This window comes from Daejeonella oryzae DSM 19973 (assembly GCF_000422945.1).
Taxonomy (GTDB): Bacteria; Bacteroidota; Bacteroidia; order Sphingobacteriales; family Sphingobacteriaceae; genus Daejeonella; species Daejeonella oryzae.
Genome location: NZ_AUHA01000002.1, coordinates 1,384,111 through 1,441,781 on the forward strand (window position 1 = coordinate 1,384,111; position 57,671 = coordinate 1,441,781).

The following is a 57,671-nucleotide window of genomic DNA, read 5'->3' on the forward strand; positions in this document are numbered from 1 at the left end:
ATAGAAATTACAGCCAGAAAAATTTCATTTGATCCTTTAATGGCAGCTTCAAAAGGAGAGTACCCTTCTTCCAGTTTCTTGAAAATGTTTTCTGTAACCACAATTCCATCATCCACCACCAGTCCCGTAGCCAGTACAATGGCAAGCAGGGTAAGTACATTGATTGAAAATCCAAACAGGTACATAATGAAGAAGGTTGCTATAAGCGAAACCGGAATATCAATTAATGGCCTGAAAGCAATACTCCAATCACGGAAGAAAAGATAAATGATCAGGATAACAAGAATGAGAGAAATAATGATAGTTTCTGCAACCTCGATTACGGAGCGCTTTACAAAAATTGTATTGTCTAAAGCGATATCCAGTTTAAAATCTTTTGGAAGATCAACTTTTAGCTGTTCGTATCTTTTGTAAAATTCTTTCGAGATATCTAGATAGTTTGCACCGGGTTGCGGAACAATGGCCATACCGATCATCGGTGTGCCCGATTGGCGCAGCATGGTTTCTTCATTTTCAGGTCCTAAAACGGCAGTTCCTATATCGCGTAAGCGAACAATATTATCGCCGGCACTTTGTATAATCAGATTATTAAATTCCTCTTCATTGGAAAGATTTCCGATTGTTTTTACAGAAAGTTCCGTTGCATCGCCGGAAATTTTTCCGGAAGGTAATTCCACATTTTCGCGGTCTAACGCATTTTTAACATCCAGTGAGGTAAGTCTGTAGGAAGCCAGTTTATCCGGATCGATCCAGATACGCATGGCGTATTTTTTCTGACCCCAAATTTGCACATTACTTACTCCGGGTATGGTTTGTAAACGCTGGGCGATTACATTTTCTGCATAATCACTTAATTCCAGCTGATTTCGTTTATCACTCTGTACCGTCATGGAAATGATGGCGTCTGAATTGGCATCAGCCTTGGATACAACAGGTAAACCATCAATATCTTTTGGCAATTGCCTTACCGCTTGCGAAACTTTATCCCGAACGTCATTGGCTGCGTCTTCCAGATTTTTGTCCAGATTAAATTCAACAGTAATAGAGCTGGAGCCCTGGTTACTTGCCGAGCTGATGTTTTTAATCCCGTCAATACTGTTAATCGCTTTCTCAAGAGGTTCTGTAATCTGTGATTCTATAATCTCGGAATTTGCCCCGGGATAATTGGTTCTTACAGATACAATAGGCGGATCTATAGACGGAAACTCCCGAACGCCCAGATAATTAAATCCAATAACCCCGAATAATACCAGTACGAGATTCATTACTATGGCCAGTACCGGCCGTTTAATACTGGTGGTTGATATGCTCATATCAATAAGTTTAAATTGTTATCAATTAATCAACAATTGGTAAAACCATCGCCTTTAGTTCTTTAAGATATTAATCATAACGGGAGTTTCGGGTTTTAATGACATCATTCCGGTAGTTAATACCGTATCTCCAATAGAAAGCCCCGAAGTAACTAATACCGATTTATCTGTACGTGTTCCGGTTTCAACCATAACTTCCTGCGCTTTACCCTGTTTGCTTATAAAAACTTTTTTGCCTTTTAAAACCGGGATAATAGCCTCGGACGGGATCAATATAGCATCCTGAACATTCGAAAGCGGAAGGTCAATTTTAGCAAATGATCCCGGCAGGATTTGTCCGGAAGGATTATCTGCCCTGGCTTTAATCTGCAATGTTCTTGTGGTCATTTCTATGCTGGGTTCTATAGCATAAATATTAGCCTTATAAGTTCTGGATGAACCGGCTACGGAAAAATTAAGTTTGGTATTAATTCCTATCTGCCCGGCATATTTTTCTGGAACCGAAAGTAGAATTTTAACCGGGTTTATACTCACCAGATTGGCTACAGATGTAGTGGGTATAAGATATTCGCCTACAGAAACATTTCTTAAACCAATTTTTCCGCTGAAAGGAGCCCGTATTTGTGATTTGGATAATTGAGCTCTGATTACCTGCGTTTGAGATTGTAAGGAGCGCAAATCGGCAAGCGCCACATCATAATCTTCTTTGCTGATTGCTTCTTTTTCTAATAATAATTTTGCCCTGTATTCGCTTTGCGAAGCCAGATTTTGTTTTGTTAAAGCCTGCGACAACTGAGCCTGCAATTCTCTGTCGTTTATTTTTAACAGCAATTGTCCTTTCTTAACAAAGCTTCCTTCCTGAAAGTATATTCCGGTAACCAAACCCGGAATTTCACTTCTTAGCTGAACCTGCTCATTTGCTTCTATAGAACCCGATACCGATAAACTGTTGGCAAAACTTTCGGCTTTAACAACTATTCCATTCACTCGTGTGGCAGGTGATGGACCGCCTTTCCCCATCACATTTGAGCCGGGTTTACCGGCGCCTCCCTTTCCTGGTCCGCTTCCCTGGGTTAAGCGGTAGATTATAAGGGCGCTAAAAATTAAACCTAAAGTGATGTAAACAATGTGTTTAGTCTTCATATGGGATTTTATATTTTTTTATATTCTAAAAATATTTCGTTCGGTTTACTGTCTGATAAATTTTCCTGAATAACAGAAATTACCTCGTAAAAAGTTTTTACTTGTTCCTTGCTTAGCGTCTTCATCGACTTCTGATTTAAATCAGAAATTACTTTGCGGATAACTGGTATATCTGTACGGGCTTTTTCGGTAAGTTTTATCAATTGTTCCCTTCGGTCATTCGGATTTTTTTCCCTGATTACATATCCCTTGCCACATAAATAATCAAGGATGGTAACCATATAAGATTTATCAACCTGTAATAATTCACTTAATGCTTTTTGAGTAAGAGATTCTTTATGATCATCTATGAGCACCAATATATACTGATATTTATCTATAGATAAATGTGAAGCTTCTTTTGAAAATAAGCTTAAGTATTTTTTGCTGACCGCAATTAATGAATGTGTTAAAGGTTCTTCCATAAACTGTAAATGCAAAGCTATCAGGATACTTCACTATTAGTTGATTGTAGCAACTATTTTACAGCTTTATGATAATCACCTCTTTTAATACTGTCATTTAAATCTATTTTTGTGAAAATCAATATAAAGTCATGACTTATAAATTCAAACATTTTATCGCTATACTCTTTATGGCAGCAATTTCATCCTTAGCTAATGCTCAAACTAAAATAGCTTTTGAGGTATCATTTACCGAGCCTCAGGCGCATTATGTAGATGTTGAAATGGAAGTTTCCGGTCTTAAGAAAGATCAGGTTGATATAAAGATGCCCGTTTGGGCTCCAGGTTCTTATCTGATCAGAGAGTTTGCAAAAAATGTAGAAAGCTTTACTGCAAAAAATGCAAAGGGCGAATCTCTTCCTTTAGAAAAAATTAATAAAAATACCTGGAGAGTTAATACTCAGAAGAATGGTAAAGTAAAAATCAATTATCGTGTTTATGCTTTCGAAATTTCGGTGAGAACCAGCTTTGTTGATGCATCTCATGCGTTTCTATCTCCTACAGGTATTTTTATGTATGTGGATGGAATGATCAATAATCCGGCTACAGTTACAATTAATCCTCATAAATCATGGAGTAAAATTTCTACAGGTTTAGAAACGGTAAAATCTAAATCGAATACATTCTATGCTGAGAATTTTGATATTCTTTTTGATTCGCCTATAGAAGTTGGAAATCAGGATGTTTTTGAGTTTAACGCCTCAGGCGTTCGTCATGAAGTGGCCATGGTGGGCGGCGGTAATTATGATAAATCCCGTTTAAAGAAAGACATGGCAAAAATCGTGGAAGAAGAAACGGCCATTTTCGGGGTGAATCCCAACAAGCATTATGTTTTCATTGTACATCATTATTCATCGGGCGGCGGTGGTTTAGAGCACTTAAACTCTACAGTTTTAGGAGCTTCCAGATTAGGGTATACAAACGAAAACACTTATAAAAATTTCTTGGGATTGGTTGCTCATGAATATTTCCATTTATGGAATGTGAAACGTTTACGTCCGGTGGCTTTAGGCCCCTTTGACTATGATTCTGAAAATTATACCAGTAATTTATGGATAGCAGAAGGTTTTACGGCATATTATGATAATTTGGTGGTTAGACGTGCTGATTTTCATACTGCAGGTAAATATCTGAATGCTCTGGAAGGCGATATAAATCTGGTTGAAAACCAGCCGGGTACACGCATTCAGTCTTTAAGCGAATCAAGTTTTGATGCCTGGATTAAAGGGTATCGTCCGAATGAGAATTCAAGAAACACAACGATCTCTTATTATAATAAAGGTGCTTTGGTTGCAATGGTTCTGGATCTGGCCATATTAAATTCTACAAAGGGCAGCAAAAGACTGGATGATGTAATGAAAGCTATGTACGAGGAATATTTCGTTAAAAAAGGTCGTGGTTACACCGATGCTGAATTTAAAGCAATGGCCGAAAAAATTGGCGGCATTTCGTTAAATAGCATTTATGATAAATATGTAAATGGCACCGTGCCTATTGACTACCAAACGTATTTGAGTTATGCCGGATTGAAAATAGTAGATGAAGGAAACGCAGCAACTGATCCATTTTTAGGGGCTTCGGCAACTTTAAAGGATGGTAAACTGATTGTAAATAACGTTGTCCGCGGAAGCGCAGCATGGGATTCGGGCTTAAATGTAAATGACGAAGTGATTGCAATAGATGGTTACCGCGTTAATGAGTTAGATAAAACTGTTGCTTCAAAAAAGGTTGGAGACAATACAAAAATTCAGGTTTCCAGAGATGGTGCTTTATTAGAGCTGCAAGCCAGAATTACACGTAATCCTGCTAAAAAATACCGCATTATGCAAGCAGAAAATGCAAGTGCAGAGCAAATATCAATCAGAAATAAATGGCTCAATTTGAAAGATGAAAATGTTATGGGTTCAAAATAATCAGAGCTCTTTCAAATATTATAAAACAGGAAAAGCTGCCTTTTGGCAGCTTTTCCTGTTTTATTGAATGGCTTAATTAGAAAGTAAAACGAACGGATAATCCCAATCCGCGGGCATCAAATTCTGTATAAGGTGTTACAACTAAAGCTGGTTTCCAGTCTAAAGAAACGTTAATAGGAGCTTCGTCAAATTTGTAATCAAGTCCTAAAACACCGTCAATACTTGCCAGCAAATCGCTGTCATCATTTCTTTTGTCTTTTCTCTGTCCAAGAGTTCCACCGGCTCCGTAATAATATCTTAAACCCTGTGCATTTGCAAAAGGCTTGTGTACTTCGTAAAGTCCGGTCAAACGGAAATACGAATAATTACCGCGGCTTTGAAAATTCAGAATAAAATCAAGTGCATCCTGGTTATTAACGAATGTCTTAAAAGTAACTCCATTGGCTTCTCCAAAACGTCCACCTAAAGCATTCTTGTAAGTTTGCTGTGCTTGTGATTCTGTTTGTGATAACAGGATAATAAATGCTGTAATGCTTAGTAAAAGTAATTTTTTCATAATGTGTTTTTAATTCGTTGCTGAGTTTTCAAATACAATGCCAGAACGCCTTTTTATAAAGAGTGTTGCTTGCCTGCTGCTAAAATCCTGAATTTTGCAATTCGTTTAATTCGTTTTAGGATGAAATAAAATTCTTAAATTTTTTAACTGAAAGCCTATGGTTTTTACCGATGTTTAGCTTTTATACAGAGTTTCAATTTTGCTCAATTACTATTTTTAATTAAATTGGCGAAGAGCTGAAAATTCCAAATCAAAATACATTATGGCTGCTATAACCCGGATATTTGATCTGTTAACACATTTAAAAGAAAATTTTTCTAAGGATGATATTATAGCCGGAAAACAGAACGGTAACTGGAAAAGGTATTCTATAACTGAGTTTTTGCAGGAAACAGATAATGTAAGCCGGGGATTGATCAGTATAGGAATTCGAAAAGATGACAAGGTTGCAATCATGTCAGCAAACCGCCCGGAGTGGAATATTTGTGATTTTGGAATTATGCAGATAGGAGCAACTCAGGTTCCAATGTATCCTACTTTATCCGATAATGACATCCGCTTTATTCTTAAAGACGCGGAGGTTAAAGTAGTTTTTGTATCCACCAAAATTCTTTATGATAAGCTCAATAGAATTAAAGCAGAACTGAATATTAATTTAAGCATTTATACTTTTGATGAAATTCCACTGACAAGCAATTGGCAGGATTTGACCAGTATTGGCCGAAAAAACCAGGAAATTGATTTAAACACTTACAAAGATCAGATCACTTCTGATGATTTACTCACTCTTATCTACACTTCCGGAACAACAGGAACTCCTAAGGGAGTGATGTTAACGCATGGGAATTTAGTCTCTAATGTGCTTTCATCCTGCGTCATGTATCCCAAAGGATTTTCAAAAGCTGTCAGCTTTTTACCCATCTCCCATATTTTTGAGCGGATGGTTATTTATATGTATATCTACCTGGGCGTATCTGTTTATTATGCCGAAAGCATGGATACCATTGTAGCAGATATCAATGAAATAAAACCTCATGGATTTACCACCGTTCCGCGTTTGCTTGAAAAAGTATACGACCGTATTGTGGCGAAAGGTTCCGAGTTAACAGGAGTGAAGCATAAATTATTTTTCTGGGCTTTAAACTTGGGATTGCAATATGAGCTTGATGGTAAAAACGGATTTTTATATGAATTGAAACTCGGAATTGCCAATAAACTTATTTTTAGCAAATGGCGCCAGGCTTTAGGCGGAGAAATTATGGCGCTGGTTTCCGGTGGTGCGGCATTGCAGCCACGTTTGGCCCGTATTTTCTGGGCGGCCAAAATGCCGGTTCTCGAAGGATATGGATTGACTGAAACTTCGCCGGTTATTACAGTAAACGGATTAAATAAAGGTGATACTATGTTTACCACTGTGGGTAAAACCATAAAAGACGTGGAAGTTAAAATTGCTCCCGATGGAGAAATATTATGCAAAGGCCCGAATGTGATGAAAGGCTATTACAAGCGCCCGGATCTCACTGCGGAAGTAATTGATGAGGATAACTTTTTTCATACGGGAGATATTGGTGAACTAATTGACGGAAAATACCTCCGTATAACTGATCGTAAAAAGGAGATATTTAAAACAGCAGGTGGCAAATATATTGCTCCGGTAAGCCTCGAAAATAAATTTAAAGAATCACTGTTCATAGAGCAGATAATTGTGCTTGGAGAAAATCAGCGTTTCCCTTCAGCATTAATAGTTCCTGCATTTGCCTGGCTTAAAGAATGGTGCGCCAAAATGGAGATTCCTTATAATTCCAATGCCGAGGTGATTAAAAATCCCAGGGTGCTAACAAAATTCCAGTTAGAAATTGATCACTACAATCAGGACTTTGGAAATTGGGAAAAAATTAAAAAATTTGAACTCCTTTCTCAGGAATGGAGTATTGAAGGTGGCGAACTGACCCCTAAATTGAGTTTAAAAAGAAAAATAATTTTAGATAAAAATAAAGATCTGATTGAAAAAATATACCGCAATTCCGAGCATGTCGAAATATAAAGTTTCTTTCCTGGTAAGCATCACAACTGTTGTTTTCCTTTTTGGTGCCTGTACAACCGGGCAATTAGGCCGTAAAAACAGTACTGAGTATTATAATGGGATGGTCGTTTCGGCTCATCCTCTGGCTTCAAAGGTGGGGCTTAATATTTTAAAAAAAGGTGGCAATGCGGTTGATGCAGCTGTAGCCGTACAGTTTGCCCTGGCTGTGGTTTATCCAAATGCAGGTAATATTGGAGGTGGCGGATTTATGGTTTACCGTTCTGCATCAGGTGAAATATCTACACTCGACTATCGTGAAAAGGCGCCGGCCGCTTCCAGCAGAGATATGTATCTGGATTCAGAGGGGAATGCCATAACAGATAAAAGCCTTTACGGACATCTGGCATCAGGCGTTCCGGGCAGTGTTGACGGAATGGTTAAAGCGCATCAGAAATATGGAAAATTAAGCTGGGCAGAAGTATTGCAGCCATCCATCGATCTGGCCGCAAACGGCTTTGCTTTAACAGAAAGGCAAGCCAATGAACTGAACTCAAACGCAGCTGCATTTGCCAAATTTAATCCCGGGAAAGACTATTTTTTAAAATCAAAATGGATTGCAGATGATAAATTAGTACAGTCAGATCTGGCTAAAACCTTAACCCTAATCCGTGATAATGGCCGGGAAGGATTTTATGCTGGTGAAGTGGCTGATCTCATTGTAGCCGAAATGGCTTCAGGTTCGGGCCTGATCAGCAAAAAAGACCTGGCTGATTACCAATCTGTTTGGCGTGAAGCGATAACAGGCAATTATAAGGAATACCGTATTATAACAATGCCTCCTCCTTCTAGCGGCGGAATTGCCTTAATACAACTGCTGAAATTAGTTGAACCTTACCCGCTTAAACGCTGGGGATTTAATTCTGATTCAACAGTACAATTGATGGTTGAGGCAGAAAGAAGAGTTTACGCGGACCGGGCTGCTTATTTGGGCGATCCTGATTTCTTTAAAGTGCCTCAGCAAGCACTTATGGCCAGTTCTTATTCGCTATCGCGGATGAAAGACTTCAACTGGAATCAGGCTACGCCTAGCAATCTGATTAAAGAAGGGGTTATTGCTCCTAAAGAATCTGAGGAAACAACACATTTTTCTATTGTCGATCGTGAGGGAAATGCCGTTTCAATTACGACTACACTGAACGGTTCTTACGGATCAAAAGTGATTGTTAAAGGAGCCGGATTTTTATTGAACAATGAAATGGATGATTTTTCTGTAAAGCCGGGTACTCCAAATATGTATGGTCTGGTTGGCGGCGAAGCCAATGCAATTTCCCCCGGCAAACGTATGCTTAGCTCGATGACACCCGCAATTCTTGAAAAAGATGGAAAGCTATTCATGATAGTGGGTACGCCCGGAGGTTCTACAATTATAACCTCTGTTTTCCAAACGATACTTAATGTGGTGGAGTTCGATAAAAATATGCAGGCCGCAGTAAACGCTAAAAAGTTTCACCACCAATGGCTTCCCGATGAAGTTTTTGTTGAGAAAGGAACCCTGGATAGTTTAACCCAAATCAAACTTCAGAAAAAAGGATATAAAATAACCGAGCGTGGAGATATTGGAAGGGTGGATGCTATCCTTAAAACAAAATGGGGATATTACGAAGGCGGAGCCGATCCAAGAGGGGATGATTCTAAAATGGCCTGGTAAGTTTCAAAAGCATTATTTTTTCATATTAATATCCGTTTTTCAGATATTTTTCTATTAAAGGTTTGATATAATTCTTCATTTTATCCGGTTGAAGGTTGCTTTCTGTACCTTCTTAAATTTCTTTGGGATGAAATAATATTTTCATAAATTATGCTTGCATACTAAATTTCAATTCAATAGATTTGTTATGCGTGCATAGTATATTACATGAAGCCTGAAGAAACCGTAGACTACTTCTTAAAAATTGTTTGGCAAAGTGTTGCCAATAAATATAACCAGATCGCTTCTGAATATGGAATAACTCAGGCATTGGGTTATATGCTGATTAATATTCATGAGGAGGGTACGGCAGTTTCGCAAATTGCCGCTTTGTCGGGTGTAAAGTCAACCAGCCTTTCCCGTATGTTAAAAAATATGGAGGAATTGGGTTTGATTTACCGGGAGGCTGATCCTTTGGATAAGCGTTCTGTTAAAATATTTTTAACAGATTTTGGCAAAGAAAAAAGACAGGTGGCAAAAGATGTGGTGCGCCGTTTTAATGAATATCTGAACAGTCACGTAACTGAAACCGAAAGGCTTAATTTAACAGAAAGTCTTAAAAAGATAAACCAACTAACATTAAACTATAAACCTGAATAGATGAAACGAATAGTTAGAAAAGTAGCAGTACTGGGTTCTGGAATAATGGGTTCCCGCATTGCCTGCCACTTTGCCAATATTGGACTTGAAGTATTGTTGCTGGATATTGTACCCAGAGAATTGAGTGCTGAAGAGCAGGCTAAAGGTTTATCGCTGGAAAACAAAAATGTACGTAACCGCATCGTAAATACCGCATTGGAAACAGCCGTTAAAAGCAATCCATCTCCCGTTTATACAAAGAAGGTTATCAATAAAATCACGACAGGAAATTTTGAAGACAATATGAAAGATATTGCTTCCTGCGACTGGACCATTGAAGTGGTTGTAGAAAATCTGGATATTAAGAAAAAGGTATATGATGAGGTCGAAAAATACCGCAGGCCCGGTACGCTGATCACTTCAAATACGTCGGGTATTCCTATCCATTTAATGGCAGAAGGAAGAACTGCAGATTTTCAATCTCATTTCTGCGGAACTCATTTTTTTAACCCGCCGAGGTATTTGCGTCTTTTAGAAATTATTCCAACTCCTCAGACCAATGCTGAAGTGATTGACTTTCTGATGCATTACGGAGATAAATTTCTGGGTAAAACAACTGTATTATGTAAAGATACGCCGGCATTTATTGCTAACAGGGTGGGAGTGTATTCTATTATGGCACTTTTGCACCTGGTCGAAAAAATGGATCTCACAGTAGAAGAGGTAGATAAATATACTGGTCCGGCATTGGGTCGGCCAAAATCTGCAACATTCAGAACTACCGATGTGGTAGGCTTGGATACCATGATTAATGTGGCCAACGGTTTATCGCAGAACCTTCCGGATGATAAGGCGCATGACCTTTTCCAGCTGCCAGGTTATGTAAAAAAGATGCAGGAGAATAAATGGCTCGGCGATAAAACCCGTCAGGGATTTTATAAAAAAGTAAAGGGCGAAGATGGGAAAAGTGAAATATTATCCCTTGATTTAAAAACCTTTGAATACAAACCACAGCAGAAAATAAAATCTGCTACGCTGGAGGCAACCAAAGCCGTAGAAAATCTTCAGGAACGTATGAAGGTTTTTTCCAAAGGAACCGATAAAGCCGGAGAATTTTTCCGGACCTCATTTTTTGGTTTGTTCGAATATGTTTCCGACCGGATTCCAGAAATTTCTGATGAACTGTACCGGATTGATGATGCCATGCGTGCCGGCTTCGGCTGGGAACTTGGCCCTTTTGAGGTTTGGGATGCTTTAGGTATTCAGGAAGCTGTGGATGGAATGAAAAAGTACGGCAACGAAGCTGCTCAGTGGGTTCATGAAATGCTGGAAGCCGGTCATTCGTCATTTTATAAAGTAGAAAATGGGATTAAAAAATATTATGATATCCCAACAAAAACATACAAGGCTGTTCCCGGAGCGGATGCATTTATCATCCTGGATAATCTCCGTGATAACAAAACCGTCTGGAAAAACTCCGGTACAACCATTACTGATCTGGGCGACGGAATACTGAATCTGGAATTTCACACTAAAATGAATACAATCGGTGGCGAGGTTATCCAGGGAATAAATAAAGCTATTGATCTGGCTGAGAAAGATTACCGCGGATTGGTTATTGGTAATGACGGGGCAAATTTTTCTGCCGGTGCCAATATCGGGATGATCTTTATGGCTGCTGTTGAACAGGATTGGGATGAGATAAATATCGCGATTAAAATGTTCCAGAATACCATGATGCGTGTACGTTATTCATCTATTCCGGTAGTTGCTGCGGCGCATAATTTAACCCTTGGCGGAGGATGCGAACTTTGTCTGCATGCAGATTTTGTTCAAACCAATGCTGAAACCTATATGGGACTGGTAGAATTTGGAGTTGGTTTGATTCCGGGCGGAGGTGGCTCCAAAGAATTTGCTTTGCGTGTCTCTGATGATTTCCGTGAGGGACAGATTGAGCAGAATGCCCTTAAAGACCGCTTTCTGACTATCGCAATGGCCAAAGTTTCTACATCCGGAGAGGAAGCGTACGATCTTGGATATTTACAAAAAGGTAAATACGCTATCACCATGAACCGAAGCCGTTTAATTTCTGATGCAAAAGAAAAAGCACTAGAGCTGGCTGATGCCGGATATGTAACTCCTGTTCAGCGAAAAGATATCCGGGTATTGGGTAAACATGGGATGGGTATTGTTTATGCCGGCGCAAATTCTATGTATGCAGGCAATTACATTTCGGAGCATGATAAAAAGATTTCTGAAAAATTAGGCTACGTAATGTGCGGTGGAGATTTGTCTGCTCCTGCCTTGGTAACTGAGCAATATTTACTGGATTTAGAGCGGGAAGTTTTTCTATCGCTTTGCGGAGAAAAGAAGACTTTAGAGCGTATTCAATCAATTTTGACTAAGGGTAAACCTTTGAGAAATTAGAGAGCATTAATTGATTTAGAAATTTATTAGTCAATAAAAAATGGAAGAAGCATATATCATAGCAGCATATAGAACAGCAGTTGGCAAGGCCCCGCGGGGAGTATTCCGTTTTACACGTGCCGATGATCTGGCTGCAGAAGTTGTAAAACATTTAGTAGCATCAGTGCCGAATCTGGATAAAGAGCAAATTGACGACGTGATTGTTGGTAATGCAACTCCAGAAGGTGAGCAGGGTTTAAATGTAGCCCGGATGATTTCTTTAATGGGTTTAAATACCGAAAAAGTTCCCGGTGTAACGGTTAACCGGTACTGTGCTTCCGGACTGGAAACTATTGCTATTGCAACAGCTAAAATTCGGTCGGGGATGGCAGATTGCATTATTGCCGGCGGAGTAGAAGTGATGTCTGGAATGCCGTTTGGAGGATGGAAACTGGTGCCAAATCCGGATGTAGCTAAAAATCACCCTGAATGGTATTGGGGTATGGGCTTAACCGCCGAAGCCGTCGCGAAAGAGTATTCTGTTAGTCGCGAAGATCAGGATGAGTTTTCATTTAACTCTCATCAAAAAGCGGTTGAAGCTATTAAAAATGGACATTTAAAAGACGGAATTATTCCTATAACTATAAAGGAAAATTATCTCGACGAAAACCTGAAGAAAAAATCAAAAGAATTTTTGGTTGATACGGATGAAGGACCGAGATCTGATACCACAATTGAAAAGCTTTCTAAACTAAAACCAGTGTTTGCTGCCAATGGCGTAGTTACTGCCGGTAATTCATCCCAAACTTCTGATGGAGCAGCATTTGTTTTGATCGTTTCAGAATCAATGCTGAAGCAATTAAACGTTCAGCCGATTGCCCGCCTGGTAAGTTACGGTGTTGCCGGAGTTCCGCCACGAATTATGGGTATTGGTCCGATTGAGGCAATTCCTCTGGCTTTGAAAAAGGCCGGAATGAAACAGGAAGATTTGGATTTGATTGAATTGAACGAAGCTTTCGCTTCTCAGTCACTTGCTATCATCCGCACATTGGGGCTGGATAAGGATAAAGTAAATGTGAACGGTGGAGCAATAGCTCTGGGTCATCCTCTGGGATGTACAGGTGCTAAATTGTCTGTACAGATTTTTAATGAATTAAAAAGAAGAGAAAAGAAATACGGAATGGTTACTATGTGTGTTGGCAGCGGCCAGGGCGCAGCAGGAATTTTTGAAATGATGTGATAAAATCTTTGAACGGGAAAATGAAATGAAGGGCTGACTAAGAGTTAAGAAATTATATTGATAGAAAGTGAAAACCCGGAAGAAACAAAAATAGGAAGGCGCTAAATTAACTTCAATATAATGTTGGAGATCCTTCGCTTCTCTCAGAATTAAAAAATAAAGACAATATGGAAACCACAGAAAAAAACAAATCAATAAAAGGCGGAGAATTTATTATTCGCGAAACTTCATGTGACGATATTTTTATTCCGGAGGAATTTGATGAGGAACAGCTGATGATCAAGAAAACCTGTGAAGATTTTCTTGAAAGTGAAGTTTATCCAAACCTGGAGCGGATTGATAATCAGGAAGAAGGTTTGATGCCATCCTTGATGGATAAAGCCGGAGAGCTGGGTTTGCTGGCAGTTTCAATTCCGGAAGAGTATGGCGGCTTCGGCAAAAATTTTAATACTTCAATGCTTGTTGCTGATACGGTTGGCCCGGGCTGTTCTTTCGCGGTAGCACTTTCAGCTCATACCGGTATTGGAACCCTCCCGATTCTTTACTATGGAGATAAGCAACAAAAAGATAAATACATTCCTAAACTGGCTACCGGCGAATGGAAAGCAGCCTATTGTTTAACAGAACCAAATTCAGGTTCTGACGCAAATTCTGCTCGTACAAAAGCAAAACTGAATGCAGAGGGTACACATTACCATATTAACGGACAAAAAATGTGGATTACCAATGGTGGATTTGCAGATGTGTTTATCGTTTTTGCCAAAATTGATGATGATAAAAATCTTTCAGCTTTTATTGTTGAAAAGGATTTTGGAGGAATTTCCATGAATCCTGAGGAGCATAAAATGGGCATCAAGGGTTCTTCTACACGTCAGGTATTTTTTAACGATTGCCCGGTTCCTGTAGAAAATCTTTTATCAGAAAGAGAGAATGGTTTTAAGATCGCAGTGAATATTCTCAATATCGGCCGTATTAAGCTGGGAGTTGCTGCTATCGGATCTTCCCGTCGGGTTTTAAATCAGGCAATTAATTATTCGAACGAGCGAATTCAGTTTAACCTGCCGATTTCAAAATTCGGAGCTATCCGCTATAAGCTTGCTGAAATGGCGACCCGTAATTTTGCCATTGAAAGTGCGGCTTACAGAGCTGGTCAAAATATTGACGATGCCTACGATGCGTTGCTTGCTGAAGGCATGGATCCGGCGAAAGCCAAATTAAAATCCACAGAAATGTTTGCCGTAGAATGTGCTATTTTGAAAGTGTGGGGTTCTGAAATGCTGGATTACATTGTGGATGAAGGAGTGCAGGTTTATGGAGGAATGGGATATTCGGCCGAAGCGCCCATGGATCGTGCTTATCGCGATAGCCGGATCAACAGAATATTTGAAGGGACCAATGAAATTAACCGGATGCTCATTGTAGATATGCTGCTGAAGCGTGCTATGAAAGGCGAGCTGGATCTGATGACACCGGCTCAAGCCGTAGCCGGAGAATTAATGTCGATTCCAGACTTTGGTGAAGAGGATGATACGCTATTTGCGGCAGAGAAAAAGATTTTGGTAAATCTTAAAAAAGCCGGACTTATGGTTGCCGGTTCAGCGGTGCAAAAATTAATGATGACCCTGGGTAAAGAGCAGGAAATATTAATGAACATTGCCGATATTCTCGGATATGTTTATGTTGCTGAATCTACTATCCTACGGGTTGAAAAACTGGTTAAATTACGTGGAGAAGAAGCGTGTAAAGGACAACTGGATATGATGCGTATCTATTTGCAGGAAACTGTGGATAAAGTTGCCCTTGCCGGAAAAGAAGCTCTTTATTCTTTTGCCGAAGGCGATGAGTTGAAAATGATGCTTGTTGGATTACGTCGTTTTACAAAGGCCGAGCCTTTTAATATTAAAGAAACCCGCCAGCGTGTGGCACGCCAATTAATCGAAGCCAATAAATATTGTTTTTAGAGGCGAGAGCAAAATATACGATACTAGAGTTGAGAAAAAAATCCCCTGTTTAAATAACAGGGGATTTTTTATGGGCAGTGTTTATTCTTAAATCTGTTATTTAATGCCTTAAATCTTTTTATTGTTAAAAAATGTTAATCCTTAGTAATTAACGTTTAAAAGGATAAATTTGCAACCGTATGAAAGTGAGATATCTGTTTTTATTTTTTATTGCATTAACTATAACTATTAGTTCTTGTAAGAAAACTTCTTCTGTTGATCCTGAAAAGCAATTTGCAGCAGATGAAGTTCTGATTAAAGATTTTATTGCAAAAAATAATATTACTGCCATTCGTCATGAAAGCGGAGTTTATTATCAAATAATTGCTCCGGGTTCCGGTAGTACCATTTATTCTGCAAATACGTCGGTTTCTGCCAAGTATAAAGGCAGATTGTTAAGCGGTTCTGTTTTTGATGAAGCCACTGCAAATCCTATTTCATTTAAATTGGGAGGAGTAATTGTAGGCTGGCAGATCGGAGTTCCTTTGATACAAAAAGGAGGCAAAATCCGCCTGCTTATTCCTTCTGCCTATGGTTACGGACAAAGTTCTGCCGGTTCTATTCCTGCTAACTCAGTATTGGATTTCGATATTGAATTAGTGGATGTTCAAAATTAAAATAATTAGAATGAGACATTTTTTAAAATATAGTCTGCCGGCTGTTTTCGTAGTGCTGTTTTTAACTGCCTGCGAAAAAGAATATGAGGGGATTGAGCAGATTGATGAACGCAAAATCCAGGAATATATCAAAGCCAATAATTTAAATTTAACTAAAGATCCTTCCGGTATTTATTATCAGATAATGGATTCAGGAACAGGGCAATTGGCTAAAAATTCGGAGAAAGTATTTTTTAATTACACAGCACGCTCCGTAAATGGAACTGAATATTTTCCTAAAGATCCGTATAGCGTTTACAGTGATTTTTTAGGATATGTCAGACCGGAAGGCTGGCGTTTAGCCCTATCATTGCTCCCTAAAGGAGGTAAAATCAGGGTGGTGTTTCCTTCATCATTGGGGTTTGGAAGAAACGGTTCTTCACCGGTGAAAGGAAATGAAATTCTTGATAGTGAACTTGAATTGTATAATGTCAAAACTCAGGCAGAAATGGATGAATTTCTTATCCAAAAATATATGCAACAAAATTCATTACAGTTAACAAAACATTCATCGGGAGTTTATTACCAGATACTGGCTCCTGGAACGGGAACAGAAATTGTTGATATTAATTCAACTATCACAATGGCATACACCGGAAAGCTGTTAAACGGTAAAATTTTCGATTCTGCAGCTATTGATAAACCTTTAACAAGCTCCTTAACTAATTTGATTAGAGGATGGCAGGAAGTAGTGCCCCTGATTACCAAAGGAGGTAAAATACGTATTTTGATTCCTTCTGCACTGGGGTATGGAAGCGCACCAAATGCTTCTATTCCGGGAAATTCTGTATTGGATTTTTCTATAGAACTTACCAACGTAGTTAATTAATAAAATTTATCAAGATATAAAAAGGCTCCTTTAGAGGAGCCTTTTCTATTTTGATAAAGCTTGTTTAAAAACTCTCAGAACTCGTTCCCTTGCAAATTTATGATCCACAATTGGCTGTGGATATTTAAAGGGATCATCAAACTCGGGGATCCATTTTTTTATATACTCCAGTTTGGGATCAAATTTTTTCGTTTGCAACTCCGGACTAAAAACCCGGAAATAGGGAGCAGCATCATTTCCTGAGCCGGCAGCCCATTGCCAACCGCCAACATTGCTTGCCTGGTCATAATCCAACAGCTTACGGGCAAAGTAAGCTTCTCCCCATCGCCAGTCAATTAACAGGTGTTTAGTCAAAAAACTGGCCGTGATCATGCGTACCCGGTTGTGCATAAATCCGGTGGAATTCAATTCCCTCATTCCCGCATCAACTATCGGATATCCCGTTTTTCCTTCGCACCAGGCTTTAAATTCTTCCGCATTATTTCTCCATTCTATCTGGTCGTACTGAGATTTAAACGCCGCATCAACTGTATAAGGGAAATGCCATAAAATCATCGCATAAAAATCTCTCCAGATCAATTCATTCAGCCAGGTTTTCTCGCTTGCTTCAGTTGCCTTAGCAGCCAGTTCCCTGATACTAATTGTTCCAAAACGTAAATGCACACTGATACGCGATGTTCCTTTTATTGCTGGAAAATTCCGTGTTTCTTTATATCGCTCTATGATTTCTGAATAGCTTTTATCAGGATAGGAAATGGTGCTTTTTTCAAAACCTAAATTTTCAAGTGATGGAATTTGAAATGTAAGATCCTTATAAAAATTGTCGAAATATTTTTGAGAGGGATAAGGCTTAAGATAAAATTCATTTATTTTTTCAAGCCATTTTCTTTTGTAAGGAGTAAATACCGTATAAGGTTTCTGATCATCTTTTACAATCTCACTCTTCTCAAAAATTACCTGGTCTTTGAATGTATGAAAACCAATATTCTGATTTTCGAAAAATTCCAAAAGTGTCGAATCTCTCTTTCGGGCATAGGGTTCATAATCATGATTGCAGTAAATATTCTTTACGTTAAATTCCTTTATAATTTCTTTCCAGGCATTTTCTGCAGAATCATGTTTAACATATAATGAAGAGCCTGACTTTTCTAGCTCCGTATTTAAATTCTGTAAACAGAGATGAATAAAACTGACTCTCGCATCGTTTTTATCTTCCAGTTTAGACAGAATATTCCGGTCGAAGATGAACACAGGCAAAACCGGAATTCCGGATTTTAAGGCATGAAACAAACCTGCATTGTCATTTAATCTGAGATCCCTGCGGAACCAAAAAATGTTTATTTCCCGGGTCATTTAACGTATTTTGATTGATGAATCTGAGGTCATAAATAGTTTTTATTCTTCACTATAAATATCCTTCAGAGCGGCTTCTACCGTGTTAAAATTAAACTGAAATCCTGCTGATTCAATTTTTTTTGAAGATACTTTAGCACTTCCCAAAACGATGACACTCATTTCTCCCATTAATAATTTTAGTGCAAATGCCGGTACATTCGGTATTCTGATCTTTTTATTTAAAGCTGAGGCAATAGAAAGCATCAGATGATTATTGGTCACAGGATTTGGGGCTACCATATTATAAACACCTTCCAGATTTTCATTTTCTACCGCAAAACCATAAAGTCTTAATGCATCTGAATGGTGAATCCAGGAAACCCATTGTTTACCATCGCCCAAGCCTGCACCAAATCCGGCTTTTACGGGTTTATCCATTTCAGGTAATGCTCCGCCCTCTGCGGCCAGCACCACGCCGGTACGAAATTTCACAATGCGAAGCCCCAGATCAGAACCTTCATCTACCGCATTTTCCCAGTCGATACATGAATGAGCCAGAAAGTCATTGCCTGCAGAACTGTCTTCATTTAAAAGTTCGTCATCTCGATCGCCGTAAAAGCCAATAGCCGATGCAGATATAACTGTTTTTACCTGATGATTTTGTTTTTGTTTCAGAAGATTATATATCAATCGAATAGATTCAGTTCTGCTTTCGATAATCTTTTTTTTACGATTTGCGGTCCATCGTTTTTCAGCAATTCCTTCGCCCGCAAGGTGGATAATGATGTCCACGCCATCGATGCAGGTTTCATCAATTTGCTTATTATATACATCCCATTTAAAAACTTTTATTCTGGGATTGCCATGAGGTTCAGGATTGCGGCTTAAATGGTGCAGCCGATGACCTTGCTGCAATAAAAATCTGCTTAGAGGTTTTCCGATTAAGCCCGTTCCTCCGGTTAAAAGTATAGTTTTACTCATGATTTTTCAGGCTTGCATTGTAATGAAATTATGTATGAATATGTTATTGCAAGCTTTATACCACTTACGGAAAAAAGTGTAAAAACGCTTTAGCTGAAGCACCAAAATTTAACAATAATAGGTAAACCCGCTAATAGAAGAATGATTATCGATTCTATGTTAAAAGCAGGAATGCATACGGCCGCCGTTTTTAGCTGTTGATGTATTTTTCCAATTGCTCTATCGTTTTTTTCTGATCCTCGATTACAAAGCGGACAAGGTCACCAATAGATACCATGCCAATAACTTTATCGTTTTGCAGAACAGGAAGATGCCTGATATGTTTTTCTGTCATCACCTTCATGCAATGATCTATGGTATCATCGGGAGTAATGGTAATGATATCTGAACTCATAATTTCTTTGATTTCAGTCTCCCTGGATGTTTTTCCTTTTAAAATGATTTTGCGTGCATAATCACGTTCTGTAAATATTCCTTCAAGTTTATCATTTTCAATAATCAGCAGTGCACTTATGTTTTTTTCCATCATTAATTCCAATGATTCGAATACAGATGTATTTCCATTTACAGAAAAAATTAAGCCGGATTTGGTGTTGAGAAGATTTTTTACTGATTTCATAAGAGTGTGTTTTCTTACTTAAATCTAAAGAAATATTATGATTACCAGATATTTAATCATTGAATATTACTTGAATCTGGTGATCTGCTTTGCCATTCCATTAAATATAAATAAGTGGAATGGCCACATAAGATACCAGTAAACTCTTCCCCATAAACCATTAGGTCTGAAAGTAGCTATCTGGCTCAAAACCGAACTTCCGTTTCTTTCCAAAACTTTAAATTCAAGCCAGGCTTCTCCGGGGAGCTTCATTTCGGCATAAAGTAACAAGCGTTTATTCTGCTTATCTGCCAGTAAAACCCTCCAAAAATCCAGCGCATCACCTGCTTTGATATCTGCATTGCTGGTTCTTCCGCGGCGTGAGCCAATTCCTCCAACCATCCTGTCGAGTAAGCCGCGTAATTCCCATATCCAGTCCCAGTAATACCAGCCCCGGCTTCCGCCAATGCTCCAAATGTTATCTAAAACTTCATCAGAAGTTCTGTTAAAAGGCATTTTTACCTTGTATTCCATCGTTCCGTTTTGCGGAACTCTTATCTGATCCATGAAAGACGTTTCCAGGTAGCCCCGGTTTAAAGCATCTTTCCAGCTGGAAACAATGGAGTTTTGTTCAATTTTTTCAAAAGCCAGAGTTAGAGCTTCGGTATAGCTTAAACATTTCCTGGGAATCAGTTTTTTAATGTCATCGTTTTTGCAAATAACCTCGTTAACCATACTATCCACCAAACTCCGGGCGAGTTGATAAGGAACAGATGTTACAAAATATAGCCATAAGGACGATAGACGGGGAGTTAAAAAGGGCACGCCGATGATCCATCTTTTTAAATTCCTTACAGAAGCATACTTGGTAAGCATTTCCCGGTAGGTTAAAATATCCGGACCGCCTATGTCGAAGGTTTTATTAAAGGATTCTTCCATTCCAAGAACAGAAGTAAGATAAGCTACCACATCACGTATAGAAATGGGCTGACAGCGGGTTTTTACCCATTTGGGAGCAATCATTACGGGCAGCTTTTCAACCAGATCGCGGATAATTTCAAAAGATGCACTTCCTGAGCCGATAATTATTGCAGCCCGCAAAGTTGTACACGGAACTTTGCTGCTTTTTAAAATTCGCTCAACTTCAAACCGGGAGGTTAAATGTTTGGAGAGCTTGTCATCATTTACAATTCCGGTAAGGAAAATGAGTTGTTTACATTGCGTTTGCTCAATGGCCTGTACAAAGTTTTTGGCAGAATCTGATTCTAATTTATCAAATGCATCGTTATTGGATGACATGGAATGAACCAGATAATAAGCCGCATCCAGATCAGCGGGTATATCTTTTAAAGTTTCGCTTTTTAAAAGGTCGCCTGTTATGATTTTAACTTTATCTCCAAAATCACTATCCTCTTTAAATCTGCGTTTATCTCTAACCATGCAAACCACTTCATGGCCCAGCTGTAATAGAACAGGTAAAATTCGGGTGCCTATATATCCGTTTGCTCCGGTAAGAAGGATTTTCATTTGCAGTAGTTAATAGTATGATATAATTTAAATCTTATTTTAACATGAACCGGTCAACGTGCGGCTTATAGGTATCAGTTTTAACTTTCGCCCCCAGATCATGCAAAATGTTGTATAAACCAAAATTTGTTCGGTTAACATATATAAAATGCTTAACACCGCGGGCTTGTTTGAATTCAGGCATTTTTGAAATCTTTTCTCCATATCCATACAGTTTTTCGAAGTATTCAGTCTGGCTGAAATCAAAACTATCAGACATATAAGGCTGGGCGAACAAAGAAATCATTTCCTTATACGCCTGGTAATAAAATTCAACCTGCTCCGGATTATCTTTGTCCTGAATCATTTCCAATTCCCTGAATGCTTTAATGGTTTCTTCTTTGTTTTCTAAAAGATCAGTAGCCGTTAATGAAAAGAAAGGGTAATAAAAATCATCAGGCATTTCTTTAATACACCCAAAATCGATGATTCCCAATTTCCCTTCTGCTGTAATCAGGAAATTTCCGGGATGCGGATCTGCATGCACAGCCCTCAATTCGTGCTGTTGAAAGTTGTAAAAATCCCATAGAGCCTGCCCGATCTGGTTTCTCAATTCCTGGGAGGGATTACTTTTCATAAATTCTTTCAGATGCTGTCCTTCAATCCAGTCCATACTGATGATACGTTTGCTGGATAATTCAGGATAATAGGTTGGAAAAACAACATTTTTTAAGTCTCTGCAAGCTTCAGAAAATTCTATCGACCGTTTAAGTTCCAGATCATAATCAGTTTCCTCCAGTAAACGTTCCTCCACTTCATTCATATAAATTTCCAGTTCTTTCTGACTCATGCCAAGTAATCTGAAAGCAAACGGTTTTACCATTTTAAGATCAGAAGAAATACTGTCGCCCACGCCCGGGTACTGAATTTTTACCGCCAGTTTTTTCCCGTAAAGGCTGGCTTCATGTACCTGGCCAATAGAAGCCGCATTTTTAGATCGGATATTAAACTGATCAAAAATCTCACTTGGAGTTTTACCGAAATATTTACTGAACGTCCGGACAATTAGTGGTCCGGATAAGGGCGGAGCATTATATTGAGATAAGGAAAACTGGTCTACATACGCTTTAGGCAGAATGTTTTTATCCATACTCAGCATTTGGGCAACCTTAAGTGCACTGCCTTTTAATTCGCTTAAAGAGGCATAAATATCTGTTGCATTATCCAGATTTAATTCTTCTTTGCTTAAAGCCGGATTGAATAGTTTTTTTGAATAATGTTTAATGTAATTTCCGCCAACTTTAAATCCGGTTTTTACGAAGCGGGCAGATCTTTCTGTTTTGGAAGTTGGAATACTGTTTTGTTCTTTCATAATCCTGATTGGAATTCCTGTAAAGGAAAATTTTTAAAACTTCATGTTTTGTTTCATGCCGCCATTGTTCATCATAAACTTTCCATAATCAATCAGGCTATCCAGCGGGGATTTTTCAAACAAATCAAAAGTTACTGTAATGCCTTTCTCAATAGCTTCATCGGTTTTCTCAAAACCTGCGCTGTTATCTTTAGCCCAAAAATTAAGAATGAAACCAAATTGAACCCACAATGCGTCTTTATATTTATCGGAGAAAAACCGCCTGTCAGCAAGTTCACCGGACTCAATTCCCTGCTGTATGATATTTACCGCAAAATGTTCGAAAACTTTCTTTGCACCTTTTAAAACAGGAGGAGTTCCAAATGATTTTGGCGAATTATTCAGGCTATACAGTACAAAACTTCTTCTGCTTTTTAATAATTCTATTAGTCCGTAAAAAAAGGCAAGTGCTTTTTCACGGGCACTGTATTGCTCCCAGATCTCCTGAGTTTGAACTTCAAAAAGAACTTTTCCGGTTAAATCCGTCCAGATAGATTCTTCAATTCCTTCAAAAGATCCAAAGAAATTGTAAAATTCTTCCTCTGTTAAATTGTTCTCTTTTGCGAAAACGTACACCGATTTAGGTTTATCGCCCTGCGTTAAAACATAATCTATGTAAGCATTTTTTAATTCTTCTGCAGTTGTCATATGATTTATCTAAATGTTTTGATTGTTAATGATCATTGGTTCTTTGCCGGGTTTGGCATATGCAAGCCGGCTTAACGGAGCTGTTGTATAATAACTATCCAGACCTGCTACCGTAACACTTCCGGCCTGGTTTAAGTTTATAAAACCATCATCAGATAAAATGCCGTCTTCAAATTGAATCAGCTTAATTTCTCCGATTATTATGTTGGTGTTATTTAATTCTACCGGGATAATCTGCTTTAATTCCAAACCAATTTTGATGTTCGATTCGCCTACAAAAGGTGCTGAGAAATCAGAAATATACTGTTCTGTAAAATTGCAGTTTTTAAATTCAGAATCTCCCTCTGCATATCGGGCACTGGTTTGATGAGCATCTTTATAAAAAGATTCCCTCACGTTATTTAAGGTGTAGAATTTTTGTGAAATGATGTTTTTTAAAGTACTATGTTCGTTTCCATCAGGTCTTACTACCATACCGATGAGCGGCGGATTGGCACCTAAATGAAAAATTGAATTAAAAACAGCAAGATTAGACCGGTCATCCGGACTTAGAGTTCCTACAAGCTGCAAACTTTTGAATCCTGAAATACTGTTTATAAGTGTAGACCTGAACCGATTGTCCAAGTTATTCAGGTCAGTATGTGAAAAAGTTTGTATCATATTAAACTCTTAATGATGAAAGTCCGCCATCTACATGCAAAACTTGTCCGGTAATCCATGTACTTTCATCTGATAACAGAAATAAGGAGGCTGATGAAATATCTTCAGCATTTCCAATTCTACCTAAAGGATGGCGCTTTGCAGAAACTTCTCTTTTCTCGGGTGAAGAAAGCAGAGCTGAAGCCAGTGGAGTATCTGTTAATGATGGAGCTATGGTATTTACCCGGATTCCTGAGAAGGCAAATTCGGCAGAAAGTGAAATGGCCAGTCCTTCTACTGCACTTTTGGAAGCCGATACCGATGAATGAAAATTCATTCCGGTTTTAGCGGCTACGGTGCTGTATAAAATGATGCTGGCATTCCCCGATTTTTTTAATTTATTGATTACCTGCCTGATTACTTTAACGGCTCCTAAAACATTTACACTAAAATCATTAATAAAATCCTGGTCAGTTAATCTGCTGAAAGGCTTTAAGTTGATGGTACCCGGACAATAAACTACTCCGTCAAGTTTCTCAGGTAATTGCGAGTTTAAATCAGACAAGTCATCTGAAATATCCAGTTGGATTTTCTCACCAGGAAATGTTTTGCTGATATCTCTTGAAGTAGAAAATACTTCGGCTCCGCCTTCGATCAGCTTTTCAGCTATTGAAAAGCCAATGCCCGAACTTCCACCTATAATTAAATACGTTTTGCCTTCAAATTTCATATTTTATTAAACTTACTGTTTATCACAAATCTGACGAATTGCCTGTTTTCATCCTGTCTTTTTGTGTCATATTTATGTCGTTGTCAACTAAATATGTTAAAGCTTACATATTTATGATAATGAGATTAATTTGGAATCTCATCTTTCCACAATTAAGCACTCTAATAAATTTGTCAGCTATATAACAGGATATTTTCGAAATCCAAATCTTACACATTCATGATATTTTAAATGGTCATTATGTGCTTACTTTGAAATGGATTTATGGATTATTTGCTTATTAAATATTAAATGAATTACGGAATTGACAGTTATGTCGATTTTTAATTATATAATTAGACGTGGATCAATAATGTGTAATTGGTTTAGCTTTAAAAATTTTATGAATTAGGATGAGTGATAAAACTATTTTAGTTTGGTTCAGAAAAGATTTAAGAATTCATGATAATGAAATTTTGCTCGAAGCAAGCCGCAAAGCAGATTTCGTTATTCCTTTTTATTGCTTTGATGAACGTCATTTTCAACCAGCCTCGTTTAATACATTAAAAACAGGTGTTTTCAGAGCCCAATTTCTGCTTGAAAGTGTTGCTGATCTGAAACAATCGTTACAACAATTAGGAGGGGATTTATTGATCTCTAAAGGCTTACCCGAAGAGATCATTCCGGCTCTGGTTCAAAAATATAAAGTCTGTGAAGTGTATCACCACCGCGAAGTGGCTTCAGAAGAAACAGGAGTTTCAGAGAACGTTGAACGGGCTCTGTGGAAACAAAAAATCAACCTGAAACACTTTATCGGGCATACATTATATCATAAAGAAGATCTGCCATTCCCGATAAAAGATATTCCGGATGTTTTTACCACTTTCAGAAAAAAGGTAGAACGTGAAAGCAGGGTAAAGCCTTGTTTTGAAACACCTCAAATTATCCGCAAGCCCGCCAATTTGGAAAGTTCCAAAGTTCCGGATCTTTACGAGCTTGGATTTACCCAAAAGCCGGTTGCCGATCCGCGTTCGGCTATTGAAATTAAAGGAGGAGAATCAAATGGTACAGCCCGCTTGAAATCATATTTCTGGGATACGGATTCTTTAAAAAATTATAAAAATACCCGAAACGGATTAATTGGATCTGATTATTCCTCCAAATTTTCTTCCTGGCTCTCCCTTGGTTGCTTATCGCCGAGAGAAATTTATTGGGAAATAAAAAAATACGAGCGTGAGCGTATTGCAAATGATTCTACTTACTGGTTATCTTTTGAACTATTATGGCGGGATTATTTTCGCTTTATGTTTAAAAAACACGGAAATAAATTTTTCCAAAAAAGAGGATTTAAAGATTCTTACCCGGAAGAGGCAGAAAATCAGGTTGAATTATTTGAATGCTGGAAATCCGGGCAAACCGGAATCCCATTTATAGATGCCAACATGCGTGAATTAAATGCAACCGGATTTATGAGTAATCGTGGCAGGCAAAATGTGGCGAGTTTTCTGATAAAGGATTTAAAAGTTAACTGGACCTGGGGAGCAGCGTATTTTGAGGAGCAACTGATTGATTATTGTCCGTCAAGTAACTGGGGAAACTGGGCTTATGTAGCAGGAGTTGGAAATGATCCGCGAGACAACCGATATTTTAATGTGTTGAAACAGGCCAGAGAATACGATCCTTTAGGAGATTATGTGCGATTATGGATTCCGGAGCTTAAAAATATTCCCTTAGGCAAAATTCACGAACCCTGGAAATTGCCTGCAGATAGACTGGCAGATTATCAGGTAACTATCGGAAAATCATACCCAAATCCTCTTTCTGAAATTGTGTCCTATTAATATTATCTCGCATAATAACTCCCTGTTTTCTTTACTTAAGGAATTTAAAATCGGGCGGATCTCTTTCTCCAATCAGTGAATTATATTTAGTTATTAAAAAAGCTAAAAGCCGGATAACTTCTCTGCTAATAATTAAGCTGTTTAAAAAATTGAAATTCACTCGTTCTTTTAGCTGTTTCTAGGCTTAAAATCTTATTTTTGTCCCGCAATAGATATTATTTAAATGGATAAATTATCTTACATCAGCAACGCAAGTGCTGACTACATAGATTCACTCTATCAATCATATAAAGAAGATAATTCCTCAGTGGATTTTGGTTGGCAGAAATTTTTTGAAGGTTTTGACTTTGGCAGGGGATCTGAAGCCGGTACGGTTTCAGTAGAAACTCCTGATCATTTTTTGAAGGAAATCAATGTTCTGAATCTGATTAACGGCTATCGTGAACGCGGCCATCTTTTTACAAAAACAAATCCTGTGCGCCAGCGCCGCCCGTATTTTCCGGGTAAAGAACTGGAAACTTTCGGTTTAAACAACCAGGATCTGGACACCGTATTTAGTGCAGGAATTGAAGTAGGATTAGGCCCGGCTAAACTTCGTGATATAGTAGAACTGGTGGAGCAAACCTACTGCCAGTCAATTGGAGCCGAATATAAATATATCCGTAGTCCCGAAAAGTTAAAATGGTTTGAGCAACGGATGGAAAGCGAGCGTAATACGCCAAAATTTTCTATCGATACTAAAAAGAGAATACTCAGGAAATTAAATCAGGCTGTAGTTTTCGAGAATTTTCTGGGAACAAAATTTTTGGGCCAGAAGCGTTTTTCTTTGGAAGGTGCGGAGTCTGTAATACCGGCACTTGATTCTATTATAGAAAAAGGTGCTGATTTAGGTATAGAAGAATTTGTTATTGGGATGGCGCATCGCGGTCGTTTGAACGTGCTTGCCAACATCATGAATAAAACCTATACAGATATCTTTTCTGAATTTGAAGGTAAGGGATACGATGCTAATTCTCCATTTGGTGGAGATGTGAAATATCACCTTGGTTTTTCAACCGATGTAGAGGTAGCTTCCGGTAAAAAAGTTCATTTGAGCTTATGTCCAAATCCTTCTCACCTGGAGGCAGTGGATCCTCTGGTTGAGGGAATGGTGCGTTCTAAAATAGATTTTAAATACGATGGAGATTATAAACGTATAGCTCCGATTTTAATTCATGGCGATGCTTCTTTAGCAGGTCAGGGAATTGTATATGAAGTTTTGCAGATGGCTAAACTCGATGGTTACAAAACCGGCGGAACAATTCATCTGGTAATTAATAATCAGGTTGGTTTTACTACCAATTTTAAAGATGCCCGGTCTTCTACTTATTGTACAGATCTTGCAAAAGTTACGCTTTCACCTGTTTTCCACGTAAACGGAGATGATGTGGAAGCATTGGTTTATGCCATCAACATGGCAGTGGAATATCGTCAGAAATATCATAATGATGTATTTATAGATGTTTTATGTTATCGTCGTTATGGCCATAATGAATCTGATGAGCCAAAATTTACACAGCCATTATTGTACAAAGCCATAGAAAAACACCCCAACCCAAGAGAGATTTATAACAAAAAACTCATGGATCAGGGAAGTGTTGATGCAAACCTGGCAAAGGAAATGGAGAAAGACTTCAGGGCCATGCTTCAGGAACGCCTGAATGAATCCAAGGAAGACAAAGATTTCTCAGAAGTGAATCCTGTTTTTTCTGGTGCCTGGAAAGGTCTACGCTTAGCTACTCCCCAGGATTTGATCCAGCCTTCTGATACGGTTGTTTCAAAATCTGATTTCCTGGAAATCGCAAATAAAATCACCAGTCTTCCATCCGACAAGAAGTTTTTCAGAAAAATTGAGAAATTATTTGAAGACCGTAAGCGCATGGTTGAAAATGAAACATTTGACTGGGCCATGGGCGAATTAATGGCTTATGGAACATTGCTTGAAGAAGGATTTAGGGTGCGTGTAAGCGGACAGGATGTGGAACGCGGTACATTTTCTCATCGTCATGCAGTTTTGACTTTGGAAGATTCTGAAGAAGAATATGTTCCTTTAGCCCAGCTGGAAGGTGGAAAAGCTAAATTCGATATTTTCAATTCCCATCTTTCTGAATACGGTGTTTTGGGATTTGAATATGGATATGCATTAGCTAATCCGCAATCGTTAATTATTTGGGAAGCTCAGTTTGGTGACTTTTTTAACGGCGCCCAAATTATTATAGACCAATTTATTGTTAGTGCAGAAACTAAATGGCAGCGTTCTAACGGATTGGTTATATTGCTTCCGCATGGTTATGAAGGTCAGGGACCGGAGCATTCATCAGCCCGGATTGAGCGGTTTTTAGCAATGTGTGCCAGCGAAAATATTCAGGTTGCAAATGCAACAACTCCGGCTAATTTTTTCCATTTACTACGACGCCAGCTCAAACGTGACTTCCGTAAACCTTTAGTTGTTTTTACACCGAAAAGTTTATTAAGAAGTGCGGCTTGCGTAAGTAAACTTGATGAATTTACTTCTGGTGGTTTTAAGGAAGTTATTGATGATTCGTTTGTAAAAGCGGCTGATGTTAAACGTGTATTATTTTGCTCGGGTAAGATTTATTATGATCTTTTAGATAAACAGCAACTAGACAAGCGTAAAGATGTGGCAATTGTGCGCTTAGAGCAGCTATATCCTATTCCGTATGATCAGTTGAACGAAATTAAAGCAAAATATAAAAAAGCCAAGCAATTTGTTTGGGTTCAGGAAGAACCTGAAAACATGGGTCCATGGCCTTTTATCAGCCGTAAATTCCGTGAATCAGAATTTAATTTTAAACTTATATCCCGTAAGGAAAGCAGCAGTACCGCCACCGGATATGCCAAACAGCATATTGCGCAACAATTAAGTATTATTGGCAAGGCGTTTGAAGATGCTGCTGGTCCTGAGATTAAAAAACAAATTCAAAAAGCAACTGACAAAGCTGTTAATATTGACTAAAACGATATAATCAAAACCATATGAGTTTAGAAATCAAAGTTCCGCCAGTAGGTGAATCTATTTCAGAAGTAGTATTATCCAGCTGGATAAAAAAAGACGGTGATTATGTAGAGATGGATGAAGTGATTGCAGAACTGGAATCGGACAAGGCCACTTTCGAATTAACGGCCGAAAAAGCAGGAACTTTAAAAACTATTGCAAATGAAGGTGACACACTTTTAATCGGAGCAACAGTTTGCCAGATTGAAGAAGGGGGCGCAGCTCCTGCTGCTTCTGCTTCAAAATCAGAAGAATCAACTTCATCAAAAACACCGGAGAAATCAGAAGAAAAACCTGCTGAAAAACCGGAAACGTATGCTTCCGGAGTTCCATCACCCGCCGCTGCTAAAATTTTGGCTGAGAAAGGTGTGGATAGTTCTTCTGTAAATGGTTCTGGTCCCGGTGGCCGCATCACTAAAGAAGATGCAGTAAAATTTGAGAAGAAAGAAGCTGCAAAACCACAGTCTGCCGCTACGTCGCCTCAACCTGCAGCAGTTGCCGGAGCAAGAGCAGAACGTCGCGAAAAGATGTCTTCGCTTCGCAAAACCGTAGCAAAAAGACTGGTTACTGTTAAAAATGAAACGGCCATGCTGACTACTTTTAATGAAGTAGATATGCAGCCGGTTATGGAAATCAGATCTAAATATAAAGATAAGTTTAAAGAGAAATTTGGTGTTGGTTTAGGCTTTATGTCCTTCTTTACCAAAGCAGTTTGCGAAGCCCTGAAAGATTTCCCGGCAGTAAACGCTCGTATAGATGGTGAAGAAATTGTTTACAATGATTTTGCTGATATCTCTATAGCAGTTTCAGCGCCGAAAGGTTTAGTTGTTCCTATTATTCGTAATGCAGATTCTATGAGTTTGGCTCAAATAGAAAAAGCGGTAATGGAACTTGCCGGAAAAGCTCGCGAAAGCAAGTTAACACTGGAAGAAATGACCGGCGGAACCTTTACCATTACCAATGGTGGCGTATTTGGTTCGATGATGTCTACTCCAATTATAAATGCCCCGCAATCTGCAATTCTTGGAATGCACAATATTGTGGAGCGCCCGGTGGCTTTAAATGGTCAGGTTGTAATTCGACCGATTATGTACATCGCTTTATCTTATGACCACCGGATTATAGACGGTCGTGAATCTGTCGGATTTTTAGTTCGGGTAAAACAATTATTAGAAGATCCGGCCAGATTATTATTGGGCGTTTAATTGATCTCATAAAAATAACCCCGTTAACGGGGTTATTTTTTAGCTACTATTTTAAAATCTGATTCTAAGCATGTCCACCGCAGATTTCAACGCAGAATTCTTTCTGAAATTCGTCAAATTTGGAATAGTGGGCTTCTCGGGAATTTTTGTTGATTTTGGAATAACGTTTCTGTGCAAAGAAAAACTTAAGATTCAGAAATATGTAGCCAATTCGCTTGGTTTTACTGCGGCAACTATATCAAATTATATATTAAACAGATTCTGGACTTTCCAAAGCCATGATAAGGCGCAATTGCTGCAGTTTGGAAAATTTTTTGGAATTGCATTAATTGGGTTGGTTTTAAATAATCTGCTCATCTACCTTTTTAATGATAAGCTTAAGTTTAATTTCTATCTGTCAAAAGTATTTGCGATTGCCATTGTATCTGTCTGGAATTTTTTTGCAAATTACCTTTACACTTTTGCCGGATAAATAGATATTGATGGATCAAAAACTTAAGAACTCATCCAATCTGTTCGTTATTTTTTTATTTGGCTGGACGCTGATTAATGCCGTTCAGGCAGGTTTCATGGAACTCCATCCGGATGAAGCCTATTACTGGATCTATTCCCGTTTTCCGGACTGGGGATATTTTGATCATCCGCCCATGGTTGCTTTTTTTATCAAAGCGGGCGATGCACTGTTTCAGTCCAAATTTGGATTGCGTTTACTCACAATCATCAGCAATACCCTTTCAGTCTACTTATTATGGCAGATTTTAAGAAAATATTCAACGGATGTAAAGCTCTTTATAATCCTTTTCTCTTCCATACTTATTTTCCATATTTATGGATTTATCACCACACCAGATTCTCCCTTATTCTTTTTTAGTATACTTTTCTTCTACGTTTATCAGCGCTATGCCGCAGAAGATAAGATTACCTTAGCAATCTGGCTGTCGTTAATTATTGCGGCCATGTTCTACAGTAAATACCATGGCGTTTTATTGGTTTTCTTTACAATTCTGTCCAATTTAAAACTATTTAAAAGGCCCTCATTTTACCTGATTATTCTATTGGTTGTTATTTTGTTTGCCCCTCATATTTACTGGCAAATTCAAAATGGATATCCTTCTATATATTATCATTTGATTGATCGATCTGCAAAACCTTACAAATTTGAATATACCAGCGATTATCTTTTGGGGCAGCTGTTAATTGCAGGTCCGCTGGTAGGGTGGTATTTGTATAAATCGGCAGTATCGGTTTCAAATAAAGATATCTTTATCAGGGCTATAAAATTTAATTTTTACGGCATCTTTTTATTCTTTTTACTGAGCACTTTCAAAGGCAGGGTAGAACCTCACTGGACGCTCATTGCATTTCCTCCATTATTCATTCTGAGTTTCATTTACATCTCTCAAAAAACTGAAATTCTTAATTGGTTCTATAAGCTTGCTTTTGTCAATATTGCGGTTATTTTAATAATGCGTCTGGTGGTTATTATTCCCTTGCCGGGGATTCAGAATTTTAAGCAGGTGGCTTATTATTATGGCGCCGAAAACTGGGCTAAACAGATTAAATCTTTAGCGGCTGATAAGCCGGTAGTTATTTTGGGAGGTTTTCAGGAAGCATCCCAATATAATTTTTACAATAGAACCTTATCAGGATTTGCTTACGACAGTCGGTATTACCGTAAAAATCAGTTTGACATATGGCCTCTTGAAGATAGCCTGAGAAACAAAAAGGTGTATTATGTAAACTCTGAAAGTCATGGCGTAAAAGTGATTCAAGACACTATTCTAACCTCCAAAGGCGATTTTTACGGCAGATGGATTGATGATGTTCGCCTGTTTCAAAAGGTAGATATAAGTACACAGCTTCCCGGGAATTTCTGGAAGGCTTCCAGCTTCAGGAAACTTAAATTGAAAATTTACAATCCGTATAATCAGAGTATCAGCTTTTCTAATAAAAACCAGAAATGGGACTGTTTTCTGGAATTCGGCTTTATGGAAAAGGGAAAGATTAACGAATTCAAGCCGGTAATTAGTAATTTCGATAAATTGATAATAGCCTCAAAAGAATCAGCAGAGATCTCGGCCGTCATCCGGTCTCCGGTAAAATCAGGTGAGTATAAACTGATTTTTTCAATAAGAACAGACCCTTTCCCCGGTTCAAGAAATAGCCGGATGATACCTGTTACCATCAATTAAAAATATAATAGCCTAAATGAAATATATTTTAACTGTTTTTCTCTTAGTTACAAGCCTGGTTTCGATAAATGCCCAGCACCTTGAAGGAAATATTTCTCTGCATGCTTTTGCTGATAATAGGGAATACGCAAATTCCAACAGGTTTTCGCAAACCATTTTCGGAGCCCGGTTTTCTCCCGAAATTGGCCTACTCATTGACTCTGTTCACCGCATCCGGGTGGGCTTTAATGCGCTGCATGAGTTTGGTTCTCCAAAATTTGCTGCTAAAATAGATCCCGTAATTTATTACCAGTATCAGAAAGATAAATGGGATTTTTATATCGGCTCGTTTCCCAGACAAAATTTATTAACAGATTATCCCCGGGTTATTTTTAAAGATACACTCACGTATTATCGTCCCAATATAGAAGGTATGCTGGCTAAATTTCAAACCCGCCATGGAAATGAAAAAGTTTGGATAGACTGGACCAGCAGGCAAACTGATCTGGATAGAGAAACATTTCTGTTCGGCATTTCCGGTAAATATCAAACCGGAATATTTTTTACAGAGCACTATGCCATGATGTTTCACAATGCAGGGCCAGGTATTGATATTCCCGGAGATCATATTCAGGATAATGGTGCTGCCGCTATAAAACTTGGAATAGATCTTAGCGATAAAACTTTACTGGATAGCCTCACTTTTAATATCGGAGGTGTCATGTCTTTTGAACGTACCCGCAACGTTAGCGACTGGCAAACTCCAAAAGGATATTTACTTGAAATGCACGCCGCCTATAAGCGTTTTGCTTTCAGCAATTCCTTTTATCAGGGCAATGGCCACCAGCTTATTTATGGCGATCAGTTTTATACTGCCAAAACCTATAACAGGTCTGATTTTTTTTATACTCCAATCAAATACAAAAACATAGAAGGTCAGTTCATATTCTCATTTCATTTTTTAGAGGGCGAAGTGGATAATCAGCAAGCATTTAGTTTGCGATATAATTTGTCAGGTTCAAAAAACCTCAAACGACAAAGCAATTATTAACAATTCAGCATCGTTTTTGACTTTTTTTTAACAAATATTCGTATTAATACGGATGCTTATTTTTTAATGATTTTTTAAATTTGTATAAACTCTTATTAAGAGAAAAATTTCAACAATATTTAAAATTCAATAAAAATGAAAGAGCGATTTTTTCTGCTCGTAATTATCTATTTAGCGTCTTTATTATCAGCAGGAGCTAGTCCGGCTTCAGACAGCAGCCGTGTGACTGGAGTAAGTGATAATTTTCCTGAAATTAAAAAATCCGGCAAATGGTTCGTTCAAGCCGGATTTAACTGGTCCGATTACAGCAAAACGGATATTCGGTTTCGTGGTAATGGCTATGATTTTACGTTGCAAAATGTAAAAGCTCAGGATCAGCCCTACAAAGGAAGTTTACAATACAACTTTCATGTGGGTTATTCTCTGAATGAAAAATACAGTGTTATTTTAGGCTGGGATCATATGAAATATGTGATGGATGTTCCGCAGCAGGTTCCTATTAACGGGTTTATTGAATCTTCCGTTTCGAATCCATCTATTTCAAGCGGACAATATCAAGGTGTTTATAGTGGAGAAACGATAACCATTAATCCCGATTTTTTAACCCTTGAATACACAGATGGCCTGAATTATATTAAGTTAGGGGCACAAAGACAGGATGAAATCTGGACTTCTGCGAAAGGTAAATCCTCGTTAAAGTTTACCGGCGGCTTGTCGGGCGGACTTATTATTCCCCGTGCTGATGTACGATTGTTTACAGTAGGAGATAATAATAAATTAAACGTAGCCGGATGGGCGGCATCTGCAAATGCAGGATTGAAATTTAAATTCAGCAGAGATTTATATTTCCAGGGAAATTTAGAAGGGGGTTATACCAATCTGAATAATGTGCATACTACCGGAAGAAATGAAGTAGATAAAGCAAGTCATCATTTTCTTTTTCTACAGAATTACTGGTTGTTTGGATTTCAATTTTAATCCGAAAAAAAAGTGTCCGATAGTTCATACCGGACACTATATATAAACCGTAACTGATGCTAATTACATTTTTGTAATATTCCCTGAGCCGTTTTTGATTTTGCTAACCTGAGCATTGCCGCTGTAGCGAATATTCCCCGATCCGCTTACCATGGCATCCAGGGTTTTTTCTGCCTTAATGCTCACATTTCCGGAGCCGCTAACTTTAACATCCGAATCTATAGTACTGAAATTGCGCCCTTCAAAATTCCCGGAACCGCCAATCTTGATAATGGCATGTTTGGCGTTACCGCTGATCATCATTTTACCGGAACCACTAATGTTTCCCAAATATTCATTTGCGTTGGCAGTTAAAGAGATGCTTCCTGAGCCGCTTAAAGTGTTCGTTAATTTTTCTGATTTAACGGTCCCCTCAACTTTAATATCTCCCGAACCACTCAGTGTAATGCTATTTAGTGATTTTGCAGTTACATAAACAGTTACTTTTCCCGAATTTCTTTTCCAGTTCCAGCCTGTATTGTGTTTTTTGTTGCGGATTTTTAGAACACCGTTTTCTACCACTGTTTCAATATCTTTCAATAAATCTTCATCACCTTCGAGTTTTAAACTTTCTGAGGCACCCATTTTAACCTTTACATCATAACTTCCCGAAGAAGAAATTCCATTAAAACCAGAAACCTGACGCTCTTCGGTCGATAAAATCTTTTTGCTATTGTGAATGGTTAATAAGGTGTTAGCCGAGCTGCTGGTTACTGATGTTGCAAGTAATACAGCCGAAAGTGCAAAAGAGAGTGTTAACGTTTTCATCCGAATAATTTTTAATTCTGTTTAAACTGTGTTTGCCAGATTGAAATCAATTTGAAATCAATGATGGCTTGTCGATAATAAGACGACATCACTACTACAGAAGTTGCATCAGCATCTAAATTATTTGCAGAAAAAATAAGATGCGATCACAGATCAGTGATCGCATCTTTGGATGTTTGAAAAAACCTTAGCGGGTCTCTTTCTTAGAGTTTACATAAAAGCCGTTAGAGATAGAAATTGAATTTGAATTGATTCTTTCTGTTTTGATTTGCTGACCAGGATGCAGCAAAATATCTTTATTGCCAGCTTTAATTAATACAGGCATATCAAAGCCGTCAATAACATTATCCCATTTGTATGACAGCTTTTTTCCGGATATTTTATAATTCAAAACCGGGATTTTGGTTGTTCTCAAATACTGATCAAATATGGGTTGAAGCTTAATTCCCGATTTTTCGATGATGTAATTCTCAATATCTTTTGATTCAGACGTTTTCAATCCAAATTCAGAATTTAAACCCCGCAATATTTGCTTCCATTTCACATCATCATTAATTACTGATCTGATAGTTTGCAGCATATTTGCTCCTTTATAATACATATCACCGGAGCCTTCTGTATTTACATGATAAGGTCCGATAATGGGTTTATCATTACGGATGCTTTGCCTGACTCCTTCAATGTATTTTGTGCCCGCTTCTTTCCCATTTTTGCACTCCACGAATAAACCTTCCGAGTACATGGTAAAAGCTTCATGCATCCACATATCGGCAATATCTTTCGAGGTGATATTGTTGCCAAACCATTCGTGTCCGCTTTCGTGAACGATGATGAAATCCCAGGTCATCCCCAATCCCGTTCCTGAAAGATCCCGACCACGGTAACCTTTTAAATAATTATTTCCATAGGCCACCGCACTTTGATGTTCCATGCCCAGATAAGGAGTTTCTATCAGTTTATAACCATCCCGGTAAAACGGGTAAGGGCCAAACCAGTTTTCAAAACAGGTAAGCATTGGCTTTACATCGGCATTGAAATGTATTTTAGCCTTCTCCAGGTTTTCCTGCAATACGTAAAAATCGAGGTCCAGATTTCCGTTTTCTCCGGCAAACGTATCAGAGAAATGAGCATAATCAGCAATGTTTACCGAAACAGTATAATTATTAATGGGATACGATACAAACCAATTAAACTGGGTAAAACCATCAGCCATTTTTTTGCTTGAGCGAAGACGGCCGTTACTTACATCAGTTAAACCCGGAGGTACAGCCACACTTATAAGCATGCTGTCTACTTCATCAGACTGGTGATCTTTTGTAGGCCACCAGGAGCTGGCGCCAAAACCCTGACAGGCCACCGCCACCCATGGTTTACCCGATTTATCTTTTGAAAAAACAAAGCCACCATCCCAGGGAGCATTTTTTGCAATCACCGGATTTCCCTTATAGTATACCGTAAATTGTTCTGAGGAACCTTTTTTTATTACCTGTGGGAAATCAACAAAAACAGCATTAAATTCTCTTTTAAAATTTAAAGGTTTCCCCTGAAATTCAACTTTGTCAATCTCCAGATTCTCAAAAAGATCAAATTGTAGTCTGCTGAAATCCTCTGTGGCTGTAAACTTAAACAAGTTAGAGCCGCTGATGTACTTTTGATCATTATCCACCTTCACATCCAAATGATAATAATTTATATCATAACAGTTACGCAATGCAGTTAAATTTCCACGTAAAGAATCGGCACGTGAAAATGCCTGTTGCTGAATATCCTGAGCAAAACCATAAGTTTTAGCAAGGATTAACAGGGTTATAAGGAGCAGTTGTTTTTTCATTCTGAGATTTTTATAAAATGCTTATTTAAAATCTAAAGTCTTTTTGATCTTTTTTAGAAAAAGAACGATGGAATTTCTAATACAAACATAGAATATTCCACCGTCAGGTTTAGTTTAAATAAGCTGGTTAGTTTAGTACGCTAACCTGTAATGAAGATGCGTTTTTTCCCTCGTGATAAATTCGATGAGTTGCTTTTTGAAAATCTTTTTCATCTGCATTATAAATATCCAGAAATTTTTGAGGGTTGCGGTCAACCAGAGGAAACCATGAATTCTGTACCTGAATCATTAAGCGATGGCCTTTTTTAAAGGTATGGGCTACATCAGGAATATTGTATTTCACTTCAGTGATCTGGTTAGGAACAAAAGGCTCCGGTTTCTCAAAGCTGTTTCTGAATTTTCCACGCATCACCTCGCCGCGAACCAGCATTTGGTATCCACCCATTTGCACATTCATTGGATTTGGGTCATTGTTGGGATAATCATCCGGATATACATCTATTAATTTAACAACATAGTCGGCATCTGTTCCGCTGGTGGAAACCATTAATTTAGCTATTATCTCGCCAGCAAGGGTTATGTCTTCCGTCAGGATTTCTGTTTGATAAACCATTACATCCGGACGGCGGGATGCAAACCGCTGATCATTGATCATGTATTCGCGGGTACGTCTTAAATGCACTCCGTCTGTATAAGGTACCGGTTTGTTCGGATCACTAATGTATTCATCAAAACTTTCATCCGCAGAAGGAGCATCAAATGATAATTTTCCGTCGGCATGGAAATAAAGCGATTTCTGGGCTACATTTTTTGGAGGCCAGGTATCAAATTTTTTCCATTCATTAGATCCTGTTATGAAAATCATTGCTTCGGGAAGATTTGCCGAAGGCTTATCTTTTAATAAATTCTGGAAAAAAGGAAATTCTACATTTTGCTGATACCAGGTACTTGTTGCCTGTCCAAAATCTATGTCTCCAAAATACTGACCCGTTCCTCTTGCCCATCCGCCGTGAAACCATGGGCCCATCACCAGCATATTCCGGTTTTTAGGATTTTGTTTTTCGATGGCTTCGTAGGTACGTAGAGCTCCGAAGGTGTCTTCTGCATCAAAAAATCCGCCGACTACCATGGTTGCTGGTTTTACATTGGTTAATTGAGGACGAATATTGCGGGCTTTCCAAAATGAGTCATAATTCGGATGAGCCATCAGGTCATTCCAGAACTTGATACTGTCTGCAAAATATTTGGCCTTAACATTTTTCAAAGGTCCCAGATCCATAAAAAATTTGTAGTTGTCCTGAACCGGAAACTTAAAGGGCTTTGGCCCTTTATCCGGAGTTATTGGTACTGGTCTTGGAACACCAAAACTGGAGTAAAATGAAAATGCATCAATCATCATAAACGCACCATTATGATGAAAATCATCACCTATAAACCAATCTGTAACCGGAGCCTGCGGAGAAACTGCTTTTAATGCAGGGTGAGCGCCGGGTAAAGAAGCTGTAGCATAAAATCCCGGGTAAGAAATTCCATAAATACCTGCCCTGCCGTTATCTGTACTAAGATTTTTTACAAGCCAGTCAACAGTGTCATACGTATCAGTGCTTTCATCAATATCTTTTTTTGATTTTTTTTTAGGGTTGTGCGGTCTTACGTCTTCAAATTCCCCTTCACTCATCCATTTGCCGCGAACATCCTGATACACAAAAATATATCCCTCACGGGCAAAAAGCATAGAAGGTCCGAGGCTCGTTTTATATTGATTCTCTCCGTATGGTGAAACCGTATAAGGAGTACGGTTTAACATGATCGGGTACTTTTTCGATTTATCTTTTGGGGTATAGATAGAAGTAAAAAGTTTGATCCCATCCCTCATAGGAACGTACTTTTCCACTTTGTCATAATTCTCACGTATATATAAAGAATCTTGGTTTATCTGCGCCAGCACCGGGAGGCTGCAGATAAGAAATAATAATAGAAAGATTTTTTTCATACTCTTTTTAAGTTTATTGCTAGGCTAAGTTAAAGCAAACTCAAGCATTTCCAAATTTCGTTTAGTTGTTGTGCATGAAGCTTGTCAGTAATTTCTTTGTGATTTGATTGTGCCGGATAATCATACTAATTAACTATTGATAAATAAGATCATCCATATTTTTCTAAGGATTTGATAATTCATAACTTTAACGCGATTTAAAATCTCCTTACATGCAATACGACGTAGTAGTAATAGGCAGCGGACCGGGCGGATATGTTGCCGCAATCCGTTGTGCTCAATTAGGTTTGAAAACAGCCATTATAGAAAAATATAACACTTTCGGAGGTACCTGCTTAAATGTGGGATGTATCCCATCAAAAGCTTTGTTAGATTCTACAGAACATTACCATAATGCGCTCCATAATTTTAAGGAGCATGGTATAAATCTGAAAGATTTGAAGCCTGATCTGAGCCAAATGGTAAAGCGGAAAAATGAAGTTGTAGAGCAAACTACCGGTGGCATCGCTTTTCTTTTCAAAAAGAATAAAATAACTTCTTACCAGGGGACAGGATCATTTGTAGATAAAAATACAGTTAAAATAACTTCAGATGCCGGTAAAGAAGAAACTGTAACCTCCAAAAATGTAATCATAGCTACCGGATCAAAACCTACAGAATTACCTTTTCTAAAAACCGACGGCAAACGCATAATCACTTCTACTGAAGCCCTGAATCTTAAGGAAATTCCAAAACATATGGTACTGATAGGTGGAGGAGTAATTGGTTTGGAGCTGGGTTCAGTATATGCCCGTTTGGGTTCAAAAGTTACTGTAGTAGAATTTATGGATTCTATAATCAGCACAATGGATAAAACTCTGGGTAAAGAACTCCAAAAATCCTTGTCAAAGCTGGGAATGGAATTTAAACTAAGTCATAAAGTAACAGGAGCAAGTGTAAAAGGAAACACGGTTACGGTTACGGCCAATAATGCCAAAGGCGATGAAGTTATTATCGAAGGAGATTATTGTCTGGTAGCCGTCGGTCGTACAGCTTATACTGCAGGACTTGGATTAGAAAATGTAGGCATCAAAACGGAAGATCGAGGAAATAAAATCCCAACAAATGATCATCTGGAAACCTCTATTCCGGGAATTTATGCAATTGGTGATGTAATTACAGGTGCCATGCTGGCTCACAAAGCCGAAGATGAAGGAACCTTTGTTGCAGAAGTTATTGCAGGTCAAAAACCTCATATCAATTACAACTTAATACCTGGTGTAGTTTACACCTGGCCGGAGGTAGCCAGTGTAGGTTATACCGAAGAACAGTTGAAAGATCAGGGCAAAAAATATAAAAGCGGTTCATTTCCTTTCAAAGCAAGTGGCCGGGCTCGTGCAAGCATGGATACCGAAGGGTTTATCAAAGTTTTGGCCGATGCCGATACCGACGAAATTTTAGGAGTTCACATGATCGGTCCCCGCGTTGCAGACGTAATTGCCGAAGCGGTAGTCGCCATGGAATTCCGTGCATCAGCAGAAGATATTGCACGTATTTCCCACGCACATCCAACTTATACTGAAGCATTCAGAGAAGCCAGTATGGCCGCTACAGAAAACAGGGCTATCCATATTTAATCAAAAATTGCTGAGGTGTAATCGCACCTCAGCAATTCTCCGTATTTAATCTATGTCAGTACTCCAGAATACGCTTATAGTATTAATAACCCTTGCGGGGATGGAAGCATTTTCATGGATAATTCATAAATATCTTTTCCATGGTCCGTTATGGTTTATACATAAAACGCACCACCGCAAGCAGCATACATTTTTTGAATTAAATGATATTTTTAGTCTGGCCTTTGCTTTTGCAGCATTACTGCTGATGTATAAGGGAAGGGAAATTTTTGATTACAGATTCTGGATAGGCTCCGGAATATCGCTTTACGGAATCATTTATTTTATATTTCATGACGGTTTTATTCATAACCGGTTTAAATCTTTCAAAACTTCCAATACTTATTTATTAGGAATCAGACGGGCGCATAAAATTCATCACAAGTCGCTTTCCAAAATGCCTGCTTCGGAATTCGGCTTGCTAAGCGCTTCCAGAAAATACTTTAGAAAATAATCTCAACCGTTTTATTCATTCTTTATGATCTCTATCCACGAAAATTATTCGTTAAAATCTCTGAATACCTTCGGGGTTGAAGCTCGTGCTTTATGGTTTACCGAAATATGCAGCGAGGCTGATCTGACAGAACTATTTAGTGATGCCAAATGGAATTCTGTTGAGCGGCTCATTTTGGGAGGTGGAAGTAATATCCTTTTTACTAAAGATTTTGAGGGCCTGGTTATCCGCATCAGTATTCCCGGCATCCGGAAAGAATCTGTAGGAAATGAAATATTGGTGACGGCCGGGGCCGGAGTAGTATGGAATGATCTAGTAAATTATTGTGTAGACCATCATCTGGCCGGAATGGAAAACCTGAGTCTCATTCCCGGATCTGTAGGGGCATCGCCCATTCAGAATATTGGTGCTTATGGAGTTGAACTGAAGGATGTTTTTCATTCATGCAAAGCATTTGAAATCTCTTCCGGGAAAATCAGAATATTTTCCAGAGAGGAGTGTGAGTTCAATTATCGCGACAGCATATTTAAAGGCAACTTAAAAGGAAAATATATTATTACTGAAGTTACGTATAAGCTATCCGCTGAATTTCATCCCCAGGTAAGTTATGGAGCCATCACCCAGGAACTTCAAAAGAGAGGCATTTTTAATCCGGGTATAAAAGATATTTCTGAAGTGGTATCTCATATCCGGGTAAGTAAGCTTCCGGATCCTGCAACGATAGGGAATGCGGGCAGCTTCTTTAAAAATCCATTGGTCACTTTAAACCAATTTGAACAATTGCAGTCTATTTTTCCAGACATTGTATTCTATAAAATAGGCAATGACCAGGTGAAGCTTGCAGCTGGCTGGTTAATTGAACAATGTGGCTGGAAAGGCCGGGTTGTAAAAAATACCGGTACATGGAAAAATCAGGCCCTGGTACTGGTAAATCATGGTCAAGCCACTGGTATTGAAGTATTAAATGTATCTGAAGATATAATTAATGATGTTAGGAAACGCTTCAATATTATCTTGGAACGCGAAGTGAATATTTTTTAAGGTATAAATACGTAGAGAAACTCACACAGTATTTACACAATTGCATCACATATTTCATAAAGTTTGAGATTAGTCTGTGAATAGGCACAGGGTTTGTTTAAATTTAAATACATTCTACTTAAACAACATGTTGTTTTTTTGAATACGAAAAACTATTTGTTTACCTAAACCTAAAACCTAAACAAAATGACTAAAATCGAATTCAACACCTTGGTTATGCGGCAAGCGAGTTCATTAAAAATGTACGCTCTTCATTTCACTCATGATGCCGACGACGCTAATGACTTAGTGCAGGATACTATGTTAAAAGCCATCACATACTATAACAAGTTTAAGGAAGGAACCAATTTAAAAGGATGGTTATATACCATCATGAAGAATACGTTTATAAATAACTATCGCCGCTTTGTAAAAATCAGTTCTTTTGTAACCAAGTCTGATGATATATCTTCTGCTAACCTGGTATTCAGCTCAACTAAAAATCAGGGAGAGTCAAAATTTATCATGGATGATATTAAAAACGCCATGAGCAAGCTTCCTCAGGAATATTATGTTCCCTTTACAATGTATTTCGAAGGCCATAAATACCATGAAATTGCAGATCATCTTACAATCCCGATAGGGACAGTTAAAACACGAATTCACGTAGCACGCAAGCTTCTAAAAAAAGGATTAAAGCCTTACGATACAGCTTGTAAAAAAGTAGCTTACGCAGAACTCGATTAAAGAGCCCCTTTCTAAACATCATAATAATAATAGGGTCAGGTTTACACCTGGCCCTTTGCTTTTTATAGTTTATTTCTTTTCTGAAAGTTGTTTCAGATTTTTAAGTCCCTCCTCAAAATCTTTGCCTATCATCTGGTCCATAAACAGGCCCATCCAATTTTCCATAGCATTGGTATTAACTCCGCTCATTTCCCATATAACTGTAGTTCCTTTAGATGAAGGGCTTAATTTAAAATTATTTTGAGCTATGCTTTTAAAAGGATCGGTAAATGTGAGCTGAAAATTTACCGAGGAAAATGGCTGAACATTCATGATCTCCATTTTACCTTTACCGGATTCTTCACCGCTCCAGTTATACGTGTGCCCGGGCTGGGAAGGAATGCCAGCAATCCTGATATCTGCAGATGGTTCCCGCAGACTCCAAACGCTCCACTTAACGAATTTATTAAAATCAGAAATGTTGGTATAGATTATAGTATCAGGCGCCTGAATATTAATAGAGCGGCTTACACGATACGTTTTAGGCAGAAACATTCCGCCAATGAAAAAAATTGCAGCCAGAGCTACAATGATTGATAAGAAAATCTTTAAAAATTTCATGACGTCTGTAGATTAATTCATACAGGAATTTACACAAAATATTTTTCTACTTCAGCAGCAACTACCTGCCCCGAAATGATAGAAGGCGGTACTCCCGGTCCCGGAACAGTCAGCTGACCTGTAAAAAATAAATTTTGAACTTTTTTAGATCTCATTTTCGGTTTAAAAAATGCGGTTTGGCTTAATGTATTTGCAAGCCCATATGCATTCCCTTTAAAAGAGTGGAAATCCTTCGAAAAATCGTCCAAAGCATAACTTCTTTTTACAATAATTGCATCCCTGATGCTTTGCCCTGTAAGTTTCTCAAAGCGGCTGATCATTAAGTCGAAATAATATTCCCGGGTAGCATCATCATCTTTCAAAGCCGGAGCAATTGGCATCAGGAAAAATAAATTCTCATTGTTTTCGGGCGCCACTTCCGGATCTGTTTGAGAGGTGCAGGAAACATAAAACAGGGGCTTTGAAGGCCATGCCGGTTTTGTGTAAATTTCCTGAGCATGTAATTCAAAATCTTCGTCAAAAAATAAATTATGATGCTTAATACCTTCCACTTTCCTGTTTAATCCAATATAAAAAAGCAGACTTGATGGAGAAAGAGTACGGCTGTCCCAGTATTTTGGAGAATAACTTTGATACGGTTTTTCAAGAAGTTTTTGATCCACATGCTGATAATCCGCATTGGCAATTACCATATCCGCAGCATAAAAGCCTGTATTGGTTTCAATTCCTGAAGCTTTTGCATTCTTTACATCAATCCGCAGAACTTCCTCATTTAAAAGAAATTTCACTCCGGCTTCCTCCGCAACAGAAACCATGGCTTTCACAATTTCGTTCATCCCGCCCTGCGGATACCACGTTCCTAAAGAAAGGTCAGCATAATTCATCATGCTGTACATCGCCGGTGTATTTTGAGGCGTTGCTCCTAAAAATAACACAGGAAATTCCAAAAGTTTAATCAGTTTTTCATTTTTGAAAATAGAACGTACATGTTTGCTCATGCTGGTGAGCATTTGAATTCTAAAGCTTTCGCGGATTAGACGCAGATCAATAAACTCGGTAATAGAATGGGAGGGACGAAAAACATATTGCCCCATGCCCACTTTGTATTTATACTCCGCCTGCTTCAGGAAAGCACGCAATTTTAAAGCGCTTCCTTTTTCCAGAGATTCAAAAAGCTCTTCCAGCTCTTTCATGCCGGCCGGAATATCCATCACATCATCTTCAGCAAAATAAATGCGGTAACCGGGATCGAGCCGGATCAGGTTGTAATAATCACTTACCTTCTTGCCGAAAAGGGCAAAATAATTTTCGAAAACATCGGGCATCCAGTACCAGCTGGGACCCATGTCAAATCGGAAACCATCCTTTTCCCATACCCTTGCTCTTCCTCCGGGCTGATCGTTTTTTTCATAAATACTTACATCAAAACCCTTTTTTGCAAGAAGAGCTGCCGCGGCCAATCCGGCAAAGCCTGAGCCGATAACGGCGATTTGTTTTTTATCCATTTGTTGCCCTAAAGATAATAATCCGAATGTTTAAATACTCAAGGCTTATAAACTCTCCTTTTTCGTAGATTTGGCTAAATAGCTTCCCGAACTTATGATGGATTTATACAACGAAACATGTTTTGAGTGCAGTAAAATTATCACCCAAAAATATAGTACCTCGTTCAGTTCCGGCATCAGGGCTTTTGCTAAAAAGTTTCATTATCCCATTTACGGCATTTACGGCTTTGTGAGATATGCAGATGAAATTGTAGATACGTTTCATGATCATGATAAATTTTACCTTATCAGCGATTTTAAAGCAAAAACTTTTGAAGCTATCCATAATAAAATAAGCCTTAATCCTGTTTTACACTCTTTTCAGCAGGTTGTGAATACGTATTCTATAGATTATCCCTTGATAGAGGCTTTTTTAAATTCAATGGAAATGGATCTTGATAAAACCAGTTATACCGATTCATCCTATAAAGAATATATCTACGGATCTGCCGAAGTTGTTGGTTTAATGTGCTTAAAAGTGTTTTGTGAAGGTGATCAGGTACTACATGACCGACTTATTCCTACAGCCCGCAGTTTGGGTGCAGCTTTTCAGAAAATAAACTTTCTGCGGGATATACAGTCAGACTACGAGGACCGCGGGAGAACTTACTTTCCCAGTGTAGACTTTGCAAATTTTACCGAGGCCGATAAAAGAGAGATTGAAAATGAAATTAAAATTGATTTTGATCATGCTCTTGAGGGCATTAAACAATTGCCAGCCTCCAGTCGAAAGGGTGTTTATATAGCATATGTATATTACTGTGCTCTTTTTGATAAAATTAAAAGTACGCCCGCTAATTTAGTGGCACAAAAGCGTATCCGTGTTTCAGATCAGAAAAAGATGCTGCTTATGGCACAGGCTGTGCTTAAGATAAAGTTAAATGTATTATAAATATGAGATTTATACTGTTGAGTTTCTGTTTGGTTTTTTTTCATATGAGCGCCTTTTCTGAAAATAGTAACCCCTCAGAAATACTAAGTATTAAAGAGGCGATGTACCGGGCGGTTGAAAGTCCGAAGGTAACCGATTCTTTGTATGCCAAACTGATAAATAAAAAGTCAAAAACGCCGTTGTTATTGGCTTATGTCGGAACCCTGGAAGCTCTGAAAGCAAAGCATGCCTGGAATCCGTATCATAAATTAAAATACGTTGCACAAGCTCAGAAAACGCTTAAAAGTGCAGTAAGTAAAGACCCTTCGAATATGGAAATTCGGTTCATGCGTTTTTCAATTCAGCATTACACCCCGGCTTTTTTAGGTTACAGTAAAGAGCTCGATGAAGACCGCAGAGAAATTATCAGGCAATTTAAAAACAGAAGTTTTGGGGTAGCAGATCAGTCGCTGGTCAATAGTATTGCCAGGTTTATGATTGAATCGAAACGCTGCAGTCCGGCAGATTTGCTTGTTCTTAAAAAGTTTGTTTAGCCAGAATTATTAATGAAGTATTCCTATCTGTTAATTAATTTCTTAACAATCATTTTCCCCATCCTGCTTTCATTCGATAAACGGGTTCAGTTCTATAAAAATTGGAAATTCATATTTCCGGGCTTGATTTTAACCGGATTAATGTTTTTAGCCTGGGATTATATCTTTACCATTAAAGATGTATGGTCGTTTAATAACGGGTATGTAATTGGATGGTATTTCTTAAATCTGCCAATAGAGGAAATTTTATTTTTCATTACCGTACCATTTGCCTGTATTTTTATTTATGAATGCCTTAATTATTATATTAAAAGGGATTTGTTAAAAAATGTATCAGTCTATATTAGCTTGGCGTTAATAGGCCTTTCGGCGATATTGTTATTGTTTTATTACGACAAAGTTTACACCCTAATCACTTTCGGTTTGCTGGCTGTAGTATTGGTTTATGCACAATACATTGCTAAAATTAATTATTTAAGCAGGTTTTATCTTGCATTCCTGATTTCTCTGATTCCCTTTTATATTGTAAACGGAATTCTGACTTCCATCCCCATTGTGTTGTATAATAATCAGCAGAATATGAGTTTTAGGATCGGAACCATTCCTTTCGAAGATCATTTTTATTCGATGTCATTGTTGCTAATGAATATAATGTTCTTTGAATACTTCCGTAGCTGGAAGAAATTAAACAGCTGATGGATTTTAAAGAATACAGTAAATCTCAGCTAGCTTTACGCAACGGACAGGATAAGGTAGAGATTTGGGTTGCTTACAAGAGCTTAATTTACGATGTTTCTGCCAGCCGCTTATGGCGAAAAGGAATGCATTATGAACATTGGGCCGGCCAGGATCTCACAGACGAACTGAAAGACGCTCCGCACACTGAAGCTGTTTTTGAAAAATTTAAAGTAATCGGGAAGTTGAAAACCTCCTGATTAATTAAGACCGAACTCAGTCTGTTAATCAGGAGGAATAAGAATATTTACTGTTCGATTACAAAATTGCTCAGGCTTACAAATTCCTGTAAACGGGCTGCAACTTCAAAATCGGTTAAATTTTTAATTTTTTCGGTACCAAATTTTTCTACACAAAACGAAGCCAGGGCTGAGCCATAAATGATGGCGTTTTTCATATTGTTGAAATTAATGGTTTTTACTTTCGCCATGTAGCCAATAAAACCACCGGCAAAAGTATCTCCGGCTCCGGTTGGATCAAAAACGTCGGCCAGCGGCAGGGCAGGAGCAGAGAAAATTTTATCCCCGTGAAATAATAAAGCTCCGTGTTCTCCTTTTTTAATAATCAGATATTCAGGTCCCATCTTTAGGATCTTTTTGGCAGCTTTAACCAAAGAGTACTCTCCCGACAATTGGCGTGCTTCGGCATCGTTAATGGTTAATACATCAACCATCTTAATCGTTTCCAGTAAATCTTCTAAAGCTACATCCATCCAGAAGTTCATCGTATCCAGAACAATTAATTTCGGACGGTTTTTAAAACGCTCAATCGTTTTTTTCTGAATTTGGGGAGTCAGGTTACCTAAAAGTAAGTATTCGCAATCCTGATAATTTTCAGGAATAATCGGATCAAAATCGGCAAGAACATTCAGGTCTGTTACCAAAGTATCCCGACTATTCATGTCATTATGATATTTTCCGGCCCAAAAAAATGATTTTTCGCCTTCTTTTATCTGCAATCCTTCTACATCAATGCCGTGATTTTTGATTTCTTCGATGTCTTCCTCAAGAAAATCATCGCCCACCACAGAGACAATTTTTACTTTATTATAAAAGTAGGAAGCCGCTAAACTTGCGTATGTAGCCGCTCCGCCCACTATTTTGTCTGTTTTTCCGAAAGGAGTTTCAATGGCATCAAAGGCCACAGTACCAATTACAACTAAGCTCATAAATTTTTTTTAAAAAATCTTTCCGCAAATATTGCATTAATAATTTTAATTTCCGACTATTGCATTCCCAAACGGGACAAACGCTTTCAAAAGCATTTGTTAACCAGAAATTCCTAAGTAGCTCAGCTGGTTAGAGCATCTGACTGTTAATCAGAGGGTCCCTGGTTCGAGTCCAGGCTTGGGAGCAAATGATAACCCTTCAAATTAAGTTTTGAGGGGTTCTTTGTTTGTAAGGGTTTTTTGGCCATATTTATTTAGATACCGCAAGCCTTCCCACTTTGATATATATGTGCTGGTATTAAAATTAGAAGAATATTGTTGCCTCTTATAACTCGCACCGGTTGCAAATCCCGCCGAGCGGAATGGTATTACACAGCCTTATAACGGTAAATAGTCCGGCCAATGGCAAAAAGGAATGCAGCTGCAAAAACAATCAGCTGCATTCTTGATTCGACAAATAACTTATTCTAGTTCCACAATCCACTGAAACCTGGCGTTGGGATGCGGTCCATTATCGCTGCCCCATCCGGTAACACCATTGAATTGACAAGTTTCTTTGGCACATAAATATAAAACTGCATTTTGCCCGGAATCAGTAATCTTAACCTGATCAGTTACATCTATTTCTTCACGAACATCTCCTCCATCAAAACAACCGGTGTTATTGGGATTGACCGGTACTGTCACTTTTCGCTTGCCCACAAAGCCCTCATCGTCGGCATGGCCGCTTACCAGAATTACTTTGATGCTTTTAATTTTACCTTTAAAGAATCGCTTTATTTTTGCTTCCGCTAAAAACCCAATTTTGGTGCTGTTCACGTTATACGTGTGTTCCGTAAAATCATTTATTACTTTATTATCCACATTATACTGAAACTCTTGTTTAATGCCGTGGTAAACAGGGATAGTGTCAGAAGGTGTATATTGCCAGAAATCTTTTTTACCGTCAGGGAAATTAGCTCCTGTCCCAACGAATCCGTGGTTCCCTATACTAAAACTGACTGCACTAGCGCGATAACCACCATCATCTGGAACATCAGCCTTTTGCTTCCATATATCGCTGACCGGGTTATATTCCCAAAAATCCGATGGGGTAGCAAATGAGTTTAAACCGCCTCCAATATAGCCTTTAGCACCAATACCGAATCCGATTGCCGCTTGGCGAGCCTCACCCATAAATGCAGCTTTCATGGTCCATTTATCGGTGACCGGATCATATTCCCAGAAATCATTTGTACCGCCAGTTCCGATATATCCTTTATTGAGTATATTAAAACCTACTGCTCCACTTCGGAAGCCTCCTCCAAAGTCCGCTTTACGGGTCCATGTATTTGAGCCCGGATCATATTCCCAGAAATCTTTTAATTGAACTGGATCTGAGTAACCGGTTCCAACATATCCTTTGTTACCTATTCTAAAACCTACAGCCTGACCACGACCGGTTTGTCCAAAATCAGCTTTCCGGGTCCATATATTTGCCCCGGGATCAAATTCCCAGAAATCAGTTTTATATTCGGAATCAGTACTATCGGAATTTAGACCAACACCAGTTACAATATATCCTTTATTGCCTATGCTAAAACCTATTGCATTAGCTCGGAGGCCTCCTCCAAAGTCCGCTTTTTGAGACCAGGCTTTAGTGTCAGTGTCATATTCCCAAAAATCCTCGAGAAATCCAAAGTTTCTGTCAGAACCTGTTCCAGCACCTGTTCCAATATAACCTTTGTTGCCTATACTAAAGCCCGCGGCATCATCACGGCCTGTTCCTCCAAAATCAGCTTTGCGGGTCCAGCTATTCGGACCATTATCTAATTGTGATGCATCCGGGATAAACGACGTCCCGTCCGGTATATTTGTTATTTCTTTTTCACAAGCGCCCAACGAAAGACAAACTGTTATTAAGATAGTTAAAAAAATGGTTGTCGATAATTTATGTGTTTTCATAACTATATTTTTTAAGTTAAAATTTCACTATTTAATCACATTCAGGTTTTTCAATTCCTCTTTCGAAACCGTGGGAGGCATTTCCCCTTTTTTTAATTTGCCCATTACTAGCCATGCAACCTTTTCAGCCTCTGTTTTTGTTAAAAACCCTTTATTGCCGGGTTGGGAAGGCACATTTTGCTGATGAATAAGAATTCTGTTATCTGCATAGATATCATAACCGAAAGTCTTTTCAGGGGCATTGGTAATTTTATAACTCAGTTTAGAGTTTTTACCAATATTACCCGAAGAGTCAGGCAAAGCAGATTTTGAATTTGAAGTTTGGGAAGCATGATCCTGAATACACTGTAAACAGGTAGCAATAAGGAAGAGCATGAAAATAAAAAATAGAGACTTCATAAGGGAATAAGTTTAATTTTGAAATCTAGTATTGCTTTTCTGAAGAGTGGAGGAATAAGGTGGTGCATGTATTGATAGTATCCTATCATTCAGTATACAAAATGATAAAGTAAAAACAAAGGATATGAGCAGGAAAAACGGGAGCTGAATACTTTGCATACTTGATTCTCCAGGGAAATAAGCCAGAAAACATAAAGGTTTGTAAAATTTTTTCATAACATAATTTTTAATGCTTGCTGAAGGAGGCATGCATGCCTTGTTGTAAAAATGGCCTGAAATTTTAACCGGTAGCGGCTCGCTTTATGTAAAAGAATATAATAAATTACCTGTTGCAATGAGGTATATAATACTCAGGGAAATCTGTAGATGAGCGGAAAACAGTTCTGTTTTCAATGAGTAAAACAGAATAGATAAAAGTTAATGAAAATGCATCAGCACTAACTATTTGTGAAATTTGCAATTCCACTTTAATACTTAACTAAATTTAAGCATTTATTTATTTAATATACTTGTATTTTATTCGGGCTATTCAGAGGGTTCCTGGTTCGAGTCCAGGCTTGGGAGCAAATGATAACCCTTCAAATTAAGTTTGAAGGGTTCTTTGTTTTTAAGGGTTTATCTTTAGCCCTGGAAAAAAGTAAAATATGACTGTTTAGTTTGCAAATAGTTTGCACAAGCAGGATAGGCTCATGTTTGGATTTCATGATCACTTGTTTAAATACAGATGAAATTAATTTAAAAGGCATACCCGGGAAATTCAACGATTATCGAAAATGCCTTTTCAATGTTTTCTGTCTATTTAATTACATCAAGAGACCCGAAAGTAATCTTTGCAGTGGCAATCAAAAGCACATCATTTGGATTATTCTGGATCATACTCATCTCTCTTGAAATTTACACCTATTCAGGCAGATACAATTTGACCAGGAAATTATTCGGTATATTCAACAATTACACAGGCATAACAGTACTCAAGTAAGTGAGTTTTATACTTATGTTAGCATTGGCGTTTTGACAAAGTTTACTCAGACAGACTTTAAAGAAATTGATTCGCTAAACATAAAAGCGAAATACAAAAGCGACAAATACGAAATGACAATTGAATCTAAAGACGGCATTCAAAATGGGGACGAAACTTGGCTAAAAACAGGGATAATTAAGCTGACAAATAAAAATGGTGAAACAATTACAAAGCCATTTTATGGAGAATGTGGTTGCTAATTTGACGAACAGAAAACCTACCGCTAGCAGCACATTTGCAATAGGCGGGGTTTTGTGCTCTGGAAGAAGCTTTGCGGTTAAGGGAAGCGAAGTGCTCCTGATGAACATTTTTCCAGAGAGTCCCGCCCATCGCAAATCTGCAACCCGTTAGCGGCAACAATAATCCACGACAACAGTGCCTTATGACAGAAAAGCACCCCGGTAATTGAACCAAAACTCCAGAATACATCAATTTATCTAATGGGTTGTCTTTTTAAGTTTAACTTCTTTTAACAATCAACTAAATATTAAAATCGTCAGTTCGTATATCTTTAGCAATTATTATTGAACCTATATGAAACATATACTGTCAACTGTTTTGTTCGCCCTTTTCATATGCTTTGCTTCCATCGCACAAACAATACGTATTGAGGGAGAGGTGCTTGACAGCAAAACCCGTCAGCCCATTCCGTACCCTACAATAGGAGTAAAAGGTAAAAGTATTGGCACCGTTGCTGATGAGAAAGGATTATTTAATTTCAAGATTAATGAAACAACAATTGTCTCGGACGAATCAATTATTGTTTCATCTATAGGGTATAAGAGTGAAGTTATCTCTTTAGAGAAATTCAAAGAAGGTAAAATAGTTATCGACCTTACCCCCACAATTAAAGAACTTGAAACTGTCATAATTCAACCAAAAAAATCTAAAAGAAAGATTTTCGGCAGAACAGGCAGTAGCACTTTTATGACTGCTAATATGTTTACCGAACGAAATCTTATTGATGATAATTTGGGAAAAGAGCAAGCCCGGATCGTAGATGTTGATAAAGAATGTTTGATAAGAGATTTTAGTATGTACGTGGTTCTCAACCACTTCAAATCAGTAAAATTTAGACTAAATTTTTACAGTGTAAAAAATGGTGAACCATATCAATTGATTAACGACGATGACATTCTCTTTGATGTTTCTCAAAAAAGCGGATGGGTAAAGGTTGATTTGCGTAAATATGATTTGTTTATAAAAGAACATGATAAAATAGCGGTTGCAATTCAGTGGATTAAAAGCATTAAGACAGATAGCACATCCAGAGCATTCAATGTATCTGTCATACCAACACCTTTGCAGTCCATGTTTTTTAGAAATAAAAGCCATTTAGTTTGGGAAAAGATATCCCCAGCAAACCTGGCATTTAATATTACGGTTGATAGTTTTAAAGGAAGTAAAAAGGATGGTCAGCTAACAGATAAAGATGAACACATAAACGGGAACATCAAAAGCTACTTGCAAATTTCCAAATTTCAGGAAGAGGCTCGCTCTTCAGAATATGGAAATAATCGAAGCGCCGGAAGATATATAGCCATAAATAATTCAAACATTTACTTTGAAACATATGGGTCGGGAGAACCGCTGTTATTATTGCATGGAAATAGTCAATCCATTTCGGCCTTTTATAAGCAAATAGCGGAGTTTGCTAAATACTTTCGGGTTATTGCTGTTGACACCCGAGCTCATGGAAATAGTTCAGATACTTCCACACAGATGTTAAGCTATGATGTGTTTGCTAACGACATGAAACAATTTTTAGACTCCTTGCATATCACTCACACCAATATTCTAGGTTGGAGCGACGGTGGGAATACAGCATTAATCATGGCAATGAAATATCCTTTATTAATAAAAAGGATGGTTGTTATGGGAGCTGTATTAAGTCCTTCAGGTGTAGAACAGGCTCTACTTGATAGTATAAAAAGCAACAGTGAGAAGTTAAAAAACAACACCGATAAAAAATCGGAATATCAGTTACGTATTTTATCAATGCTATTAAACGAACCCCATATCTATGCCGATGACCTAAAATCTATTAAAGCTCGGGTTTTAGTAATGGCAGGAGAAAGAGATATGGTAAAACCACTTCATACTCAGGAGATAAAAAATAATATTAAAGATTCTAAGTTGTTTATAGTTCCCGATGCGAGTCATTATGCACCAACTGAAGTTCCCGGACTATTTAATAAAGTAGTAATAGACTTTTTAAGAAAATGAAAATTGCAGCAGGTAGCACCATGTTTAAATTATACCCGGGTGTGACGTGGTTCTTGTTCTGCACTGCTTTATATCTACATTTATTTCTTAGGCGACAAAGTGCTTTTTAATCGGGCTCAACGTAAACCTGTAACTGTTAGCAGCCATACCACCATGACACAAGAAGATTATCAATGGCATATCAACTTAGTTAAGGACAGAAACCATGACCTTAACCTGACATTTGAGCAAGCCGAGCAAATTTATAAAATTGAGGAAGATAAAAGTATTTATTCTGAGAAGCAGTACTTCTCGGCATGGGAAGAAATGGACTATGAACTTTCAACTTTCAAGAAAATATTGAATCCAAAACAATTTGCCACTTTCGAAATAAATATGAAAGAGATAGTTGAAAATTATCAACAAAGTCTCATAGAGCAGGACACAGAAAAGCTAATTGAAATTGAATTCAATAAAGCGACAATAAAATATTATGAAGAGCAGTTTTTGCCAGGTTTTTTTAAAGAACCTTTACTTTATACGTTTCATTGGCTTTCAGCTGACAAAGCAAAAATTGAATTCCTAAAAGCTGAATACAAAAAGTTTTTAGACGATTCAAGAAAGCGAATACTTATAGAGCATTTTAGACATTACAGAACTTTCAAACCAAATGAACTTGAAGCTTCACTGCTTCAACACAAACTATCATATTTATGGCCAGACTATTTGTCTTTCAAAGCAGTGATGGACGAACCGACAAAAGTAATAACTGAATACCTAAAGCAAAAGTTTAAATACGTCATAGAAAAGTACGATGAATTCATAGCAAAAAAACTAGAAGAATTAATTGTATTTAATAAAGAAAATTCTGACAAATATCATGATGATAGCCATGGAGGTTGGCATACAATAGTTATTGGTCAAACGAACACAGAAGAAGAAGAAAAAGAGTATAGAGCTATGTGTGTATTACTTCTTGATCGAGAAAAGTACGGCTGCTAACATGAGGTTTGCTGCTATGACGGCTTGACGGCAGCTTCAACTATCTATCATCTTCAGCTTCGGCTTGACCGTTTTATAATGGGATTTTGTCCTAAATTTAATCATCAAAATTCTAATCAGCTTCAGTTGCCTGGCTGACTTTTTTTTCAAATACCGGCAGAGCAGCAAGCCTTAACCGTTACCTGCAACTTAATGAAAGTCCTTACATATAATGGGAAAATCCATGACATCTGAAGAAATGCAAGTTGAACTCAAGCGAATTAGAGATATCTTGCTTGCAACACTCAACTATCACCTTGAGCATTACACAGGGAGCATTGTTTTTGACCAAAGGGACCCTGCCGAAGAGTATTACCTGAAACAAATCGACGAAATAGAGAATGACTTTCAAAAGCTCCGGTTAGATGAACTTCAGGAACGATGGAGCCATTTTAAAGAACGACTATCCAGAAGGGTTGATTTAGGGTTTACAAATTATATAAAACAAAAGACCGGATATGATATCGACATCTTCGAAGACCTGCGAAAACGTGTTGCCCCTATCATTGCCCAAAACAAAATAGATAATGTAAAAGAGGCTCAGGATGTAAGCAACATTCTCGAGGTTTATCAAAAAGTAAGCAATAATGACGGTGAGGTCACCACCTTACGGCAACTTCTTAATGAATACAACCAGAAATTCAAAAAACCTACCCTTTCAAAATCGCTTGGACGAATTATTAAAAACTTGGAGGAAAAACATTCACCAAACCATAAGCACAGTATATTCATTCAACATAGTGGCAGTGGTGTAAATGCTTTGACTACTGTGGTAATCTCTGTCCCGGGAGGATCAGGTCCTATCTATTGTGCAAGAGGAGCAAACTTACCTATTAAAGCATACTGGAAGGATGATTCTACTATTATTATTGAAACTAACAAGAATAACATAATCGATCATAAGCATGAACAGGTTAAGAGTTATCAATATATTATTAAAATAGAATATGTTGAGACCTAAGATAAGATAGGCAGCAGGTTACACAGGATTTAAATTATGCCCGGGTGACGTGAATCTCGTTCCTTTTCTTCTTTTTATTTATTTTGGTGATGGTGACTGGTAAGTGCTTTTTAATCGGGCACAACTTAAACCCTTAACCTTTAGCAGTCATTATGAAGACGAACAAGTAAAAAACATAACGCTGAAAAATATGACAAAAACAGAAATAGCAAAAGCTTTCTCAAATGGAGAATTTGAAAAACAAACAAGTTCATTTCGGATACAGCTGTTTGGACTGTTGTAGAAGAAGATACTTTTATAGGTAAACAAGCAATCATTGACAATTGTGAGCAAGTCGGTAGTTACTTCCTGTCCGTGACAACCGCACAACATTATCAACCATTACAGACGAGTAAATACAACGACCATTCAAATTGTACACGAGCTGAAAAAAAGTGAGTATGAAATACTTCGTAACGAATTACCAAATGTGAAATTAGTGCAAGTCATTCACGTATTGACGACGATTCAGTAAAAGAAGCCATTGAAATTTCAAAGTATGTTGACGCAATTTTATTGGACAGCGGAAACCCAAATTTATCCGTTAAAGAATTGGGTGGAAAAGGAAGAACACATAATTGGGATTTAAGCCGAGAAATAAGAAACTCAATTTCAATTCCTTTATTTCTTGCAGGTGGACTAAATAAGGACAATGTTCGACAAGCCATTGAAGCTGTGCAACCTTTTGGACTTGACCATTGCAGTAGCGTTCGGACAGACGGAAAACTTGACCCACAAAAACTAAAAGATTTTTTTAATGCAATTGACAACTAAAACAACGGACGAAAAAAGGGCGAACCGCTAACATTGGTTTGGCAATATGGCGGCTGAAGTGCTTCTATGAAACATTTATGCGGGGTTAAACAGCAGTAATTCAATTTAACTTTTGTGCTAAAAATCCGCCACATCGCCAAGCCGCAAACCGTTGGCAGTCACTGTAAAAAACGACCTGTAGAAATTGAACATAAAAAAATGAAACAAAATTTAACTCATATTGCAATAGTTGTAGACGACTATGACAAAGCAATTGAATTTTATACTCAAAA

Annotated in this window: 50 protein-coding genes and 1 tRNA gene (2 of these 51 only partly in view); 31 read left to right on the top strand and 20 right to left on the bottom strand. The window is 38.0% G+C overall.

Annotation, left to right across the window (positions count from 1 at the left end):
• The 3 genes in view from G521_RS0106430 to G521_RS0106440 are tightly spaced (at most 54 nt apart) and all read right to left on the bottom strand, a layout consistent with a single transcriptional unit that may run on beyond the window.
• Positions 1–1,313: the start of an efflux RND transporter permease subunit gene (locus G521_RS0106430; RefSeq protein ID WP_026897813.1), read on the bottom strand. Its footprint begins 1,789 nt before the window's first position; 1,313 of the gene's 3,102 nt are visible here — the first part of the coding sequence; its start codon is at positions 1,311–1,313; its stop codon lies beyond the left edge, outside the window.
• A 54-nt stretch (positions 1,314–1,367) separates the two neighbouring features.
• Complete coding sequence (locus G521_RS0106435) at positions 1,368–2,456, bottom strand: efflux RND transporter periplasmic adaptor subunit (RefSeq protein ID WP_026897814.1); 1,089 nt, start codon at positions 2,454–2,456, stop codon at positions 1,368–1,370.
• Between the two features lie 8 nt (positions 2,457–2,464).
• A complete protein-coding gene (locus G521_RS0106440; RefSeq protein WP_026897815.1) occupies positions 2,465–2,920 on the bottom strand; it encodes a MarR family winged helix-turn-helix transcriptional regulator in 456 nt (151 codons plus the stop codon).
• A gap of 131 nt (positions 2,921–3,051) precedes the next feature.
• Here G521_RS0106440 and G521_RS0106450 point away from each other — a divergent pair, with 131 nt between their 5' ends.
• A complete protein-coding gene (locus G521_RS0106450; protein WP_036678260.1) occupies positions 3,052–4,872 on the top strand; it encodes a M61 family metallopeptidase in 1,821 nt (606 codons plus the stop codon).
• Between the two features lie 76 nt (positions 4,873–4,948).
• On the opposite strand, the gene G521_RS0106460 is transcribed toward G521_RS0106450, so the two are convergent.
• Positions 4,949–5,428 carry a hypothetical protein gene (locus G521_RS0106460; RefSeq protein WP_026897817.1) on the bottom strand — a complete coding sequence of 160 codons (480 nt, stop codon included), beginning with the start codon at positions 5,426–5,428 and terminating at the stop codon, positions 4,949–4,951.
• A gap of 262 nt (positions 5,429–5,690) precedes the next feature.
• Between G521_RS0106460 and G521_RS0106465 the strand changes: the two genes are divergently transcribed.
• The 8 genes from G521_RS0106465 (at position 5,691) to G521_RS18340 (ending at position 16,908) form a co-directional block, all read left to right on the top strand.
• Positions 5,691–7,472: an AMP-dependent synthetase/ligase gene (locus tag G521_RS0106465; protein ID WP_026897818.1), complete on the top strand. Its 1,782-nt coding sequence runs from the start codon at positions 5,691–5,693 to the stop codon at positions 7,470–7,472.
• A complete protein-coding gene (gene ggt, locus G521_RS0106470; protein ID WP_026897819.1) occupies positions 7,459–9,159 on the top strand; it encodes a gamma-glutamyltransferase in 1,701 nt (566 codons plus the stop codon). Before G521_RS0106465 ends, ggt begins: the two co-directional genes overlap by 14 nt.
• A 207-nt stretch (positions 9,160–9,366) precedes the next feature.
• Positions 9,367–9,798, top strand: a complete 432-nt coding sequence (locus G521_RS0106475) for a MarR family winged helix-turn-helix transcriptional regulator (protein ID WP_026897820.1) — start codon at positions 9,367–9,369, stop codon at positions 9,796–9,798.
• Positions 9,799–12,204: a 3-hydroxyacyl-CoA dehydrogenase/enoyl-CoA hydratase family protein gene (locus G521_RS0106480; RefSeq protein WP_026897821.1), complete on the top strand. Its 2,406-nt coding sequence runs from the start codon at positions 9,799–9,801 to the stop codon at positions 12,202–12,204.
• A 40-nt stretch (positions 12,205–12,244) separates the two neighbouring features.
• Positions 12,245–13,423, top strand: a complete 1,179-nt coding sequence (locus G521_RS0106485) for an acetyl-CoA C-acyltransferase (RefSeq protein WP_026897822.1) — start codon at positions 12,245–12,247, stop codon at positions 13,421–13,423.
• A 167-nt stretch (positions 13,424–13,590) separates the two neighbouring features.
• Positions 13,591–15,384 carry an acyl-CoA dehydrogenase family protein gene (locus G521_RS0106490; protein WP_026897823.1) on the top strand — a complete coding sequence of 598 codons (1,794 nt, stop codon included), beginning with the start codon at positions 13,591–13,593 and terminating at the stop codon, positions 15,382–15,384.
• Between the two features lie 179 nt (positions 15,385–15,563).
• Positions 15,564–16,040, top strand: a complete 477-nt coding sequence (locus G521_RS0106495) for an FKBP-type peptidyl-prolyl cis-trans isomerase (RefSeq protein WP_026897824.1) — start codon at positions 15,564–15,566, stop codon at positions 16,038–16,040.
• A gap of 10 nt (positions 16,041–16,050) precedes the next feature.
• Positions 16,051–16,908 carry an FKBP-type peptidyl-prolyl cis-trans isomerase gene (locus tag G521_RS18340; RefSeq protein WP_245580837.1) on the top strand — a complete coding sequence of 286 codons (858 nt, stop codon included), beginning with the start codon at positions 16,051–16,053 and terminating at the stop codon, positions 16,906–16,908.
• A 45-nt stretch (positions 16,909–16,953) separates the two neighbouring features.
• Here the strand turns inward: G521_RS18340 and G521_RS0106505 are convergent, their stop codons facing one another.
• The 8 genes from G521_RS0106505 to G521_RS0106540 form a co-directional block, all read right to left on the bottom strand.
• Complete coding sequence (locus G521_RS0106505; protein ID WP_026897825.1) at positions 16,954–18,261, bottom strand: cryptochrome/photolyase family protein; 1,308 nt, start codon at positions 18,259–18,261, stop codon at positions 16,954–16,956.
• Positions 18,262–18,303: 42 nt separating this feature from the next.
• Positions 18,304–19,224 carry a TIGR01777 family oxidoreductase gene (locus G521_RS0106510; RefSeq protein WP_026897826.1) on the bottom strand — a complete coding sequence of 307 codons (921 nt, stop codon included), beginning with the start codon at positions 19,222–19,224 and terminating at the stop codon, positions 18,304–18,306.
• Between the two features lie 190 nt (positions 19,225–19,414).
• On the bottom strand, positions 19,415–19,843 hold the full coding sequence (locus G521_RS0106515) for a CBS domain-containing protein (RefSeq protein ID WP_026897827.1): 429 nt from the start codon (positions 19,841–19,843) through the stop codon (positions 19,415–19,417).
• Positions 19,844–19,909: 66 nt separating this feature from the next.
• Positions 19,910–21,349 (bottom strand): SDR family oxidoreductase, encoded by a 1,440-nt coding sequence (locus G521_RS0106520; protein ID WP_026897828.1) that lies wholly within the window; start codon positions 21,347–21,349, stop codon positions 19,910–19,912.
• Positions 21,350–21,383: 34 nt separating this feature from the next.
• A complete protein-coding gene (locus tag G521_RS0106525; RefSeq protein WP_026897829.1) occupies positions 21,384–22,700 on the bottom strand; it encodes an ABC1 kinase family protein in 1,317 nt (438 codons plus the stop codon).
• Between the two features lie 33 nt (positions 22,701–22,733).
• Complete coding sequence (locus G521_RS0106530; RefSeq protein ID WP_026897830.1) at positions 22,734–23,387, bottom strand: TetR family transcriptional regulator C-terminal domain-containing protein; 654 nt, start codon at positions 23,385–23,387, stop codon at positions 22,734–22,736.
• Positions 23,388–23,396: 9 nt separating this feature from the next.
• Positions 23,397–24,047 carry a flavin reductase family protein gene (locus G521_RS0106535; RefSeq protein WP_026897831.1) on the bottom strand — a complete coding sequence of 217 codons (651 nt, stop codon included), beginning with the start codon at positions 24,045–24,047 and terminating at the stop codon, positions 23,397–23,399.
• 1 nt (position 24,048) lies between these two features.
• Positions 24,049–24,756 carry an SDR family NAD(P)-dependent oxidoreductase gene (locus G521_RS0106540; protein WP_026897832.1) on the bottom strand — a complete coding sequence of 236 codons (708 nt, stop codon included), beginning with the start codon at positions 24,754–24,756 and terminating at the stop codon, positions 24,049–24,051.
• 392 nt (positions 24,757–25,148) lie between these two features.
• Here G521_RS0106540 and G521_RS16635 point away from each other — a divergent pair, with 392 nt between their 5' ends.
• From G521_RS16635 to G521_RS0106580, 7 genes are all read left to right on the top strand, one after another.
• Positions 25,149–26,576, top strand: a complete 1,428-nt coding sequence (locus tag G521_RS16635; RefSeq protein ID WP_036678266.1) for a DASH family cryptochrome — start codon at positions 25,149–25,151, stop codon at positions 26,574–26,576.
• A gap of 223 nt (positions 26,577–26,799) precedes the next feature.
• The gene (locus G521_RS0106555) at positions 26,800–29,592 is read left to right on the top strand and encodes a 2-oxoglutarate dehydrogenase E1 component (protein WP_026897833.1); all 2,793 of its coding nucleotides are present in this window, start codon (positions 26,800–26,802) and stop codon (positions 29,590–29,592) included.
• A 20-nt stretch (positions 29,593–29,612) separates the two neighbouring features.
• The gene (gene odhB / locus G521_RS0106560; protein WP_026897834.1) at positions 29,613–30,836 is read left to right on the top strand and encodes a 2-oxoglutarate dehydrogenase complex dihydrolipoyllysine-residue succinyltransferase; all 1,224 of its coding nucleotides are present in this window, start codon (positions 29,613–29,615) and stop codon (positions 30,834–30,836) included.
• Between the two features lie 70 nt (positions 30,837–30,906).
• Positions 30,907–31,308: a GtrA family protein gene (locus G521_RS0106565; protein ID WP_051189523.1), complete on the top strand. Its 402-nt coding sequence runs from the start codon at positions 30,907–30,909 to the stop codon at positions 31,306–31,308.
• A 10-nt stretch (positions 31,309–31,318) separates the two neighbouring features.
• Positions 31,319–33,028 carry an ArnT family glycosyltransferase gene (locus G521_RS16640; protein WP_036678268.1) on the top strand — a complete coding sequence of 570 codons (1,710 nt, stop codon included), beginning with the start codon at positions 31,319–31,321 and terminating at the stop codon, positions 33,026–33,028.
• A gap of 16 nt (positions 33,029–33,044) precedes the next feature.
• The gene (locus tag G521_RS0106575; protein ID WP_026897836.1) at positions 33,045–34,058 is read left to right on the top strand and encodes a hypothetical protein; all 1,014 of its coding nucleotides are present in this window, start codon (positions 33,045–33,047) and stop codon (positions 34,056–34,058) included.
• A 135-nt stretch (positions 34,059–34,193) separates the two neighbouring features.
• Positions 34,194–35,036 carry a hypothetical protein gene (locus tag G521_RS0106580; protein WP_026897837.1) on the top strand — a complete coding sequence of 281 codons (843 nt, stop codon included), beginning with the start codon at positions 34,194–34,196 and terminating at the stop codon, positions 35,034–35,036.
• A 63-nt stretch (positions 35,037–35,099) separates the two neighbouring features.
• Here the strand turns inward: G521_RS0106580 and G521_RS0106585 are convergent, their stop codons facing one another.
• From G521_RS0106585 to G521_RS0106595, 3 genes are all read right to left on the bottom strand, one after another.
• A complete protein-coding gene (locus tag G521_RS0106585; RefSeq protein ID WP_036678271.1) occupies positions 35,100–35,843 on the bottom strand; it encodes a head GIN domain-containing protein in 744 nt (247 codons plus the stop codon).
• A 187-nt stretch (positions 35,844–36,030) separates the two neighbouring features.
• Positions 36,031–37,674, bottom strand: a complete 1,644-nt coding sequence (locus G521_RS0106590) for a M1 family metallopeptidase (protein WP_026897839.1) — start codon at positions 37,672–37,674, stop codon at positions 36,031–36,033.
• 127 nt (positions 37,675–37,801) lie between these two features.
• Positions 37,802–39,667: a CocE/NonD family hydrolase gene (locus G521_RS0106595; protein ID WP_026897840.1), complete on the bottom strand. Its 1,866-nt coding sequence runs from the start codon at positions 39,665–39,667 to the stop codon at positions 37,802–37,804.
• Between the two features lie 212 nt (positions 39,668–39,879).
• Between G521_RS0106595 and lpdA the strand changes: the two genes are divergently transcribed.
• From lpdA to G521_RS0106615, 4 genes are all read left to right on the top strand, one after another.
• Entirely contained in the window at positions 39,880–41,283 is a 1,404-nt protein-coding gene (gene lpdA, locus G521_RS0106600; protein WP_026897841.1) for a dihydrolipoyl dehydrogenase, read from the top strand.
• A 52-nt stretch (positions 41,284–41,335) separates the two neighbouring features.
• A complete protein-coding gene (locus tag G521_RS0106605; protein ID WP_026897842.1) occupies positions 41,336–41,776 on the top strand; it encodes a sterol desaturase family protein in 441 nt (146 codons plus the stop codon).
• 24 nt (positions 41,777–41,800) lie between these two features.
• Positions 41,801–42,817, top strand: coding sequence for a UDP-N-acetylmuramate dehydrogenase (gene murB, locus G521_RS0106610; protein ID WP_026897843.1), 1,017 nt, complete (start codon positions 41,801–41,803; stop codon positions 42,815–42,817).
• 186 nt (positions 42,818–43,003) lie between these two features.
• Positions 43,004–43,543 (top strand): sigma-70 family RNA polymerase sigma factor, encoded by a 540-nt coding sequence (locus tag G521_RS0106615; protein WP_026897844.1) that lies wholly within the window; start codon positions 43,004–43,006, stop codon positions 43,541–43,543.
• A gap of 69 nt (positions 43,544–43,612) precedes the next feature.
• On the opposite strand, the gene G521_RS0106620 is transcribed toward G521_RS0106615, so the two are convergent.
• Both G521_RS0106620 and G521_RS0106625 read right to left on the bottom strand, forming a co-directional pair.
• Complete coding sequence (locus G521_RS0106620; protein WP_026897845.1) at positions 43,613–44,143, bottom strand: SRPBCC family protein; 531 nt, start codon at positions 44,141–44,143, stop codon at positions 43,613–43,615.
• A gap of 29 nt (positions 44,144–44,172) precedes the next feature.
• On the bottom strand, positions 44,173–45,648 hold the full coding sequence (locus G521_RS0106625; protein WP_026897846.1) for a phytoene desaturase family protein: 1,476 nt from the start codon (positions 45,646–45,648) through the stop codon (positions 44,173–44,175).
• Between the two features lie 94 nt (positions 45,649–45,742).
• Between G521_RS0106625 and G521_RS0106630 the strand changes: the two genes are divergently transcribed.
• From G521_RS0106630 to G521_RS0106645, 4 genes are read left to right on the top strand one after another with little or no spacing between them, the layout of a single operon-like run.
• Entirely contained in the window at positions 45,743–46,579 is an 837-nt protein-coding gene (locus tag G521_RS0106630) for a phytoene/squalene synthase family protein (RefSeq protein WP_026897847.1), read from the top strand.
• Positions 46,580–46,581: 2 nt separating this feature from the next.
• Positions 46,582–47,112, top strand: coding sequence for a hypothetical protein (locus G521_RS17710; protein ID WP_155975685.1), 531 nt, complete (start codon positions 46,582–46,584; stop codon positions 47,110–47,112).
• Positions 47,113–47,124: 12 nt separating this feature from the next.
• A complete protein-coding gene (locus tag G521_RS0106640) occupies positions 47,125–47,808 on the top strand; it encodes a lycopene cyclase domain-containing protein (RefSeq protein WP_026897848.1) in 684 nt (227 codons plus the stop codon).
• A complete protein-coding gene (locus G521_RS0106645) occupies positions 47,808–48,047 on the top strand; it encodes a cytochrome b5 domain-containing protein (RefSeq protein ID WP_036678278.1) in 240 nt (79 codons plus the stop codon). Before G521_RS0106640 ends, G521_RS0106645 begins: the two co-directional genes overlap by 1 nt.
• Before the next feature lie 47 nt (positions 48,048–48,094).
• Here the strand turns inward: G521_RS0106645 and G521_RS0106650 are convergent, their stop codons facing one another.
• Complete coding sequence (locus tag G521_RS0106650; RefSeq protein WP_026897850.1) at positions 48,095–49,015, bottom strand: PfkB family carbohydrate kinase; 921 nt, start codon at positions 49,013–49,015, stop codon at positions 48,095–48,097.
• A 111-nt stretch (positions 49,016–49,126) separates the two neighbouring features.
• Between G521_RS0106650 and G521_RS0106655 the strand changes: the two genes are divergently transcribed.
• Positions 49,127–49,200: transfer RNA gene (locus G521_RS0106655), tRNA-Asn, on the top strand.
• A gap of 277 nt (positions 49,201–49,477) precedes the next feature.
• On the opposite strand, the gene G521_RS18250 is transcribed toward G521_RS0106655, so the two are convergent.
• Positions 49,478–50,959: a Kelch repeat-containing protein gene (locus G521_RS18250; protein WP_051189526.1), complete on the bottom strand. Its 1,482-nt coding sequence runs from the start codon at positions 50,957–50,959 to the stop codon at positions 49,478–49,480.
• A 27-nt stretch (positions 50,960–50,986) separates the two neighbouring features.
• Positions 50,987–51,358, bottom strand: a complete 372-nt coding sequence (locus G521_RS17720) for a DUF4907 domain-containing protein (RefSeq protein WP_081675021.1) — start codon at positions 51,356–51,358, stop codon at positions 50,987–50,989.
• Between the two features lie 1,174 nt (positions 51,359–52,532).
• Between G521_RS17720 and G521_RS18100 the strand changes: the two genes are divergently transcribed.
• From G521_RS18100 to G521_RS0106710, 6 genes are all read left to right on the top strand, one after another.
• A complete protein-coding gene (locus tag G521_RS18100) occupies positions 52,533–52,730 on the top strand; it encodes a hypothetical protein (protein ID WP_155975687.1) in 198 nt (65 codons plus the stop codon).
• Positions 52,731–52,913: 183 nt separating this feature from the next.
• On the top strand, positions 52,914–54,605 hold the full coding sequence (locus G521_RS17725) for an alpha/beta fold hydrolase (RefSeq protein ID WP_051189531.1): 1,692 nt from the start codon (positions 52,914–52,916) through the stop codon (positions 54,603–54,605).
• 153 nt (positions 54,606–54,758) lie between these two features.
• On the top strand, positions 54,759–55,586 hold the full coding sequence (locus G521_RS0106690) for a hypothetical protein (protein ID WP_026897852.1): 828 nt from the start codon (positions 54,759–54,761) through the stop codon (positions 55,584–55,586).
• Between the two features lie 271 nt (positions 55,587–55,857).
• Positions 55,858–56,586, top strand: coding sequence for a hypothetical protein (locus G521_RS0106695; RefSeq protein WP_155975689.1), 729 nt, complete (start codon positions 55,858–55,860; stop codon positions 56,584–56,586).
• 522 nt (positions 56,587–57,108) lie between these two features.
• Positions 57,109–57,399, top strand: a complete 291-nt coding sequence (locus G521_RS17730) for a phosphoribosylanthranilate isomerase (RefSeq protein ID WP_262496277.1) — start codon at positions 57,109–57,111, stop codon at positions 57,397–57,399.
• 114 nt (positions 57,400–57,513) lie between these two features.
• Positions 57,514–57,671: the 5' end (the start) of a VOC family protein gene (locus G521_RS0106710; protein ID WP_220096046.1), read on the top strand. 607 nt of this gene lie beyond the right edge of the window; only the first 158 of its 765 coding nucleotides appear in the window; its start codon is at positions 57,514–57,516; its stop codon lies off the right edge, out of view.

Bases quoted from the DNA above. Each gene is read 5' to 3' on its own strand.
- odhB (WP_026897834.1), top strand. From the start codon at position 29,613: ATGAGTTTAGAAATCAAAGTTCCGCCAGTAGGTGAATCTATTTCAGAA.
- G521_RS16640 (WP_036678268.1), top strand. From the start codon at position 31,319: ATGGATCAAAAACTTAAGAACTCATCCAATCTGTTCGTTATTTTTTTA.
- ggt (WP_026897819.1), top strand. From the start codon at position 7,459: ATGTCGAAATATAAAGTTTCTTTCCTGGTAAGCATCACAACTGTTGTT.
- G521_RS0106520 (WP_026897828.1), bottom strand. From the start codon at position 21,349: ATGAAAATCCTTCTTACCGGAGCAAACGGATATATAGGCACCCGAATT.
- G521_RS0106640 (WP_026897848.1), top strand. From the start codon at position 47,125: ATGAAGTATTCCTATCTGTTAATTAATTTCTTAACAATCATTTTCCCC.
- G521_RS18250 (WP_051189526.1), bottom strand. From the start codon at position 50,959: ATGAAAACACATAAATTATCGACAACCATTTTTTTAACTATCTTAATA.
- G521_RS0106435 (WP_026897814.1), bottom strand. From the start codon at position 2,456: ATGAAGACTAAACACATTGTTTACATCACTTTAGGTTTAATTTTTAGC.
- G521_RS18340 (WP_245580837.1), top strand. From the start codon at position 16,051: ATGAGACATTTTTTAAAATATAGTCTGCCGGCTGTTTTCGTAGTGCTG.
- G521_RS0106475 (WP_026897820.1), top strand. From the start codon at position 9,367: ATGAAGCCTGAAGAAACCGTAGACTACTTCTTAAAAATTGTTTGGCAA.
- G521_RS0106505 (WP_026897825.1), bottom strand. From the start codon at position 18,261: ATGACCCGGGAAATAAACATTTTTTGGTTCCGCAGGGATCTCAGATTA.
- G521_RS0106460 (WP_026897817.1), bottom strand. From the start codon at position 5,428: ATGAAAAAATTACTTTTACTAAGCATTACAGCATTTATTATCCTGTTA.
- G521_RS0106495 (WP_026897824.1), top strand. From the start codon at position 15,564: ATGAAAGTGAGATATCTGTTTTTATTTTTTATTGCATTAACTATAACT.
- murB (WP_026897843.1), top strand. From the start codon at position 41,801: ATGATCTCTATCCACGAAAATTATTCGTTAAAATCTCTGAATACCTTC.
- G521_RS0106490 (WP_026897823.1), top strand. From the start codon at position 13,591: ATGGAAACCACAGAAAAAAACAAATCAATAAAAGGCGGAGAATTTATT.
- G521_RS0106605 (WP_026897842.1), top strand. From the start codon at position 41,336: ATGTCAGTACTCCAGAATACGCTTATAGTATTAATAACCCTTGCGGGG.
- G521_RS0106650 (WP_026897850.1), bottom strand. From the start codon at position 49,015: ATGAGCTTAGTTGTAATTGGTACTGTGGCCTTTGATGCCATTGAAACT.
- G521_RS0106525 (WP_026897829.1), bottom strand. From the start codon at position 22,700: ATGAAAGAACAAAACAGTATTCCAACTTCCAAAACAGAAAGATCTGCC.
- G521_RS0106590 (WP_026897839.1), bottom strand. From the start codon at position 37,674: ATGAAAAAACAACTGCTCCTTATAACCCTGTTAATCCTTGCTAAAACT.
- G521_RS0106645 (WP_036678278.1), top strand. From the start codon at position 47,808: ATGGATTTTAAAGAATACAGTAAATCTCAGCTAGCTTTACGCAACGGA.
- G521_RS0106565 (WP_051189523.1), top strand. From the start codon at position 30,907: ATGTCCACCGCAGATTTCAACGCAGAATTCTTTCTGAAATTCGTCAAA.
- G521_RS0106580 (WP_026897837.1), top strand. From the start codon at position 34,194: ATGAAAGAGCGATTTTTTCTGCTCGTAATTATCTATTTAGCGTCTTTA.
- G521_RS0106625 (WP_026897846.1), bottom strand. From the start codon at position 45,648: ATGGATAAAAAACAAATCGCCGTTATCGGCTCAGGCTTTGCCGGATTG.
- lpdA (WP_026897841.1), top strand. From the start codon at position 39,880: ATGCAATACGACGTAGTAGTAATAGGCAGCGGACCGGGCGGATATGTT.
- G521_RS16635 (WP_036678266.1), top strand. From the start codon at position 25,149: ATGAGTGATAAAACTATTTTAGTTTGGTTCAGAAAAGATTTAAGAATT.
- G521_RS0106515 (WP_026897827.1), bottom strand. From the start codon at position 19,843: ATGAAATCAGTAAAAAATCTTCTCAACACCAAATCCGGCTTAATTTTT.
- G521_RS0106575 (WP_026897836.1), top strand. From the start codon at position 33,045: ATGAAATATATTTTAACTGTTTTTCTCTTAGTTACAAGCCTGGTTTCG.
- G521_RS0106630 (WP_026897847.1), top strand. From the start codon at position 45,743: ATGATGGATTTATACAACGAAACATGTTTTGAGTGCAGTAAAATTATC.
- G521_RS18100 (WP_155975687.1), top strand. From the start codon at position 52,533: ATGGTGAAACAATTACAAAGCCATTTTATGGAGAATGTGGTTGCTAAT.
- G521_RS17710 (WP_155975685.1), top strand. From the start codon at position 46,582: ATGAGATTTATACTGTTGAGTTTCTGTTTGGTTTTTTTTCATATGAGC.
- G521_RS0106510 (WP_026897826.1), bottom strand. From the start codon at position 19,224: ATGAGTAAAACTATACTTTTAACCGGAGGAACGGGCTTAATCGGAAAA.
- G521_RS17720 (WP_081675021.1), bottom strand. From the start codon at position 51,358: ATGAAGTCTCTATTTTTTATTTTCATGCTCTTCCTTATTGCTACCTGT.
- G521_RS0106535 (WP_026897831.1), bottom strand. From the start codon at position 24,047: ATGATACAAACTTTTTCACATACTGACCTGAATAACTTGGACAATCGG.
- G521_RS0106595 (WP_026897840.1), bottom strand. From the start codon at position 39,667: ATGAAAAAAATCTTTCTATTATTATTTCTTATCTGCAGCCTCCCGGTG.
- G521_RS0106690 (WP_026897852.1), top strand. From the start codon at position 54,759: ATGACACAAGAAGATTATCAATGGCATATCAACTTAGTTAAGGACAGA.
- G521_RS17725 (WP_051189531.1), top strand. From the start codon at position 52,914: ATGAAACATATACTGTCAACTGTTTTGTTCGCCCTTTTCATATGCTTT.
- G521_RS0106620 (WP_026897845.1), bottom strand. From the start codon at position 44,143: ATGAAATTTTTAAAGATTTTCTTATCAATCATTGTAGCTCTGGCTGCA.
- G521_RS0106585 (WP_036678271.1), bottom strand. From the start codon at position 35,843: ATGAAAACGTTAACACTCTCTTTTGCACTTTCGGCTGTATTACTTGCA.
- G521_RS0106465 (WP_026897818.1), top strand. From the start codon at position 5,691: ATGGCTGCTATAACCCGGATATTTGATCTGTTAACACATTTAAAAGAA.
- G521_RS0106440 (WP_026897815.1), bottom strand. From the start codon at position 2,920: ATGGAAGAACCTTTAACACATTCATTAATTGCGGTCAGCAAAAAATAC.
- G521_RS0106480 (WP_026897821.1), top strand. From the start codon at position 9,799: ATGAAACGAATAGTTAGAAAAGTAGCAGTACTGGGTTCTGGAATAATG.
- G521_RS0106615 (WP_026897844.1), top strand. From the start codon at position 43,004: ATGACTAAAATCGAATTCAACACCTTGGTTATGCGGCAAGCGAGTTCA.
- G521_RS0106555 (WP_026897833.1), top strand. From the start codon at position 26,800: ATGGATAAATTATCTTACATCAGCAACGCAAGTGCTGACTACATAGAT.
- G521_RS0106485 (WP_026897822.1), top strand. From the start codon at position 12,245: ATGGAAGAAGCATATATCATAGCAGCATATAGAACAGCAGTTGGCAAG.
- G521_RS0106450 (WP_036678260.1), top strand. From the start codon at position 3,052: ATGACTTATAAATTCAAACATTTTATCGCTATACTCTTTATGGCAGCA.
- G521_RS0106540 (WP_026897832.1), bottom strand. From the start codon at position 24,756: ATGAAATTTGAAGGCAAAACGTATTTAATTATAGGTGGAAGTTCGGGC.
- G521_RS0106530 (WP_026897830.1), bottom strand. From the start codon at position 23,387: ATGACAACTGCAGAAGAATTAAAAAATGCTTACATAGATTATGTTTTA.